Raw genomic sequence first — 57,671 nt, forward strand, 5'->3', positions numbered from 1 at the left:
GAACTTCTCTACACAAAACATTGCTTCTATGATTGCCAAGGTTGGTGCGGTTTCTAAACTGGTGGCAGATGAAGCCAACAGCATTGCTGATAGTAGTGAGACTGTTTCTGAGCGTATTCAGGAGCAAACTTTGTCATTAGAAAGTACCTCAACACAAATGGAGCAAATGACCATTACGGTACAACAAAATGCAGATGCAGCTACTAATGCAAATGCTATGACGCAGCAGGCTCAAGAAAAATTGACTGCTGGCGTTGAAATCATGCGTAGAGCATTAAGCTCGATGGATGAAATGAATGAAGCCAGTCAGAAAATAAATGACATTATTTCTATTATCGATAGTATTGCTTTTCAAACCAATTTGTTAGCCTTGAATGCGGCGGTTGAGGCCGCTAGAGCTGGAGAGCATGGGCGAGGATTTGCTGTAGTAGCCGGGGAAGTTCGTAGTTTGGCTGGAAAGTCTTCTGATGCTGCAGCACAAATCAAAAAACTCATTGATAACTCGGTAAGCATCAGTGATGAAAGTGGTCGCTATGTGAGACAAACTAGTGATGCTTTAGTTGAAGTGAACGACTCTATGCAAAAGATGTCGGCCATGATTTCAGAAATTGCATCTGCCAGCCATGAACAGGCGACTGGTATTTCTAGAGTTAACGAAGCCATTGTTGAGATGGAATCCGGCACACAGAAAAATTCCAGTTTGGTTGAAGAGTCTGCTTCCGGTAGTAAAGACCTATTCAGTCAATCTGAGCAATTGTTGCAATTGGTGCAAGGCTTTAAACTTGACCAGGCTATTGTGCAAAGAATTGCAAAACATCAGCATTCCGAGCTTGCACAGCAGTTCGAAAAAATGGTTGAAGCGCACCGAGCTTGGAAAGGTAAGATTCGTGGCTTCGTTGATGGTATGGATATTGGTGTTACCTATGATGTGGCGACTGACCATACCGCTTGTATTTTAGGTAAATGGTACTACGGCGAAGGCCAAAACTTGATGCATTTGCCGCTTATGAAAGAGCTTGGACAGGAGCATATGGAAATGCACCAGGCGATTAAAAAAGTAATGGATGCTAAAGAGATTGGGGATGCCGAATTGGTAGCGGAAGGTTTAAGCCAAGTCGATCAACAGTCCGAAAAAGTGGTGTCCATCCTGCAGCAACTAGAAGATCAAGTTTCTTAAACTTGTCTGTGCCCTTTTATAAGGATTAAAAGGGCATTTCAGTTTCTTTTCGTCTTACCCCAGCCTGGCAGATTTTCTTTTTGAAATCAAACCATCTAAAGCAGCGTTTTTTATAGAATGTTTAATGTGCTTTTCGAATAAAGCTAAGTAAAAACAGTAAGCTGGCAACTACAACAATAGACGGTCCCGCTGGCGTATCCCATTGCATCGAAAACAACAACCCGAGAATAACCGATAGTAGAGCAAATATGTAGCTGATAACCACCATCTGCTCAGGTGATTTGGCGTGTCTATGAGCAGCGGCAGAAGGGATGATTAATAAAGACGTAATCAATAAAATGCCGACGACTTTAATGGCTAGAGCGATTAAAAGTGCTAGCAACAGTGTATAGAGTAGTTGTACTTTTTGCGTTTGAACGCCTTCAACCTGTGCGAGCTCGACGTTTAATGTGATGTTTAGCATGTCCTGCCAATAGCGATAGAAATATGCTGCTACAGCAACCAATAACCCTGTCATAAACATAATGTCTGTATTGTTGATGCTGAGAATATCGCCAAACAGATAGCTCATAATATCGATTTGGATGTGGTCTTGAAAACTCAATATAACTAAACCAACGGCAAGAGTGCTGTGAGCAAGTAATCCAAGTAAAGTATCGGAAGAAAGTACGGTTCTCTTCGATAGAAAGAAGATGGCAATGGCAATGACAACAGACGTAAGCATAACCGCTAAGGTTAAGTTGATTTGCAGTAATAACCCCAGGCTGACACCAAGCAAGGCTGAGTGGGCTAAGGTCGCGCTAAAGTAGGATTGGCGCTGCCAAACCATAAATACGCCTAGTGGCGTGGCGATAGAAGCAATCAATAAACCGCCGATAAGCGCGAGAATCAGAAAGCCTGGTGGGTGTAGCAAAATATCTATCATTTCAATAGCCCGTGGTCATGATCGCAGCTGGTAGCATCGTGGTGGTGTTCGTAAATGGCGATTTCGTCAAATTCTTGGCCAAAAAGACTTTTGAATGCTGGCGACTCACTTACTGATAGCGGGTGACCTGAACAGCAAATATGTTCATTAAGGCAAAGCACTTGATGGGTGCTTTTCATCACGATATGTAAGTCATGACTGACCATTAAAATACCACAATGAAGTTGATCTTTGATTTCGTTAATTAGGTGGTATAACTCAACTTGTCCTTGTAGGTCAACGCCTTGTACTGGTTCATCCAATACTAATAGATCGGGCTTTCTGATTAGTGCTCTTGCTAAAAGCACGCGTTGCATCTCGCCACCTGAGATTTTTTGTATAGGTGTATCTAGGAATTTTTCCAGCTTCAGAAGTGCAGCGGTTGATTCTAGCTCTGTGGTAAAATTCGCTGCTAGATTTTGTTTATCTTGTTGAACCGTAGTGCGTAATCCAAGCTTTAAAAAACGCTCGACAGTCATCGGCAAGGATGCATCCACATGAATTTTTTGTGGCATAAAGCCAACCGTTATATGCGGAGATTGCCAAATCTTTCCGTGTGTTGGTTTAATAAGTTTGGTCAAAATTTTAAGCAGGGTCGATTTTCCAGCACCATTTGGGCCGATTAGCGTTGTAATTTCATTACGCTTGATGGTGACATCAATGTTATGCAGCACCCTTTGAGAACCAAAAAAGTGGCTGATATTGGTCGCTTGAACCAGAATTTCATTAGTATCGATTTGTGACAGATTAAGTGATGCGTTCATAAGACTATTGTAAGTGACACTTAACTTTCTGTGCATAAGATTTTGCATGATAATTGAACGATATAGCAGGTTTGTAGAATGTTTTGTAATGTAAGTCATGAGATGAGGACTTTTAAATGAACAATTTTTTTCAACGTCTATTGTTGTCTGCAGCTTTGTTGCTCATGATACAGAGTGCCGAAGCAGCAAGAATTGTCGTCACCATTCCACCTCTATTGTCAGCGATAAAACCTTTACTAACATCAGAGGATCAGGTAACGGTTTTGTTGACTAGAGGCCAGTCGCCTCATGGTTTTAGTATGAAACCTTCACATGCGTTGGCGCTGCAAAGAGCGGATATTATTGTCAGTGTTGGATCTGGCGTCGATCAGTGGGCACAAAAAACAATTCATAATGTTGAGCGAACTCATCCAGTTGAAGTGGTCACTATGACGGATATTCCGAATGTTACTTTGATTGAAGGCGGACATGATGAGCATCATGATGGTGAGTTGCATCATGACGATGATGAAGTCTTAATGGGTATTAATCCTCATTTGTGGCTGGATATGGACAATATCGAAAAGTTGGTAGCCGTATTTAGTCAAGCTTTGCAAAAAACGGATGTTGCGCAAGCACAAGAGATTGCCGTTAAAACCAAAACTTGGATAGCAAAATTAAAAGCAACGGATAATCACATCCAGCAACAACTTGAACCGGTAAAAAAAGTGCCTTATTTAGTCTTTCATAATGCCTTTGTTTATTTTGAAAAACGATATGGTTTGGATAACAAAGGCGCACTTCATAACAGTGCCGAGCGTAAAGCAGGTGTTAAGCGTTTAGTCAGCGTGGATGACATGATTCAAAATAACCAGGTGAAATGCGTTTTTCAAGAACCACAATTGTCAAACAAGCAATTGACCGGGTTGATAAAAGGCTCAAAAGTACGATTGGGAACTTTGGATCCTTTGGGAGATGGAAGTATGGATTCTGCGCAATTCATGCAGAGCTTAGCTAACCAATATTTAAATTGCTTGGCTGGAAAAAAATGAGCAATAAGCTTTTGTTGCTTGGCTTGCCTGGTTGTGGGCAAAGCCGCTTTGTACAATCTGTTGGGGATTATTGTCATGCAAACCAGCATGAGCTTCCAGAGTTTTTAACGACAAGTGAAGTTTGTGATGGGGATGCTATACGTACTTGGACATTAATTGATATCCGTTCGGAACTGTCTCACTCAGAGGCAGAAGCTTATTTGCTTAATTGTTTACAACAAAGCTCTGCAGTGGTTTTTACTTTTGCAGAGTCTGCTGATTTATCGGTACAGGCTTTTTGGCAAAACTGGATGAAAAAGCATGATGTTCAATTGCCAATTATGCGTTGGTTTTCGCAGGCATTTCCTGAAAATTGGCACTGGCAGGACTTGGGTGATCAAAGACAATCAGAAATGGTTAAGCTTCCTTTGTTAGAGTTGGAGCAAATAACCTTTGATGTTGAAAAGGTCTATCTTGAGCATTTATTGTTTGGTTTAGATGCGGTTAAACAAAATCTTGGGATGGATATTTGGCGCGTTAAAGCCAATCTTCAAACGCAAGAGTATGAAAATCCAGTAGCCATTGAAGGGACGGTTAATCGTTGGGATACTTTTGCAGCGAACAAGGTAGAAGAAAAGTTAGAGATACTTGGAACAGCCTTAGATGAAACCATGTTGCAAGAGATCGTGACAGCAAGCAAATTAGTGTAATTTAAGAGCCTGCTTTAAGCATTTTAATCCACCTCGTCGAGTATTCAAAAGCTGGACAATAATCTAATTTCCTACTAAAATACTCGGATATTAAATTTAAAGCTGTAAAAACTATGTCAGAAGCGACGCAATACGAAGAAATTAACGACCTGTTAAGCAAGAAAACCGGCTATAAAGAAGGTTTTGTTACACAAACCCAAGTTGAGACCTTTGATAAAGGAATTAATGAGGACGTTGTGCGCGCTATTTCAGCGAAAAAAAATGAACCTGAGTGGATGCTGGCGTTTCGTTTAAAAGCTTTTCAACACTGGCAAACAATGGAAGAGCCGCACTGGGCAAAAGCCAATTACAATCCATTGGATTATCAGGATTATAGCTATTATTCAGCGCCTGAATGCTCTGCTTGTGGTGACGATTCTTGTGCTACAGAAGAAGACAAGAAAGCTGAAATTTCGCAAATGGATGCGGAAGTAGCCAAGGCTTTCGCTGCATTGGGCGTGCCAGTAGCGGGTAATGAAGGAGCCGAGAACCCGAATATTGCAGTGGATGCAATATTTGACTCTGTTTCCGTTTCGACGACCAAGCGTGAAGAGCTCGAAAAGTTAGGTATTATCTTCTGTTCTTTCTCTGAAGCTGTTCATGAATACCCAGAGTTGGTGCAGAAATATCTAGGCACAGTTGTTCCTTATCATGATAACTATTTCGCGGCGTTGAATTCAGCTGTGGCGTCAGATGGTACCTTTGTTTACATCCCAGAAAATGTTCGCTGTCCGATCGACCTGTCAACTTACTTCCGCATTAATGAAGCAAAAACAGGGCAGTTTGAACGTACCATTTTGATTGCCGATAAGAACAGTTACGTCAGCTATTTGGAAGGTTGTTCTGCGCCAGTTCGTGATACCTACCAATTGCATGCGGCTGTGGTAGAAGTGATTGTTCATGATGATGCAGAAGTGAAATATTCAACAGTGCAAAACTGGTATCCAGGTGATGAGGATTGCGAAGGTGGGATTTTAAACTTCGTAACCAAACGCGGTATTTGTGAGGGTAAAAACTCTAAATTGTCTTGGACACAAGCAGAAACGGGTTCGGCGATTACTTGGAAATACCCAAGTTGTATCCTGAAAGGTGATAACTCAATTGGTGAGTTTTATTCTGTAGCTTTGACCAATCGTCGTCAGCAAGCGGATACTGGAACCAAGATGATTCATATCGGTAAAAACACACGCAGTACCATTATCTCCAAAGGACTGTCTGCCGGTAAATCAGATAATACCTATCGTGGATTGGTGAAAATTCTGCCGTCTGCGGAAAACGCACGTAACTTCACGCAATGTGACTCTATGTTGATTGGTGACCAATGCGGTGCACATACCTTCCCATATATTGAAGTAGAAAATGCCACGGCCAAGATGGAGCATGAAGCAACAACCTCACGTATCGGTGAGGATCAGTTGTTCTATTGTCAGCAACGAGGTATCAGCGAACAGGATGCGATTTCGATGATCGTTAACGGATACTGTAAAGAAGTATTTAAAGAACTTCCATTAGAGTTCGCGCAAGAAGCCGAAGAGTTGTTGGCAATCAGCTTAGAAGGTTCCGTTGGTTAATGGAACTGTCTGATCAGTCTTTAGAATTATTTAGAAATCAAATTATTGAAATGGAATGGTCGTCCTGCATATTTTAGTGCGACCGAATAGGGTTAAAAAACATGCTACTTAACGTTAAAAATTTAAAAGCGGCAGTCGCCGAAGATGGCAAGCAAATTCTGAAGGGATTAAACCTGCAAGTTAACCCGGGTGAGGTTCATGCGATTATGGGGCCAAACGGTGCGGGTAAAAGTACTTTATCTAGCGTATTAGCAGGTCGTGAAGACTATGAAGTTACCGAAGGGGCGGTTGATTTTGATGGTGAAGATTTGCTGGAAATGGATGCCGAAGAACGTGCACGTAAAGGATTGTTTTTAGCATTTCAGTACCCTGTTGAAATTCCAGGTGTGAGTAATAAGCTATTTATGCAAACTGCATTGAATGCCATTCGTGAAGAGAAGGGGTTGCCTGCGTTGGATATGTTCGACTTTGACGAATATGCACAGGACAAAATGAAATTGATGGGCATGAGTAAAGATATGCTTGAGCGTTCTGTGAATGTTGGCTTTTCGGGTGGTGAGAAAAAGCGTAATGATATTTACCAAATGTCGTTGTTGGAACCTAAGCTTTGCATTATGGATGAAACTGACTCCGGCTTGGATATCGATGCCTTAAAAGTGGTTGCCAATGGCGTGAATACACTACGTAGCCCTGATAGAAGTTTTATCGTAGTAACGCATTATCAACGCTTGCTGGATTACATCAAGCCTGATTTCGTTCATGTATTGTATGACGGGAAGATCGTTAAATCCGGTGGTTTTGAGTTGGTACATGAGCTTGAAGATCATGGTTATGATGCGATTATTCAATCTCATGAAGCAGAGTTGGCTGGATAATATCTATGGCAGCCGTAACTGAAAACCAAATTAAACCAAGAAAGCAGAGCCCTGTCGCGCAAAAGGCGATTGAGCACTATGTTGGCTTGTCTCAAACGTTGAATGCCAAGACGCAGAATCAAATGCTGTCTGCAAAACGTTTGGAAGCGCAGAAAAAATTTCAAACGCTTGGCTTGCCTGTGCGTCGTGATGAGGATTGGCAGTACACTTCATTAAACGCCTGGATGCAGATTGCATTTGAACAAAATCTGCCAGGCTGGGGTAAGCTTGAAGCGAGCCAGCTTGAAGGGTTGTTGCCGGAGTTTGAAACCTATCGTTTTGTTTGGGTAGATGGTGTTTTTTCATCAGATTTATCTTGTGATGTTGAAAGCCTTCCAGCCGGCTTAACACTCGAAAATAATGAAATTACCAATGCGGATTTGGCAAACTCGGATCGTGCATTTGAATTGCTACATGATTTATTGGCGGAAACGCGAACCAAAATCCGTGTAAAGAAAGGTGCAGCGATAGAAACACCAATCGAATTGGTTTATGTGCAAACTCAGCCAAAGCACTTGGCAACCTTGAGCTTGGCTGTTGAGGTTGAAGAGAACGCACAAGTGACGTTGATTCAACAAGTGATTGCATTAACTGGTGGACCTGTTTGTATAAACGGTGTGATGCAGATGGATTTAGCCGCAAACGCGATTTGCAAACAATATGTTGTTCAGGATTTGAATGACAATGATTTTTACTTCAATGCACAACATATTCGCCAGCAAGCATCTTCTGTATTCAATTCACTTTATGTCGGTTTGGGTGCCGAAGTGTCTCGTCATCAAAATTACGTTAGTCTGTGCGGAGAGCATGCTGACTCGTCACAAAGTAGCATTGCTTTTGCTAAAGGTAATCAGATTATTGATTCGCGTACTGATACCCAACACTTGGTTTCACATTGCACCAGCCAACAATTGCATAAGTTTGTGTTGGATGAACAAGCCAGAGGCGTGTTCAACGGTATGATTTATGTTGCAAAAGATGCTCAAAAAACTGATGGTCAGATGGATAACAAAAATCTACTGCTGTCCAATAAGGCTAAGATGGATACCAAGCCTCAGTTGGAAATCTATGCTGATGATGTGAAGTGTTCGCACGGTTGTGCATCTGGTCAGATTGATGAAAACCAAGTGTTCTATTGTCAGGCACGTGGTATTCGTAAGCAAGATGCAATGCAACTGATTACCAAGGCTTTCTTACTAGAACCTTTGGATGCTGTTTCGAATGATGCCATTCGAAACTGGTTGTCGCAGCGCATCAGCAAGCTTTTGGCCTGACTTTGCCCTATTTTCGGAAATATCCCTTTTTATGAGTAACTTAATGAACGACTTTTCAGAGATTCGTCAACGTTTTCCAATTCTAAAACAAACCGAAAATGGTCAACCTTTGGTTTACTTGGACAGTGGTGCAACTTCCCAAAAACCGCAAGAAGTGATTGATGCGATTACCAATTACTACACCATGGAAAATGCCAATGTGCATCGTGGTGTATACGGTTTAAGTGAAAGAGCAACGGAAGCTTATGAAGGCGCACGCGAGAAAATTAGAGGCTTTATTAATGCCGCTTCAACTAAGGAAGTGGTATTTGTGCGAGGCACAACTGAGGCGATTAATTTAGTAGCTGCAAGCTGGGGGCGCGTAAATTTAAATCCTGGTGATGAAGTCATTATCACGGAGATGGAGCATCACTCTAACATCGTGCCTTGGCAGCTGTTGCGAGATGAATTGGGTATTCGTTTGACTGTGCTTCGTATTAACCAAAATGGTGAAGTCTGTTTAAATGCTTTGGAAAGTTTGTTGTCCGAGCGAACTAAACTCCTTTCGATTACCCATATGTCAAATGCATTGGGTTCCATTAATCCAGTAAAAGAAATGACTGCATTAGCCCATAAAGTGGGTGCAAAAGTTTTGGTTGACGGTGCTCAAGCGGTTCCGCATATGAAGGTAGATGTGCAGGATATCGGTTGCGATTTCTATGCGTTTTCTGCACATAAAATGTATGGTCCAACAGGGATTGGCGTTTTATATGGTAAAGAGGAATTGCTTGAAGTGATGCCTCCGTATCAAGGGGGCGGCGATATGATTTATTCTGTGACCTTTGAGAAAACCGAATACAACGTTTTGCCTTATAAGTTTGAAGCAGGTACCCCTCATATTGCTGGTGGTATTGCTTTAGGTGCTGCGGTGGATTTTATGCTGTCTATTGGACAAGATGCCATTGCTGACTACGAAAATCAGTTGCTTGTCTATGCCACAGAAAAGCTTAAAACGATTGAAGGGCTGCGCATTATTGGTGAAGCCGAGCATAAAGGTGGTGTGATTTCCTTTATTGTTGATGGTGCACATCCGCATGACATGGCCACTTTAATGGATCAAGATGGTATTGCCGTACGCGCTAGTCATCACTGTGCAATGCCGGTAATGCAACATTTCAATGTACCTGCTACAGTCCGCGCGTCTTTTGGTGTTTATAATAACTTTGATGATATTGATAGACTGGTTGCTGCAATCATAGAAGCTAAGGATATGCTGCTTTAATAACGTTGCTTTGTAACGTGTAGTTATTCTGATGTTTGGACGATTAAGTCTGTTTGGAGTATGATTAATCCATAAAAATATAAAAGAAGTTTTATGGGGTGTGATATGGCAGAGCAGACGGAAAATTTGTCTAGCAAGTTCAAATCTGCTTGGGCAGGTTTGGAAACTTATCAAAAAGTATTCTTGATTTTTGTTCTGATCGTTTTTCCTCTGGGATTAATCTTCCCGCAAGTTATGGAAATTCTACTTCTCCCTTTGTCTTTTGTGACTTGTTCCAACTGAAGTGGCTGGGTTATGACTGCTTCTTTAGATTGGATTCGCTTGGAATGTATTCCATTACCGGATAGTCGTTTTGATCCTTGCGTAGTTTTTTGGAATCCGAATGAGCAGAAAATATTAGGTGATGCAGCAGAACAGATTCTTCAATGGGTAGCTGACGCTGAACAAAAAGGCTATATCAGTACGCCAACCCTAACGCATTTTGAGATAGTGAGCCCATTGACACAACCTTCTGAATTAGCGGCTATTTTGGCGCAATATTATTGGGTTATTCCTGAACCAGTTTCCTCGCCAGAAGAAAATGCAATGAAAGAAGTTGATTCAATACACTTACTTCATTAATTCAGATTAAATTTTCATCTATGCTTTGCTCGCGTTTTAGTTATCATATAACGAAAATATAAAACCTAAATAGAAAACACAGATAAACAACTCAAACAGGCTGTGCCTGTACTGGGCGAGATTCTACCCAAATTTATGAAAGATTACGTCAAGCAAATTCATTTTGTCGGCATCGGTGGTGTCGGCATGGCAGGCATTGCTGAAGTATGCCTTAACCTAGGATACGAAGTATCCGGTTCCGATATTAGAGAAAATATCACCATTACGCGTTTAAAGTCTTTAGGCGCTCAAGTTCAAATTGGTCATGATGCCAGCTATGTTAAAACCAGTGATGTAGTTGTGGTTTCAACGGCAATTGACAAAGAAAATCCAGAAGTTAGTTACGCTCGAGAAATGCGCATTCCAGTGATTCCTCGTGCTGCGATGCTGGCGGAACTGATGAGAATGCGTTTTGGTATCGCCATCGCAGGAACACATGGTAAAACGACGACGACAAGTTTAGTCGCTGCAATCTTAACGCAAGGCGGACTAGATCCGACATTTGTTATTGGTGGTAAATTAAATCAGGTGGATGCCAATGCGCGTTTGGGATCGAGTCAATACTTGATTGCCGAGGCTGATGAGTCCGATGCCTCCTTCTTACACCTTTCTCCCATGATGTCGGTCGTTACCAATATTGATGAAGATCATATGGAAACGTATCAAGGGGATTATCAGCAGTTAGAAAACACCTTTATTGAGTTTATTCATCGTTTACCCTTTTATGGTATGGCTGTGCTCTGCATTGATGACGAGAATATACAAAAAATCATTCCAAAGCTTTCCCGTAAAATTTACACATATGGTTTTTCTGAAGCTGCAGATGTACGAGCCAGTAATGTTAAAGCGAAAGGGCTGCAAATGCAGTTCACCGTTGAAACAGAAGATTTACCTTCATTTAATGTAACTTTAAATCAGCCTGGTAGGCACAATATTTTGAACGCATTGGCAGCTATTTCCATTGCATTGGAGTTAGACGTTTCGGTAGAAAATATTCAAATCGGCTTGTCTGATTTTGGTGGTGTTGGACGACGCTTCGAGGTTTATCCCAATCGAATGATTGGTAATCAGCTGGTTACTCTTGTGGATGATTACGGACATCACCCAACAGAACTTGCAGCTACTTTAAATACAGCTAGAGAAGCTTTTCCCGATAAACGGTTGGTCTTGGTGTTTCAACCACATCGCTATTCGCGTACAAGAGATTTGTTTGATGATTTTGTACAGGTGTTGATGGAGCCAGATCTACTGGTGTTGATGGATGTTTATGCAGCAGGTGAAACAGCGTTGACAGCGTTTGATTCCAAGTCGTTGTTGCAGTCGTTAAGACTTTTGGGCCGCAAAGAAAGTGTGCATATTGAAGACCGCCAGCAACTGGATGAAGTGATGCCGAACTTACTGAATGAGGGCGATATTGTTCTGGTAATGGGCGCTGGTGATGTAGGACAAATTTCAAAAGATTGGAAGGAATTGGGAGCATAAGCATGTCCAACAAGCAAATCGATGTTAAGGCTCTTGGCAAAGTCGCCGTATTGATGGGTGGTACAGCAGCAGAGAGAGAGGTTTCTTTAAGGAGCGGTAAGGCAGTTTTGAACGCGCTTGTTGCTAAAGGCGTCGATGCTGAGGGAGTTGATGTTGTAACAGTTGAACAATTGTTGGATATTGCCAAGCATTATGACCGTGTTTTTAATGTAGTGCATGGTCGTTGGGGAGAAGATGGTGGTATCCAAGCAGTACTTGATGCTTTGGATGTGCCTTACACTGGTAGTGAACAAGGAGCTTCCGCTTTAACAATGGACAAGCTTCGTACCAAATGGCTCTGGCAAGGTGCTGGGTTACCGACACCTGAATTTGTAAGAGTTTCTAAAACGCAGCCGTTTGATTCCATAGGCTTCTCATTACCATTTCCTGTGATTGTTAAGCCATGCCATGAAGGTTCTAGTATTGGCATGCGTAAAGTTGATTCATTAGAGGAACTGATTGAGGCAGTAGGCTATGCCCAAGAGTTTGACCATGAAGTTTTGATTGAACGTTGGGTGACCGGACGAGAGTTCACCTGTTCAATTTTGGATGGTGAAGCCTTGCCTTTGATTGAATTGAAAACGTCACATTCTTTCTATGATTATGAAGCTAAATACTTGTCAAATGATACACAATATCTTTGCCCGACCAATTTACCAGAGCAGCAAGAAAAAGCGATACAAGCTTTGTGTTTAAAAGCATTTGATGTTGCTGGTGCAAGAGATTGGGGGCGTGTAGACCTTATGATGGATTCGAATAATCAGGTTTGGTTGATTGAATTGAATACGGTGCCTGGAATGACGGATCATAGCTTGGTGCCTATGGCAGCAAGAGTTCAAGGTATTAGTTTTGAAGAATTGGTTGTCAGGCTTTTGGCTTTGACCATGAACCGACATGAATCTTCGTAAATAAGCACTGAGAAACGATACTAGATGTTAAATAAAAAGCTTGTTTCTACTGTTGTTTTATTGGTGCTTTTGATTAGTGCGCTTGGTTGGATAATATTTTCACCCAATCGCGTTTTGAAAAATTATCAAATAGAAACGCATCTGAAAAAAGTTGAAACATCTCAGGTTGATAAGGTGGTAAAACCTTATTTAGGTCAATCTTTTTGGCGCCTTGATTTGGACAGTTTGCACGCAAAAATTGTTCAATTAGATTGGGTGTACCATGCAACGGTAACGCGCAGATGGCCTGGTCAAATTGATATTTCCATAGAAGAGCAGAAACCGGTTGTCCGCTGGGGCAAAGATGGTTTATTGAATAAAAATGGTGACATTTTTTACCCAACGAATATAGCCTCCTTCCAAAATCTAGTGGAATTAGATGGTGATGATGGCAAATCACAACAGTTATTAAAGGATTTGGTGGTATTTCAGGGGGCATTCAATAAACTTGGCTGGACAATTTCCAAACTTGTTAAGAATGCGGATAATGTCTGGCAAATTCACTTTGTTAAACATCCGCAAGTTGAGCTGGATGAAACTGATTGGAAACATAAACTAAAACGTTTTATTAGAGCTTATCCACAAATAAAAGAAGCGCTAAGAAAAAATGCACGTCTGTATGATTTGCGCTATAGTAATGGTTTCGCGATCAAGCGAATTTCTGAAACGCAAAAAACGGACAAAACAGATTCTTGATACTTTGCAAAAAAGGTTAAGAGTTTTTACCTTGGCTTATGCAATTAGACTGGACCTAAAGGTATTGATGTAAATGGCAAAAAAGCAACCTACTTCTCATTCAAACATTGTGATCGGGCTGGATATCGGCACTTCAAAAATCGCTGCAATCGTTGGTAAAGTAAAAGATGATGGCAAAATAGAAGTGATAGGGATGGGAACTCACCCATCTAAAGGCCTTAAAAAAGGGGTTGTGGTCAATATTGATTCGACTGTTGAGTCGATTCAAAGAGCCATTGATGAAGCTGAACGCATGTCGGGTATTCAAGTCAACTCGGTTTCAGTTGGTATTGCGGGTAGTCATATCAATAGCTTTAATTCAAATGGCATGGTGGCGATCAGTAACCAAGAAGTCCAGGAGCAGGATGTGCAACGAGTTATCGATGCTGCACAGACCATTGCTATTCCAGGTGACCAGCAAATACTTCATATTTTGCCGCAAGAGTTCATGATTGATAACCAAGGTGGCATTCGTGAACCGATTGGAATGTCTGGCGTTCGTTTAGAAGCCAAAGTCCATATGGTGACAGGCTCTGTTAGTGCGGCACAAAATATTACCAAGTGCGTTGAAAAATGCTCTTTAACTGTTGATAACTTGATTTTAGAACAGTTGGCTTCCGCCGAAGCAGTTTTGTCAGAAGATGAAAAAGAGCTAGGGGTTTGTTTGGTAGATATTGGTGGCGGTACTACGGATATTGCTGTTTTCCAAAACGGTGCTATTCGACATACTGCGGTTATTCCTGTCGCTGGTGACCAAGTTACTAATGATATTGCGGTTGCATTGCGTACGCCAACACCAGCTGCAGAACAAATCAAACGCCAATACGCTTGTGCATTACCTCAGTTAATTGATCAAGATGAAGAAATTGAAGTCCCTTCGGTAGGTGATCGTCCTGCACGTTGTTTGTCAAGAAACACTTTGGTTGAAGTCATTGAGCCTCGTTATGAAGAATTGTTTCAATTGATTCAAGCTGAATTACGTCGTACTAACTTCGAAAACAAAATCGCAGCAGGTATTGTTTTAACCGGAGGTAGTTCCAAGGTTGAAGGCGCGGTTGAATTGGCGGAAGAAGTTTTTCATATGCCAGTTAGGCTTGGTGTACCAATGGGAGTCAGTGGCCTGAAAGATGAGGTTTCTAGTCCTGCATTTGCAACAACAGTTGGTTTGTTGCTTTATGCTAAAGAACACCAGACTTTCTCTCAACATACTAATGTATCTGCCCGCAAACAGCAGATGAGTGAAGAGACCATTTTAGAAAAAATGAAAAACTGGTTTAGTAACAGCTTTTAAATTTTTGTGTAAAAATCCTGTTTATTTATTGAAATCCTTACTTGTTCAGTGTGTTAAAATTCGCCTTTTATTTATCATTAAAATGCTGCCCAATCAGGAGCGAATAAAGGCGTGAAACAAAAAACTTTAGCAAACCCTATCAAAGCAAGAGGTGTTGGGCTTCATACTGGACATGAAGCATTGATGACCCTTAAACCTGCTCCTGCAAATACAGGGATCGTTTTCCGCCGTATTGATACTTCTCCCGTTGTTGAGTTTCCTATTTCGCCGAATTTGGTTCAAGAAACCACGCTTTGCACGACAATTGTTAAAGATGTTGAGCAGGGGCTTGTTAAGATTGCGACTATAGAACATTTGATGTCTGCCTTAGCCGGAATTGGAATTGATAATGTCTATATCGATATTGATTCGGATGAAGTGCCTATTATGGATGGTAGTGCGTCACACTTTATCTTTTTATTGCAGGCTGCTGGTATTGAGTTTCAAGATGCGCCCAAAAAGTTTATTCGTGTGCTGAAACATATTCGTGTCGAGAATGATAAGGGCGGTGTTGCTGAGTTCAGTCCTTATGAAGGATATCGTCTAAACTTCTCTATAGAGTTCGATCATCCTGCATTTGAACAGACAGCGGAAAAAATGACATTAGACTTCTCTTCCACATCTTATTTTAAAGAAGTCAGTCGTGCTCGTACTTTTGGTTTTATGAAAGATATGGAAAAACTTCGAGCACAAAACCTTGGTCTGGGTGCCGGGCTGCATAACGCAATCGGTTTGGATGAAAACGGCGTCATGAATTTAGAAGGCTTACGAGATAAAGATGAATTCGTTCGTCACAAAATTCTCGATGCTGTGGGCGATTTGTTTATGGCAGGTCACCCTATCGTTGGCGAGTTTACCGCCCACAAATCAGGTCATGCTTTGAATAACCAGTTATTACGCGCTTTAATGGCTGATCCAGACGCTTATGAAATAGCCGATTATCTTGGCAAAGAACCGCCAATAGAATATGGCAGTTCAAAAGTTTTATTGTAGAACCATTTTCTATTGAATCATGGGGTTAGCTTCTAGGTTAACCTCTTGTTACTTCTCAAGATTATCTCATCATTTTTAGCATGGACTTATGCTAGAATAAGCCTCATTTTTAATCTTATTGAAACTTTAGCGTGTTTAGATGAACCGGGCTTGGTCACAGGCTTGATATAAAATGATTTAAACATAATTTAACGCTTAAAACCTTGGACGCTATTACGAATGGATTTGTCTTTTTTCACCAAAATTTTTGGCAGCCGGAATGACCGTTTACTTAAAAAATACTATAAGAAAGTGCAGCAGATTAATGCTCTTGAATCAGAAGTTTCCGAACTATCAGATGAGCAGCTAAAAGCTAAGCAGCAAGCCTTTAAAGAGCGAATTGCAGCTGGTGAAAGTCTTGAACATATCTTACCGGAAGCTTTTGCGGTGGTTAGAGAGGCTGGAAAGCGAGTTCTTGGGCTGCGTCACTATGACGTACAGTTGATCGGTGGAATGGTATTGCATGAGGGTAATATCGCGGAAATGCGTACTGGTGAAGGGAAGACATTGGTTGCAACCTTGCCCGCTTACCTGAATGCGCTTTCTGGACAAGGTGTTCACGTTATTACCGTAAACGACTATCTTGCTTCGCGAGATGCAGAGCAGATGGGACAGTTATACGGTTTCCTTGGTTTGACTACAGGCGTGATTTTGTCTGGCCAGGACAGTGAGCAAAAGCAAGCCGCTTATGCCTGTGATATCACTTACGGAACCAATAATGAATTTGGTTTTGATTACTTACGTGACAACATGGCGATTCAAACTGAAGAGCGTGTAATGCGTAAGCAGAATTTTGCAATTGTCGATGAGGTGGATTCCATTCTTATCGATGAAGCGCGAACGCCACTGATTATTTCCGGCCCTGCTGAAGATAAGTCGGCACTTTATCAGCAAATCAATCCTTTAATTGCTCATCTTGAACAAGGTGAAGAAGACAAAGAAACCAAAACTTCAACGGGTGACTTCACCATAGACGAAAAGTCTAAACAAGTTCATTTAACAGATGAAGGGCACTCTAAAATTGAAGCTATGCTGGCTGAGATAGGCATGATTGGTGAAAATGAATCTTTGTATGATGCTGAGCATATTACGCTAATGCGTCATATCAATGCGGCTTTGCGAGCAAACCTGTTATTTGAAAAAAACCGTGATTATATTATTGAAGGCAATGAAGTTGTCATTATCGATGAATTCACGGGGCGTAAAATGCAAGGTCGCCGCTGGGGCGATGGTTTGCACCAAGCCGTAGAAGCTAAAGAAGGTGTGCAAATCCAAGCAGAAAGCCAAACTTACGCATCTATTACCTTTCAAAATTACTTCCGTCAGTATGAGAAATTGTCAGGTATGACCGGTACAGCTGATACCGAAGCGGGTGAGTTTTTATCTACCTACTCGTTGGAAGTTGTGGTTATTCCAACCAATATTCCACCTACACGAAATGATTTACCTGATCTGGTATTTTTGGATATTGAAGGTAAATTTGCATCGATCGTTCGTGACATTAAAGAAGTTCACGCAACACAACAACCTATATTGGTCGGGACAGCTTCTATCGAGATGTCAGAAGTGTTATCAGAGTTGTTGAGTGGAGAAAATATTCCTCACAATGTATTGAACGCAAAACAGCATCAACGCGAAGCCGGGATCATTGCAGAAGCAGGTCGTCCAGGTGCAATTACTATTGCAACCAACATGGCGGGTCGAGGAACGGATATTGTTTTGGGGGGGAACCTTGAAGCAGAATTGGCGGGATTAGAAAGCCCAAATGAAGAAAAGGTTGCTGAAGTTAAAGCGGCATGGAAAGTTCGTCACCAACAAGTTTTAGATGCCGGTGGGTTGATGGTCATTGGTTCTGAACGTCACGAATCTAGACGTATTGATAATCAGCTTAGAGGTCGTTCTGGTCGTCAAGGTGATCCTGGGGTTACACGCTTTTATTTGTCATTAGATGATGACCTAATGCGTCGTTTTGCATCAGAAAAAGTCAAAAACATGATGCGCCGTTTGGGCATGAAGTCGGATGAAGCGATTGAACACAACATGGTGACCAAATCTATCGAGCGTGCGCAAAAGCAAGTTGAGCGTATGCATCAGGATGAACGTGCAAACCTTTTGAAGTTCGATAACATCTCCAATGAACAACGCAAAGTTGTTTACGCGCAGCGTAATGAGTTAATGGAAGAAGATGATGTTTCAGAAGTCATCGATTCATTGCGTGAAAACGTGCTTGAATCTTTGATGGCAAGTTTTATTCCACCGGGAAGCCTTGAAGAACAGTGGGATATTGAAGGTTTTGAAAACGCTCTAAAAGAAGATTTTGCACTTGATTTACCTGTTGCACAATGGGTTTCTGATGATAAATCTCTGTATGAAGAAAAGTTACGCGATAAAGTTATTGCAGAAGCGAAAACGCTTTATGATGCAAAAATGCAGGTGATTGATGAAGAAACTCGTCATCACTTTGAAAAAGAAGTGTTGCTGCGAACCATTGACCAGCAATGGCGTGAACACTTAAATGAAATGGATTATTTACGTCGTTGGATTCATTTAAAAGGGTTTGCACAGAAAGATCCATTCCAAGAGTATCGTTCAACTTCAGCAGAAATGTTTGAAGCGTTTTTGAATGCAGTTATGTACGATACAGTTCAAACTTTATCTTTAGTACAAATCCATGGTTCTGATGATGTGGATGCTTATGAAAAGCAACAGAAAGATGAACGCCCACAACAGCTTGAAGCAAATCATCCAGCAGCGCAGTCAATTTCTGGTGTGATGGGCGCTACGCAAGCAGATGAAGCACAAGATAGTGAATCAGCTGAAGAAACTACCTTTAGACGCGAAGCACCTAAAGTTGGGCGTAATGATCCTTGTCCATGTGGCTCGGGTAAAAAATATAAACAATGCTGTGGAAAACTGAGTTAATTACCGCTATTATTTTGGTTTAACAGCAAAAAATAAAGCCCACTTGTTTTGTACGGTGGGCTTTTTTAGTTTAGGAACTTGTTATGAATACAAATACTGCTCACCCTGTACAAGGTGTTTATTTGGGAACAACCTGCGCCAAAATCAAAAAATCGGGCGCAGAAGATTTTGTGTTGTTGCAGTTTAACGACGCGGCCGTTACGGTGGCGACCTTTACTCAAAATGCATTTTGTGCCGCACCTGTGACTTTAGCAAAACGCCACCTTGCTGTTAAAGCGCCAAAAGCTTTGGTGATTAATAGTGGTAATGCCAATGCAGGAACCGGTAAGCAAGGCATGATGGATGCCGAGCAAACCTGTGCATGGGTTGCAAATGAGTTAGGGTGTTCTGCCGATGAAGTTTTGCCTTTTTCTACAGGGGTTATTGGTCAAAACTTGCCGATGCAAAAAGTTCAACAAGCGATTCCTATGGCAGCCGCTAATTTAAAAATCGACGGTTGGTCAGATGCAATGAAAGGCATTATGACGACCGATACGGTTGAAAAAATCTATAGCGAAAAAGTCTCTATCCAAGGTCACGAAATTACCTTAACGGGTATTTCTAAAGGCTCAGGGATGATTCACCCAAATATGGCAACAATGCTTGGCTTTGTAGCTACTGATGCGAAAATCACGCGTGAGTGTTTGCAGCAAGCTATGACGGATGCAGTAAACCTTTCGTTTAACCGTATTACTGTGGATGGAGATACCTCTACCAATGATGCTTGCACTTTGACGGCAACACAGCAAGCGGATATGCCAACAATTGAAGATAGTCACTCTATGGCGTATCAAGAATTTGCGAACGCACTGAATCATTGCATGATGACATTGGCGCAAAAAATTGTGCGCGATGGGGAAGGGGCAACTAAGTTTGTGGCGGTTGAAGTGGAGAACGCACGTTCTTCAGAAGAAGCCTTAAAGGTTGCTCATGCCGTTGCTTTGTCACCACTGGTTAAGACAGCATTATTTGCTTCAGATCCAAACTGGGGACGTATTTTGGCTGCTGTCGGGCGTGCTGGTGTTGAGAACTTTGATATTGATGCTATCCAAATTTATCTAGGTGATGTTCTGTTGGTGGAAAATGGTGGTAGAGCGGATTCTTATACGGAAGAAGCTGGACAGGCTGTTATGAATGAAACGGATATTAATATTAAAATTATTCTGAACCGTGGTGAAGCAGGCGAAGTGGTCTGGACAACCGATTTTTCTTATGACTACGTTAAGATAAACGCAGAGTACCGTACTTAACAGTATCGACCATTAAAGCTTAAAATCTGCCAGGCTGGGTCTTTTGGTAACGACTCAAGCCTGGTAGATTTTATCTATTCAATTAACCGGTCAGAAATTATGCGCTTTTTATAATATCTGCAAGTGCATTGCATAACGCTTGGTTTTCTTCATCTGTTCCGATTGTAATTCTCAAATACTGATCAATGCGTGGCAATTTGAAGTGACGAACGATAATCGCTTTTTCACGAAGCTGTTGCGCGATAGTACTGGCATCTAATGTTTTGTGTTTGGTAAACACGAAGTTTGCTGAAGACGGAATTACTTCAAATCCGTTTGCCGTTAAAAACTCTACCAAGTTGTTACGCGTCTGAATAATTTTCTCACAACAATCATCAAAGTAAGGTTGATCTTCGATCGCAGCAACACCAGCAGCTAAAGCAACACGATCTATAGGATAAGAATTAAAGCTGTTTTTAACGCGCTCAAGCCCTTCAATTAGGTGTTGTTGACCCATGGCATAGCCAATGCGAAGTCCAGCCAATGAGCGAGATTTTGAATAGGTTTGTACCACCAACAGGTTAGCGTAATCCTGGATTAAAGAAACAGCGGATTCTCCGCCGAAATCAATATAAGCTTCATCAACTACAATAACCGAGTCTGGATTGTTTTTTAGTAGTGTTTCAATGGCATCTAATGCCAGTAGCCTACCTGTAGGTGCATTTGGGTTAGGAAAGATAATGCCGCCGTTTTCAATTGCATAATCGTCAGGGTTGATCTCAAAGTTTTCCGTTAGTGGGATGGTTTGATAATCAATGCCATACAGTCCGCAATAGACTGGGTAAAAGCTGTAGGTAATGTCTGGAAATAAGAGTGGTTTATCATGTTTAAGCAGCGCAGAAAAGATATGAGCCAATACCTCATCTGAACCATTACCAACAAAGACTTGACCAGAATTCAGGTTGTAGTGAGTCTGTAGTGCGGTTTTTAAATTATCCGAGTTAGGGTCAGGATAAAGTCTCAGGCGCTCATCATTCACCGATGCAATGGCGTCGTATATCTTTTGTGATGGCGGATAAGGGTTTTCATTGGTATTGAGCTTAACAAGGTTGTCAACTTTTGGTTGTTCACCTGGTACATAAGGTGTCAGTGTGTGTACCAGATCGCTCCAGAATTGGCTCATAATGATTCTCTTGATTTGTTTCTGCTGAAATAAGCCTAGTAAAACCAGGCAATAAAGTGAGTATTTTACTGTAAAAAGCAGATGTCTCGCAGCGAAAAGCTACCCCTGCTTGGCAGATTTTTGTCAAAATACTACACAATAGAAAATGAAGGATGTTCACATGCAAATGAATTCTAATCGAAAGCAAATCGTTGTTGGTGTTTTGAGACAAGGCTCGAAAGTGTTGTTGTCCGTTAGACAGAAGCACCAAGCTTATGCCGACTATTGGGAATTCCCTGGAGGAAAAGTTGAATCTGGGGAAGCGTTTGAAGAAGCACTTAAAAGAGAGTTTCAAGAAGAGGTAGGTGTGGAAACTCATAGTTGGCAACCTTTGATTCAAATTCCTTGGGATTACGAGCATGCATCGGTTGTGCTGAATGTTTTTGTTTCGGAAGAGTTTATTGGTGAACCTCATGGTAAAGAAGGGCAAACAGTTGCATGGGTTGAAACCAGAGAGTTAGATAATTATCGCTTTCCTGAAGCCAATGCCGGTGTAGTGTCTGCATTAAGATTGCCGGATGCGATGATGATTACAGGCGCTTTTGCCGATCAGCATGATGCCTTGGCAAAACTCGATGCTGCGCTATTGGATGGTGTTCGTTTGGTGCAGCTCCGCGCTAAAAAAATGGAAGAAGCCGATTTTATTGAATTTGCAAAGATTGCTATTCATAAAATACACGGTCATGGTGGAACGGTTCTGATTAATGGTAAACCTGAGTGGCTCGATTTATTGCCGGAAGCAGATGGTTTGCAACTGGCGTCAACTGAATTAATGCACTGGTCTGAACGACCTGTTCCTGAAGATAAATTATTGAGTGTTTCAACGCACAATGCTTTGGAGATAGCTAAGGCATTGGAGCTTGGTGCGAACATGATTTTATTGTCCCCTGTTAAACCGACTTCTTCTCATCCTGATATGGAAGCTTTAGGCTGGCAAAGCTTCCAGTCACTTATTCAAAATGTGCCTGTTCCGGTGTACGCATTGGGCGGTATGAAAGCTTCAGACATTACGGAGGCGAAACGTTACGGTGCACAAGGTGTAGCGGCCATTTCAAGTTTTTGGCCATCTACTATTTAGAAGGCTCGCTATCTTCCATTTTTGTTTTAGTTTTAATAGACGAAGGTAAATCCTGCGTCTGAATGGTTGTGACGTTTATGTCATAAACGTTCAATTGAGCAGCCATTAGTTGCCAGTTGTTTTGTGGCACTGTCCAATTCGTATGGTAGTGAATTAAGCTGTTGTCTTTGAGTTGGACGGAGTCATAAATTAAGTCTAATCCAGGATTATCAGAGAGCATAGATTGAAATTCACTCTCATCGATAATCATTAAAGGGTTCAGATGGCTTTCTTCAACAATATGCTTGAAGTCAGCTAATGACAGTCCTTTTTTTGCCAAGTATTTGATAATGGTGTGGGCGAGTAGCCTGCGCGGCACGACAGCCGTGTAACAATAACCATCTTGTAGAGAAGTTACCTGATAAGGCATAAGTTCGTCTCTTTCGGTTGTAGTGTTTTAGTTTCCCTAGGCTATAGGAAAAACATGAGTTTTACAATTGTTTTAGATGAAGGTTTTATGGAATAGCTGTATTAGAAATTGGGTTATCTAAAACTCAAAGTTTTGGAAAATGATGCTGGAGTTGCAGCTCTACAGAAGTTAGATCAGCAGATGTATCAATAATAATATCCGCGTGCTGATACCTATCCTTTCGTGCAGTTTGCTGTTTCATCACATTCGCAATGTCCTCATAACGCCAATGACTTCTCCGTTGCACACGAGCAATTTGTTGAGAAGGCGAACAATCGGATAAGATGACTTTATCAATATAATCTGGCTTGCCTGTTTCAATCAATAACGGAATTTCTACGACAGCGATAGTGTGGCCTTCATCAGCAAGCACTTGGAGTTTTTTTGCGGTCGCTTGGCGTATTAATGGATGAAGAATGGATTCCAGTGTAGTTTTACTTTCTTGGTCAGAAAATATTTTTTGGCGAAGGGCTTCTCGGTCGAGATGACCATCTTTCAGCATAAAGTCAGCACCAAATGTTTTTGCTATAGCTGCAAGAGCAGGTTGGCCAGGCTGAACTTGTTCGCGAGCAATCTGGTCTGCGTCTAATGTTGGAATGTTATGTTTTTCAAACCAGTGTTTGAGCGTGGATTTTCCACTGCCAATGCCACCAGTGATTGCGTAGGTTTTCATGGTTTTGACTAAAATAAATTCTTTAATTTATTCATCTTGATCAAGAGGGCTGGGTTTGTCAAATAAATAACCTTGCAAATGCGTTGCGCCCGCTGCAATAGCGGCGTCTTTCATTTCTTCAGTTTCAATTCCTTCCATGACTAGGTCATAACCTGCGGAGCGAATCATAGCAGCAGTTTTTTCAATAATATTTTTTGTTTTAACATCTGACAATAAACCTCTTGTTAAGGTCATATCGAATTTAACGATATCAACCGGCATCCAAGAAAGGTATTTAATAGAGGAGTATCCACTTCCAAAGTCATCCAGAGCCACTTTAAAGCCTTGAGATCGAATGGTGTTCAGCATTTCTGTCACTTGATCAATATTGGTAATCAGCGTACTTTCAAGAATTTCGATCACCAATTTATGCTCAGGTAAAAATCTTCTGAAAGGACCTAAAAGCGAAGGAAGGTTGCCTTGAAGAAGTGTTTGCACAGAAATGTTGATAGATAACCCAGTTCCTTTTGGAATCTTATTCTGTGTAAGTAATGTAAGCAGCGTGCTTAAAACACATTGGTCAAGTTCAGTTTCTAAATGTCGGTGGTGAACAACCTTGAGAATTTCAACAGGTAAAATGAGGCTGTCACCATCTTTGATACGAACAAGAGCCTCTTTATAAGAGGTGCTTTCATCTTCAATAGACAAAATGGTTTGGCCGTGCATTTGAAGGGCGTTGTTGCATTGTAGACCTTCGACAATGGCATTAATGTGGCTTTTAGAAAGCAAGACAGCTTCTTCAGATTCAATTTCGTGTTCGTAAATACTGATCTTTGTCTGAAGAGATTTTTTAGCGCGGTAAAGTGCTATATCAGCCTGACGATTCATTAGGTAAATTTCATTAGCAATGTCTGGCGTGACGATGCTCACCCCAATACTGAAAACGACTTTTTCATTGATACCAAGTAGTTGTTCAAAATCGAATTTGGAAATAGCTTCATAGCACTTTTCGGCGATTTTGATACTGTCGTCAGGGCTACGATCTTTGATGATTGCTGCAAACTCATCGCCACCGAGTCGATAGAGGTCTGCATCTAAAGGCAATGCTCTTTTAATCGTGGATGCTGAGATTCGGATGATTTCATCACCAACTTCATGACCATAGGTATCGTTAATAGCCTTGAAAAAGTCGCAGTCAAATAAAAGAAAGGCAATGTTACGTGGGTTTTTAGGGTAGTTTTGGGTAAGTGTATGCCAGTTTTCTTCAAAAGCACGACGATTCATGACAAGCGATAATGCATCAACCCTAGCTTGTTCATGAGCAATTTGACGTTGCTCTTCTATTTCAATATTGGCGCTGATGATTTGTTTATGATAGTGGTAAATAGTATCTTTTAAGCGCTCAAACTCTTTAAGGATGTAATGCTTATTAAGCGGTGACATCAGCTTGTTTGGGTTATTTTTTAGCTGCTCAATATAATTGGTGATTTGATGTAGTGGTCTGACAATAAAGTTGGCAAACAACAGGACAAACATAAAAGATATCAGTAGACCTAAGATAACAATTTGTACAAGGAAATGTTGTATTAACCCCCATACATAATCGTTTGTCGGGTTGCTGAGCACTTGATAGGTTAGGTGTTTATAAAGTTGGTCAGGAGTGAATGTCGCTGGTGTATTTGAAGTGTTTAATTTTAATGTGTGACGACCTATATGCGAAAAACGTTCATCTCCGTGCAGCTCAGGAAGAAAACGGACGGCTAAGCCTGCATAGCCGACGATATTGTTTGTATCAGGTTGATAAATGGGCTTAAACTGAACTAAAACCAATTCATCATGTTGAATGTCAAAATATAACGGATGCTTTGGTATGTTGGTGGGTAAGATATTGCTACTTTCGTTACCAGCAGGGCTTGACAGTAATACTTGCCCGCTTTCATTATAAAGTTGTAGTTGAAGGTCGTTTTGTTGCCAAAACCGGGATTGCAGCAAGGTTTTTTGATACCAGTTTTGAAATTCAACTTTATGCTTAGTAGTGAGTTGTTTGTAAGTGTCGTTCCAATAAGTTATTAGATCGAGATTTTTATTGATTCTGTCTATGCTGGAGAGAATTTCACGTTGTAACTCTTTTTTGGCTAATGTTTTTGTTTTAGCTTCTACTTGGGATTGTAAAGACTGGATTTCATTATAGAGTTGGTAATGAAAAAACGAATAGATGCCAAGCATTGTAATAACGAAAACGGCTAAATAAACTTTGGCGGACAGTCGAGGAAGTCTCATGCGGTATGTACGAATCTATGTATTGTAATGTTTAAAAAAATCCCTTTAAGCAGAAGATTCTACCTGAAAAATTGTAGAGAGGGGTACATATCAGGAAATGGTAAAGTGATTCAGTTAAAATAATGGTTTTAGTGAACTAAAAAGAGAAAATTTTATGTGCGGTATTTGTGGCGAAATCTACTGGAATGGACAGCTTTCTTCAGAAAAAGCCTTAACCCCCATGCTAAAGGCATTGGAAAAAAGAGGGCCTGATGATGGTGGAAGCTGGATACAGAATCACGTAGGTCTTGGCCATCGCCGCTTGTCTATTATCGATTTAAGTGATGCCGGTCATCAGCCAATGTTGGATGAAGAGTTGTCACTTGTCTTTAACGGTTGTATCTATAACTATCAAACGCTCAGAGAAACTTTGATTGAGCTAGGGCATGAGTTCCGCTCTCACTCTGACACAGAGGTCATTTTAAAAGCTTATCGTCAATGGGGCATGGAGTGCGTTAAGCATTTTGAGGGCATGTTTGCCTTTGCTATTTGGGATGATGATCATCAGCAGTTGTTGATTGCACGTGACAGATTCGGTATTAAGCCTTTGTACTATGCACCTGTTGAAGGTGGGGTAAAGTTTGCGTCAAACACACAAGCCTTGTTGGCATCTGGCGGTATTGATACAGAAATTGATCCAGTTGGTTTGCATCATCAATTTACCCTGCACGGCGTGATTCCGGCGCCTTACACCATTTTGAAAGGTATTCGAAAGTTAGAGCCTGGTCATTGGATGATCGTTAATCCTGATGGTCAGATATTTAAGAAATCCTACTGGCATTTAATGGCAGAAAGACCTGCAGATTCAGAAAATCTTACCGAAGAAGCTTGGATAGATCGTATTCATGAGTCTTTAAAGCAAGCCGTTCACAAACGTTTAACCGCTGCAGATGTACCTGTTGGCGTGTTGCTTTCCGGTGGTTTAGATTCCAGTTTGATTGTTGCACTCTTGGCTGAAGCTGGAGTAGAGAATATTCGTACTTTTTCTATAGGGTTTGAAGATGTACCGGAAGAAAAAGGCAGTGAGTTTGAATATTCTGATCAAGTCGTTGAACGTTATCAAACACAACATAAAAAATATTTAATTTCTAATCAAGCGGTACTGCCAAGACTAACAGAGGCCGTCGATGCTATGGCGGAACCAATGTTTGGTCAAGATGCAGTCGCTTTTTATCTGCTGTCTGAGCAAGTTTCACAAGATGTCAAAGTTGTGATGTCTGGCCAAGGAGCTGATGAGGTGTTCGGTGGCTATTTTTGGTATCCACAAATGGCCGAAGCCTATGAAAATCTTGGGGCTGATGAACCGCCAGTGAATGCCTTTGCGCCTTTTTATTTTGACCGTTCTCATGAAGAGTGGCTGGAAATGATAGAAGATAAACACCATGTTTATGATGTTACTCGAGAGTGGGTAAATGATCGTTTGACGGAGCCGGGTGCAACGACTTTCCTAGATCAAGTGTTGCGTTTGGACGCATCTAGTCTGATTGTGGATGACCCTGTTAAACGCGTAGATAATATGACAATGGCATGGGGGTTGGAAGCTAGAGTGCCTTTCTTGGATCATGCTTTGGTTGAGTTGGCGATGTCAGCTCCAGAATCTTTGAAGCGTAAAGATTTCAAATATGTATTGAAAAAGATTGCGCGCGGCATTGTTCCGGATAGTGTTATTGACCGTCCCAAAGGTTATTTTCCAATGCCTGCTTTGAAATATGTGCGTGATGATTTCTACCAATGGATGAAGTCTTTGCTTACGAGTGATGCTGCTAAAAAACGCGGTATTTTTAAAACTGACTATATTGAAAAGCTGTTAGCTGATCCTGAAAGTGAAAAAAGTTTTACCGCCATTAAAGGCAGTAAATTATGGCATGCAGCATTGTTAGAGCTTTGGTTGCAACGAAATGTTGACCCTTGGGTGAAGTGATTCACATCAGGGATTTTCTCTTGGCGCAAAAAGTTTGCTATAATAACTGACTAAATGAGTCGGGAATTAGACTAGAAGCAAGGTTCAAAACCAGTGTTTTAGTTTTAAACATTATTCAGGAGATAAAATGGACAATCAGCAACAAGAAACCCTTGATCGAATTCATCAACAAGTAACGAGCAATCCGGTCGTTATCTATATGAAAGGTACGCCACAGATGCCATCTTGCGGATTTTCAAGTCGTACTGCACAAGCATTGGTGGAAACGGGTGAAAAGTTTGCTTTTGTAAATGTGTTGGCAGACCCATATATTTTTGAGCATTTGCCTAAGTATCAAGATTGGCCGACTTTTCCTCAAGTATATATCGATGGAGAGCTTCAGGGGGGCTGTGATATTACGCTTGAGCTAGCAGAGTCAGGTGACTTGAAAAAGTTGATGCAAGCAGCTAATGAAAAACACACCAATTCAGACGCATCTTAAGTTTGTCTGAAGCTATAAAAAAGCACCGAATTCGGTGCTTTTTTTATGTCTAAAATCTGCCAGGCCGAGGTACCCCAGCGTTAATTGGCTGTTTCTTGCTGTGCTTTGGCTAGGGGCCATTGATTGACGATTTTGCAAAATAATTCTGCAGTTTTTTCCGTATCATATTCTGCTGAATGTGCTTTGCTGTCTTCCCAGTCTATGCCTGCTTCAGTCACTGACTTTGCGAGCACTGTTTGACCATACACTAGCCCTGCAAGTGAAACAGTATCAAAAGTACTGAACTCGTGGAAGGGGGATTTAACTTTACATCTATCGGATGCAGCCTTCACAAAACTTAGGTCAAAGAATGCATTATGTCCAACAAGTATCGCTCGACTACAGTCCTGTTCTTTAAGTAATTGTCGAATCGGGCTGAAGCATTTTTCTAGAGCGTCTTTTTCTGAAACGGCCATTCGAAATGGATGGGTAGGGTCTTCTACGCCAATAAACTTCAATGCACCTTGGTCAAGCTTGGAACCTTTAAACGGAAGTACATTTGCCTGAATCGTTTGATCCTTTTCAAGCACACCTTCCGCATTCATTTTTAAGGTGACGACGGCAATTTCGATTAATGCATTGGTTTGTGGATCGAAGCCAGCAGTTTCAACATCTACTACCACGGGCAAGAAGCCGCGGAATCTGTCTTTAATAAGTGTTACAGGTTTCATATTTTTGATATTTAGAGTGTCTTTATTAATACTTTGGATTGTCTTTGAAAGTTATAAAGTGATTGGCGTTTTTCAGGTAGTATTTCAAGACTTGAGCGCTCAAACCCTTGCTCTTGAAACCAATGGTCAGTGTGGGTAGTTAAGAGAAATAGTTGCTGAATGGTTTGTTGTTTTGCCATGACTTCAATGTGATTTAATATTTCTTGGCCTAGATCATCGCCTTGATAACTTGGGTCAACAGCCAAGCAAGCTAGTTCTCCCTGGTGATTTTCCATTGGGTAAAGAGCTGCACAGCCAATAATTTGTTGGTCGACTTCCGCAATGATAAAGTTATCAATTTCCAGTTCAAGCACTTCTCTTGATCGCTTGACCAGTATGCCTTCTTCTTCCATTGGTTCAATCAACTTTAGTATGCCCGCAACATCGTCAACTGTTGCAGGGCGTAACTGGTGGTAACGATCTGCATAAATCAAGGTACCCATTCCATCTCTACTGAAGAGTTCAAAAAGCATGGCACTAGGCTCTTGTTGAGAGATGATGTGTATGCGTTTTACAGAGCTGGCAGCATCTAATGAAAGCTTGAGAAGGGTATGGAGTTCCTGTTGATTATCATCTTTTTGAATTAGGTCAAGATGATGTTGGGCATCCAATAAACTCATTGCTTTAGGCAATGCTTTGAAACTGTCTATGTCCGAATAGATGATAAGCTTATCTGCATGAATAGCTTGAGACACTGCAAAGGCTTGATCTAAAGTGTTAAGATTGAAGACTTCGCCTGTTAAGGAGTATGCAAGAGGTGTCAGTAAACAAACTTGGTTACTTTGTAGGCTTGCATGAATGGCTTCGCTATTTATTTTTCTGAGCGAGCCAGTATGTTGAAAGTCGACACCATTGATCACGCCTTTTGGTTTGGCGATAACCCAATTCCCTGATACTAGAGATAAAGGGGAATGTTGCTCAGCACATGCCTGACTAAAAGCAGCTTCAAGTTGAGAACGTACCCATCCGATTGTTTTTTGAATGGTTACTATATGTTCCGGCAAGGTAATTCTGCAATGCTGTGAGGTTTCCCATGAGAATTTTTGTTCAATTAAAGCATCGTTAATTTGTACGCTTGCACCAAGTGTGAGTACTACTTTGATGCCTAGGTTATTCAGTAAAACGATGTCTTTTGCAAATTGTAGCAATGTTCCGGGATGTTGAAGCATTTCCCCAGGCAGATAAATAACCAGCGTTTTGCCTCTGTGAGCGGCAATGTAAGGCGAAGATTGGCGTAGGTTATTAATAAAATCTAATTCAGATTGCTGCATAGTTGTGAGAGAATACTTAGTTATTTGAATTAGTATAACAGGCTGCCGTAAAAAACAAAGAAAATGCGTTTAAAAAGCATTTTGAACGGCAAAGATTTTAACGCACTTAAGCCTGCATCACAGGAGATAATTAACTATGCCAGCATATCGTTCGAAAACGAGTACCCATGGAAGAAATATGGCTGGAGCACGCGCACTATGGCGTGCGACAGGTATGCAAACGGAAGACTTTGGTAAACCGATTATTGCAATCGCAAACTCTTTTACTCAGTTTGTGCCAGGGCATGTGCATTTGAAAGATATGGGTCAGTTGGTTGCACGCGTTATTGAAGGTGCAGGCGGTGTTGCCAAAGAATTTAATACCATTGCTGTAGACGATGGTATTGCAATGGGTCATGACGGTATGTTGTATTCATTGCCATCCAGAGATTTGATTGCTGACTCTGTCGAATATATGTGTAATGCACATTGCGCAGACGCTTTAGTCTGTATTTCAAACTGCGACAAAATCACACCAGGCATGATGATGGCTGCTATGCGTCTCAATATTCCAACCATTTTTGTCACTGGTGGGCCAATGGAGTCTGGAAAAACTGTATTGGGAGGAGAGGGGATCAAGCTCGATTTGGTTGATGCCATGGTAATGGCTGCCGATAGCCATTGTTCTGATTCAGATGTTGATGAAGTCGAACGTTCTGCCTGCCCAACCTGTGGTTCATGTTCTGGTATGTTTACCGCAAACTCTATGAACTGTTTGGCGGAAGCATTAGGTATTGCTTTGCCAGGTAATGGTACTACTTTGGCAACACATGCAGATAGAAAGCATTTGTTCGAAGAAGCTGGGCGTAGAATTGTTGAGCTTGCGAAACAATATTATGAGCAAGATGACGCGAGTGTTTTGCCAAGATCTATTGCTACTCGAGAAGCATTTGAAAATGCAATGGCATTAGATGTCGCAATGGGTGGATCAACGAATACTGTTTTACATTTACTTGCCATTGCTCGTGAAGCTGAAGTGGATTTCACTATGGCAGATATGGATCATATTTCACGTAAAGTCCCTTGTTTGGTGAAGGTAGCACCTAATTCAAAAGTCTTCCATATGGAAGATGTTCATCGCGCTGGCGGTATTATGCGTATTTTAGGTGAGCTCGAACGTGGTGGGCTTATCAATACCGATGTGAATACTGTTCACGCTTCTAGCATGGGGGCGGCTTTAGAATTGTGGGATATTACCCGTACCGAAGACGAAGCAGTTAAAACCTTTTATCGTGCGGCACCGGGTAATGTCAGAACAACTCAAGCTTTTAGTCAGGATAAACGTTGGAAAACCGTTGATGATGACGAGGAAAAAGGTTGTGTTAGAAGCCTGGAGCATGCCTATACTCAAGAAGGTGGGTTAGCTGTGCTTTACGGCAATATTGCATTGGATGGCTGTATTGTAAAAACAGCTGGCGTGGATGAGGAAATCTTTAAGTTTTCAGGCCCAGCTAAAATTTTCGAGAGTCAAGAAGATGCTGTAGCAGGCATCTTGGATGATACAGTAAAAGCTGGAGATGTTGTTGTTATCCGTTACGAAGGTCCAAGAGGTGGGCCAGGTATGCAAGAAATGCTCTACCCAACCAGTTATCTAAAGTCTAAAGGGTTGGGTAAAAGTTGTGCCCTACTAACAGATGGACGTTTTTCTGGCGGAACTTCTGGTTTGTCCATTGGACACTGTTCTCCGGAAGCTGCTGAAGGTGGAAATATAGGTTTGATTGAAGAAGGTGATTTGATTGAAATTGATATTCCTAACCGCAGTATTCAAGTTAAGTTAACTGATGAAGAGCTTGCTGAAAGACGTCAAGCAATGGTTTCAAAGGGGAAGCTTGCATGGAAGCCTGTTAAGGAGCGTCCAAGAAAAGTAAGCCCTGCCTTAAGAGCTTATGCTGCCATGACGACAAGTGCTGCATTTGGTGCGGTAAGAAACGTTGAACAAATTGAAAAATAAGTTGATAAAGAGAAGCCAAAGAGGGTTTAACTTGTCAGATTTTTGCTTTTTAACCAATTATTATTTGGGAGTAAAGAATGTTTGCAGATAGATTAACGGTTGAACAAAGACAGGCAGTTTTTGACTTAGCTGTTATGTTGGCTAATGCCGACATGGATGTCTCAGAAGAAGAATTAGGTTACTTGAGAACTTTCAGTGAAGCTTTTGATATTGAGTTTGATTTGGATAAGTCAGACGTAAATTTAGAAGATGCCTTACGTACGTTCGATACAAAGAAATCTAAAATTATATTGCTTCAAGAGCTAATTAAACTTTCCTACAAAGATGGGCATTTTGGAGAAGAAGAGCAAGACAAGGTGTTTATGATTGCTCAAAAAATTGGTATGAATGACTCTGACTTGTTTCTAAAGATTGAAAAGTGGGTTAGACAAGGTGCTGACTGGCTGTTTGAAGGAGAGCAAATGCTAGAGGATGGGTATTAATTTAATCTCTAGTATTCAACTACTTGATTTAAAAGGTCTCATATGAGACCTTTTTTTGGCTTAAATTTTTATAATATTTAGGCAATAAAAAACCCAGCAGAGCTGGGTTTTTTATTTGTTATCACGTAGTAATTTTACTCGCGGTAACTTGGACCATTAATTTCTAGTCCATTATCCATATAAGCTTCAAAGAACTCTAGATTTCTGTAAGTTTCACTTTGAGCCTTAAATGGTTTTAAACGCATGTTTTTATTACAACCACCATAACGACGGTGTAATGTTCCAAGGTTTTGCCATTTAGCACGGAAAACAGGGAATCCAGTTGTATGTCCTAGGTTAGGAGACAAAAGGTTAGCACGAGCTTTGCGGCCGGCGTTGTATGTGTGACACTTCGCACAAGACAAGTTTAGCTGACCATGTGGCGTAATAAAGAACTTTTCACCACTTAAGAAAGCTTTTTTAGCACCTTCTGAGTTAATTTCAACATGGATCTTTTGACCTGCTGCTTGGTTTGCATAGAAAGCAGAAAGTTGAGCGATTTTGCCTTTCTTCCACTTGAATGCTTTTAATCCAGCATCTGTACGACATTTGTTGATCTGTCCTTCAAGTGTCTGTACTTGTTGTGTTTTCTCATCAAAGCGAGGAAACATAACGCGTACTTTTGTCACATCAGAACCGAAACATTTGTCATAAACGGCTTTATCTTTGTTGTATAACGCTTCACCTGCATCAAGAGCATCAAGGTATGGAGGAAACTCCATAGCAGCTTTAAATTGCTCCATCTTGTCAGCAGAATAGTTATATGCACCGTTTTTATATGCTGCAAAAGGTATATTCGGGTTTTTTGCTTTGTAATAGTTAAGTAAGTCTTGACGACTTTGTTCTGGATCAATGCTGGCAGCCATAGAAACTGTGGCTGTAGCTGTTGCACCTAATGCTAAGGCGACTAGCAGTGTTTTCTTCATCCCATTCCTCCGTCCGAGAACTCTTTATTTATAAAGTATTATTATAGAGAATTTTGGTGCTTATCTTATGATAAGCACCAGATATCAGATTATCTCAAAGTGATTGAATCTGTACCTTTGTCACCGATGTTAGAAGCAACGTTTAGAGTTACTTTATCACCTTTGTTTGCTTTAACTTTAACACCAACATATGGGTTAGCAGAAACAGCACCGCCCCATTGAGCATCAATAGCTTTTGTACCGTTAACTAAAACTTCAACAACGTTGATGTAGTTAGCTGGATATGGCTTACCAGTTTTTTTGTTCATACGAGCGCCAGATTCCATTGGGTGCTTGATAAGAGCCTTAACTTCTGCAAGACCACCTTTTGCTTTTCCGCGCATTCTGATTTTAATTGACATATTATTTCCTTTAAATTTGCAGTTAGACTAAATAAAGTTTACTTAGAAGGATGGATTAACCACCACATCCACCGATAGTAACTTTAACTTCTTGTTCTGCTTTATATAGTTTGCCACCAGCTTTAACGATTGCTACAACGTTTTGAGTTTCACCCATTTTGATACGCGTAGAAACATAACCTTCTGCTGCACTTGCAAATGTGTATTCACAAACTAAAGGCGTAGGGTTTTTTGCTGCAATAATAGAAATAGATTCAACACCTTTCATTTTTGAAGCGTCAATTGTAATAGGTGTTACTGCACCGTTTTCAGCGATAGCAGGTGCTTTAAGACTGATGTCACCAGAAGTAGTAGCTGTAGCAGTACCGTACATGCCGTTAAGAGCTTCGTCTACTTTTTTAGCTGCGAAAGCTTTTTTGTTCCAGTCAGCTAAAACAGTTGAAGGTGTCAAAAGACCAGCGTTAACTGCAACTGCAGCAGCACCAGTAGCTAGAGTACCTTTAAGGAAAGATCTACGTTTCATAAGGTTTTAAACTCCCGTTTAAGGTTTAGTTAATAATTACAGTGTATAGATGAAATCAACGATTTCATGTATTTGTTTATCTGTAAGGATTCCGTTTTGTCCGAACGGAGGCATCATGCTGTTTGGAATCTGTGTATTGGCTTTACCCCAAACCTTGTCAAAAAGTTTTTGTTTATCTGGAAAACGCAACTTCATGGCAATTAATGCAGGGCCAATATTCCCAGCTAGTTTCCCGCCTTGAATAGCATGGCATGCAAGACAGTTACCTTTTGATCTACTGAAAGCTAGCTTTTTACCGGCTTCGACACTTGTCATTGCTTTATCACCAGCTTGCGCTGATAACGGAGCAACAGCAAATGCAGTAGTGATTGCGGCAGCAGTCAGTAAGTGCTTCATCTTAGTTTTCAACATTCTTATCCTCCTGAAAAAAGTCAGATGACTTTTCTTATCATTCTTCCTATTTATTTGAATAGGTTTGTGAGCAGTTTCTGCTCTTAGAGGCATAGGTTACTGATATATGACAGATACGCAAGTGTTTTATCGAAAATCTCGATAGCAATATTTAATAGAGCTAAAAAAAAATTTATGCCTAGTTATTATTTTAATTTTTGATTGGCTATTTTTTGCTCATAGGCAATTTGTTGTTCAAGTTGGATTAGTTTGTTGAAAAATAAGCTGTTTTGATTTTTTTCAAGGTGTTTTGCTTGTTTTAGCAAATAAAGTGCTTTGGCTGTATTGCCGATGTTGTAGTTAGCCAATGCATTGTAGTAGTAAGAGTATTTGGGCTGTTGTTTTTGTGAGTAGAGCTTTGACAACTCAGAATACATTAGTTGTTGGTAGTGAAATTTAGGGGTCGCTTTTTTTAGTAAAGCAATTGCTTTATCAACTTTACTGTTTTGCACTAATGCAAGTGCATGTAAATAAGGGATGCTAAAGTCTGATGGGTAGATAGCTGCTAAGTAGGTGAAGTCTTTATCGCTTTTATCTGGGTTTAGGTAGGCTTCAACTTGAGCAGATAATAAACGATAGAGTTTGTTGTTTGGGTATTGGCGCGTTGCCTCTTTGAGGCACTGAGGGTCGAACGAAGTTTTGTTCGCGGATGCTTTTTGTAAGGACTCTAGGTTTTTTAGATAGCATTTTTCATTTTTATCGAGTTGCTTGTCTCCATAAAAGTCTTTGATTCCTAAAAGTACCTGCATACGAAGTTGAATTAGTTTTAATGACTTTTTATGGTAGGTTCTTGGCGCAATTTTAGACAGTTGATAAGCGCGCTCTTTCGCTTTTGCTAAGCGTTCCTCAGTGACAGGGTGGGTGAGTAAGATTTCTGGTGGTTTGTACTCATTAAGTTGGGATTCTTTTTCCAGTCGTCCGAAAAAGTCAGACATTGCATAAGGGTTATATCCTGCTTTTTCTAAATACTTGATACCGAAATAATCGGCTTCATTTTCGTGTATGCGCGAGTTTTTTAATTGTTGTTGGATATTTAGTCCCATGCCCCCCATGTAGGTTGCAATGCCTGCACTAAGATCTTGTGAGCCAACTAAAATTGCTGCAATAAGGGATGCAATGCTTGTGATACTAACGTTATCTTGGTATTCAAAGGTTCTCGATAAATGGCGTTGCGTAACATGAGCGATCTCATGAGCCATAACGGAAGCCAGTTCATCCTCAGTTTTGGCGGCAAGAATTAAGCCTGTGTGAATACCTATGACACCGTTTGGTCCTGCAAAGGCATTAATTTCAGAGTCGTTAATAATATAAAAACTAAATTGTCTGGCTTGCCCTGTCTGGCTAGTGATTTTGTTTCCTATGTGTCGAACATAACTTAATGTTGTTGCATCATAGAAAAGATCATACTGCTCATGTAAGGCGACAGAGAAGGCTCGGCCTAAAGATGTTTCTGTTTGTGAATCATAATCTTTGAGGTCAGGGGCACCTAAATCCGGCAAATTGCTGCCGAAGACGAGAGCAGGTATGCTCAGGATTAGAGTGAAATAGGTGAAGAGTATGGTCTTTTTCATAAAATTCGGTTAGTCTTTAACTAGACAATATTATAAGACGAAGCATGAACAAACATTCATTAAAGAATGATGGATTTGAATGTTTTGATATAAATTTGTCATTTAAGCTTTATCAAACCTTAATTTTATTCGGTGTTACAGTTTTGCATAGTAACTATAAATTAGATGTATCTGGACTGGCATGCCCCATGCCAATCGTTAAGTTAAAGAAATTTTTGGCTGAGCATGTCAACGAGAGTCTTATAGTTGCGTTAAAGGCAACTGATAAGGGAACATTAAAAGATATTCCTGCATTTTGCCGCCTACAGCAAATTGATTGTTTGTATGAAGGGGAAGATCAGGGTATTTTTCAGTTTAAGTTAACAAGAATCTATAAATGAATCAGGAATCATCGCAAGAGTTGGTGAGTATTATTCATACTAAAGGCACTTTGGACTGGGCGTATTCTACGTTAATTCTCGCAAGTACTGCTGCTGCTATGGGAAAACGTGTCGAAGTTTTCTGTTCGTTCTACGGAATGAAGTGTCTATATAAAGACATGTCTGAATTAAAAATCTCACCTTTAGCCAATCCGGCAATGATACTTAAGTCTCCAGTAGGGCCTAAATGGTTCCGCAAACTGGATTGGAATAAAGTCTTGCCGCAAATAGTTTGGGTGTTTCCAGGTATGCTTTATTTGGTTACCTATGCATTTAAAATGAAGATGAAACGACAAAACCAACTGCCAATCGAAGAGTTAAGAGATTTGTGTTTGGAGTTGGGCGTTAAATTTACGGCATGCTCAATGGCTTTTGAAGTATTGGGGATTGATGAAAAGGACCTCATAGCTGAGGTTGAAATTGCAGGTGCAGCGACGTACTTTGCTGAAAGCCCATCTTCTCAGAGTCTTTTTATATAACTAGACTGAGATATTGGGGTATTAAAACAAGTAAAAAGAGATAGGTTTAATGTTATATAAAAAAATTACCAAAGCTATTTTACCTGTGGCAGGATTGGGTACACGTTTCTTACCTGCAACAAAGGCGATACCAAAAGAAATGTTGACGGTAGTTGATAAGCCTTTGATTCAGTATATCGTTCATGAAGCTGCTGAAGCGGGTATTACGGATATTGTTTTAGTAACACACTCCAGTAAAAATGCCATAGAAAACCATTTTGACAAACACTATGAGCTGGAAGCAGAATTGCAGTTACGTGGCAAAGAAGAGCGTCTTATACCTATAAAAGAAATTACCCCTGAAGGTGTGCGTATTGTAAGTGTTCGTCAGCCAGAAGCGTTAGGCTTAGGGCATGCCATACTTTGTGCGGAACCTGTTATTGCCAGTGATGAACCTTTTGCAGTTTTATTGCCTGATGTTCTGATGCACCATTCAAAGAAAGGCTGTTTGGCGCAAATGGTTGATTTTTATGAGAAGGTACATACAAGTGTTATTGCGCTTGAAGCAGTGCCTGAAGATCAGGTTGAGAAGTATGGTATCGCGGAGATTAATGGCGCGGATATGAGAATAGCCAGCCTGGTAGAAAAGCCTAAGAAAAAGGATGCGCCTTCTAATCTGTCGGTAGTGGGGCGATATATTTTTACTCCTCGTTTAATGCAACTTCTTAAAACAACAAAACCTGGAGCTGGTGGTGAAATTCAGCTGACGGATGCAATGGATCGCTTGCTAGATGAAGAAGTTATGTTTGGCTTTGAGTTTAAAAATGGTAAAAGCTATGACTGCGGCGATAAACAAGGTTTCTTGCAAGCCAATATTGAATATGCTTTAAGAGACCCAAAGCTTGGAGCCGACTTCAAAGCCTATTTGAAATCCTTGGATATCGAAAAAATTTAAAGACAGACAAATACTAGAATAAAAAGAGAAGGGGGCTTATGACATTAGATGCTTCACCTGCCTGGCAGGCATTGCAAGTTCATTGTGATTCAGGGCTTGGAACGATGGCTATGTCTCGGTTGTTTAAAGATGATGGTAACCGGACTGATAAGTTTTCCCATGAATTTGATGATATTTATATCGATTATTCCAAGAATCGAATTACTGAAGAGACATTATCTTTGCTTTTTGATTTGGCTGAGCAACAAGATTTATCTGGCTGGATACATAAATTGTTGTCTGGAGAAAAAGTCAATGATACAGAAGGTCGTCCGGCACTCCATACCGCATTAAGAGCGAATCATCAGTTTGTGACTGGATATGCAGAAGAAGTACAGGACAAAGTAGATGAGCAGCTTGCTAATATGGCGGTTATTGTTGAAAAGATTCGTACTGGGCACTGGCGTGGGTTTAGCGGTAAAGCGATTACTGATGTGGTGAATATTGGTGTAGGTGGGTCCGATTTAGGGCCTTTGATGATTACGAATAGTTTACAAACGATCAAATCGCCAGTGAATTTGCATTTTATATCTTCTATCGATGGTTCACAGACCTCAAATCTATTGGGTAAGCTCAAACAAGAAACGACCTTGTTTATTTTAGCCTCTAAGTCCTTCACAACAATAGATACGTTGTCTAATGCTGAAACGGCCATAGATTGGCTGGAAGAAGTTATTGTAGATAAGCAAGAAATCTATTCTCAACACTTTATTGGTGTATCTACTAAGCCTGATATGATGACTGAATGGGGTATTCCGCCAGAAAATCAGCTGATTTTTTGGGATTGGGTTGGTGGTCGCTATTCCTTGTGGTCAGCTATTGGGCTGCCCATTGCATTGCAAATTGGCATGGAAAAGTTTAGAGAACTGCTTGATGGCGCTCGAATTATGGATGAGCATTTTGGTACAGAACCTTATGAGCGAAACCTCCCTGTAATTTTGGGGTTGATAGATGTGTGGAATATCAACTTTCTTAATATTCAGAAAAAAGCGATTTTGCCTTATGACGCACGTCTGAAATATTTACCGTCTTATTTAGAGCAATTAGTGATGGAAAGTAATGGTAAGTCCGTTAATCGTGATGGACAGCAGGTGGGCTATAAAACTTGCCCAGTGTTATGGGGAGAAGTTGGGCCAAATGCACAGCATGCTTTTTATCAATTGCTGCATCAAGGCACGCAAAAAGTGATGTGTGACTTTGTTGCGCTTAAAATCCGAGATGATTTTGATCCGAGTTCCCATAGTGATAAAAATGAAAGTTTGAAGGCTCAGCATGGGTTGGCTTTAGCAAATTGTTTTGCTCAATCACGAGTTTTGATGTTAGGGGATGATGCCATTCCTGATAGTTTAAAGTCTAGCTTTGATTCACCTTTTAAACACTATCCAGGCAACCAACCATCGAATACGATTTTGATGAAGGAAATATCACCAAAAACATTGGGAATGTTGATTGCTCTTTATGAGCATAAAACCTTTGTGGAAGGCGTTATTTGGGAGATTAATTCGTTTGATCAGTGGGGGGTCGAACTAGGGAAGCTTATCGCAAAAGAAACCCGTGCTGCACTCCAGGATACAAAGTTAGCAGAGCAATTTGATTCATCCACAAAAGGATTGATTGAGAAGGTGATGTCATGAAGATTTCGGTATTTGGTTGTGAGTTAACTGGTTTGGTGACATCAGCAGCTTTAGCGCAGACAGGAAATGAAGTAATGGCTTTACCCATTGGTGTTGTTAAAGTCGAAGATTTAAAGAAAGGTATTTTGCCAAGGGAAGAGCCTGGTTTAGAGACTTTGGTAAAGTCTCAGTACGACGAAGAGCGCTTGTTTTTTGAAGCGGATTGGTCACAAGGTGTTGCTTATGCAGAGGTGCTTTTTTTGAGCATGCCGTCTTGGAATATTGACCGTGCAGAAGATATTGTCAATTTGGTTGCAGATACTGCTGAGAAAGATTTGATTGTTGTTAACCAAAGTACCTTTCCGATTGGCACGGCGGATCGATTTAAGCAAACGATTAAAGATGGTTTTACGCGCCGAGGTGTGCAAGCAAAAGTTGCCGTTATCGCCATGCCTGAGTTTATGAGCGAAGGGTCGGCTATTAAAGATTTTACGCACCCTGACCGTGTAGTGTTAGGTGGGGACTGTGAGGAAGCAATTGCAACCATAAGAGATGTTATGAGGCCTTTTAACTATGCGGTCGATCAGGTTAAGGTCATGTCAACTCGAGCGGCGGAATATACCAAGTATGCGGTAAATGCGCTTTTGGCAACGCGTATGAGTTTGGTAAATGAATTAGCCAATAATGCTGAACACTTTGATATTGATATGGAGCAGGTGCGACAAGGTTTGGGGTCAGATGGACGTGTGGGGTTCAGCTACCTTTACCCTGGGTGTGGTTTTGGTGGTCCCAGTTTTGCCGAAGATGTGAAAACCTTGGTTAGTACTCTTGAGTCGAAAGGCTATGATGCCGACCTTTTAAAGACTGTTTTGACTAATAATGATTCTCAAAAAGAGGTTTTGTTTAGGAAGGCGTGGCGTTATTTCCATAATAATTTAAAAGGCAAAACTATCGCTGTATGGGGGCTTTCTTTTAAGCCGAATACGGCTACGGTTGATAATGCACCAAGCTTAAAAACTATCGAGGCACTTGTCGCGCAGGGTGCAAATGTCGTTGCCTATGACCCAAAGGCTAAGAGTGCATTTCAGCGTTACTGGGGAGAAAGTCGACCTGGGGTTTCCTATGTTGATGATATGTATCAAGCCTTGGATGGGGCAGATGCATTAATGGTGTTGACGGAGTGGAAACATTTTTGGAATCCAGATTATGCTCGAATGAAAGAAATGATGGCTTTACCAGTTATTTTTGATGGGCGAAATATTTATGATTTAAATATAATGAAATCAAAAGGCTTTGAGTATTTTGGTGTCGGTCGCGGTAGTTTTATTTAGCTAAATTATCCTTCAATGGATAAATATCCACTATTTCTCTTTCATTTAATAAAGAAAATAGTGGGTGCTTATCTTGTTCAATTACGGCTTTCTTTATAGAATGTCCTCCTACTACAAAATAAAAAGAATCCTATATGAAACCTTCGTTCGAAAAAGGCATCTATCTACTACCCAATCTCATGACGACCACAGCACTTTTTGCTGGATTTTACGCTGTAATTGCAGGGATGAATGGTTATTTTGAGCAAGGAGCTATCGCCATTTTTGTAGCCATGATTTTTGATGGTTTAGATGGTCGGGTCGCACGTATGACCAACTCCTGTAGTGCTTTTGGTGCTGAGTACGATAGTCTTGCAGATATGATTTCCTTTGGCTTGGCGCCTGCGTTATTGCTTTATCAATGGGCGCTTCATGACTTTGGTAAGCTCGGTTGGTTAATTGCTTTTGTCTATACGGTCGGTGCAGCTTTAAGGTTGGCAAGATTCAATACGCAGGTCGGTATTGCTGATAAACGCTATTTCCAAGGTTTGCCAAGTCCGGCTGCCGCTGCTTTACTGGCAGGTTTTGTTTGGATGGTGGAAACAAATCATATTCAAACGGGATTGGAATCATTCTTTGCCTTATTTTTGACCTTAGCGGTCGGTTTGATGATGGTTAGTAATGTACGTTTTAATTCTTTTAAAGAGTTAAATCTCAAGGGAAAAGTACCCTTTGTTACGTTGTTGGTAATTGTTTTGGTCTTTGTGGTCATTACCTTAAAGCCAGCTGTCATTTTGTTTGGTGTGTTTTTTCTATACGCTCTTTCAGGTCCAGTTTTGACCTTAAGGCTGTTGCAGCAAAAACGCTCTGAAAGACGAAGCAAAAAACGTAAATTGGTAGGAAAAAACGAAACGGAAAATCCTTCATCTGAGGTAGATGCTTCCTAACCCAATTTTGATAAATTCAATCAGTTTAAATAGAAGAGAAAAGCATGAAGCAACAGCTTGTTATTTTTGATACGACTTTGCGTGACGGGGAACAAAGCCCTGGCGCCTCAATGACAAAAGGTGAAAAAATTCGTATTGCCCGTCAACTTGAAAAGCTTAAGGTTGATGTGATTGAAGCAGGTTTTCCTGCAGCAAGCCAGGGAGATTTTGAGTCGGTTCAAGCCGTAGCTTCCGTTGTGAAAGATAGTACCGTTTGTGGGTTGGCACGTGCAGTTGAAAATGATATTGCTCGCGCGGGAGAAGCTATTAAACTTGCAAATTCAGGGCGTATCCACACTTTTATTGCCACCTCGCCGATTCATATGGAAATGAAATTGCGTATGTCGCCAGATGAAGTGGTTGAACGTGCGGTTTGGGCGGTAAAAAGAGCAAGAGATTTTACTGATAACGTAGAGTTTTCACCTGAAGATGCTGGGCGTTCGGATCTGGATTTTTTATGCCGAGTCATTGAAGCCGCAATTGATGCAGGTGCAACAACAATTAATATTCCCGATACTGTCGGCTATAACATTCCCGAGCAGTTTGGCGAATTGATTCATAACCTTCTGACTAAAATCCCTAATTCGGATAAAGCTATTTTCTCAGCCCATTGTCACAATGATTTAGGATTGGCTGTAGCAAACTCGTTGGCAGCAGTAAAAGCTGGCGCTAGACAGGTGGAATGTACCATTAATGGTTTAGGTGAACGAGCGGGAAATACAGCGCTTGAAGAAGTTGTGATGGCGGTGCATACGCGTCAGGATACTTTTGCTGTGAATACCCGTATTAACACCAAAGAAATTCTGGCGACATCTCGTTTGGTTTCTGGGATTACTGGTTTTGCGGTTCAACCGAATAAAGCGATTGTGGGAGCAAATGCGTTTGCACATGAATCTGGAATTCATCAGGATGGTGTGCTGAAACACCGTGAAACCTATGAAATTATGCGTGCGGAAGATGTGGGCTGGAGTACCAATAAAATGGTATTGGGTAAACACTCTGGTCGCAGTGCGTTCCGTAGTCGTTTGGAAGAGCTTGGTATAGAGTTTGATACTGAGCAGGAATTGAATGAAGCGTTTGGTCGCTTTAAAGAGTTAGCTGATCTTAAACACGAAATTTATGATGAAGATTTGCAGGCATTGGTGACGGACAATAGTACGCAACGTTTGGAAAATGAAAGTTATCGTTTGGTTGCTTTGAATGCAGGGACAATGACTGGAGACGCGCCTCATGCAGAAGTTACCTTGTGGATTGACGGTGTAGAAAAGACTGCACAAGCAAGTGGTGGCGGTGTTGTTGATGCGACCTTTAAAGCGATTGAGAAAATGGTGGATTCTGGTGCTAGCTTAGAACTTTATTCTGTCAGTAATGTGACGAACGGAACAGACTCTCTAGGCGAGACAACAGTGAGAATGGAAAAATCCGGTCGTATTGTGAACGGTCAAGGTTCTGACACAGATATTGTGACGGCTTCTGCCAAAGCTTATATTAATGCTTTGAATAAGCTTGAATCTAACCCGCAAAAATCCCACCCTCAAGCATCTCTATAAAGTGTTTTTTATGTTTTCTTGTATGGGAAGCAGTCAACTGATCCGACTTAAGCTGATAAATGACCTTAAAGTCGGACACATAGTGTATCGAGTAAGTTATGTCTAAAGTAGCAATTGACTCATCTTTACTTGAAGAATTAGGTGTTAAAGATTGGCGCATGCACACGCAATTCAACCATTCCAATTTAGCTGAAAATACTTCAGATACCGTTCAAAATGATAGTGAAACAGAAGTAGTGGATTCGGATTCTGTATTGCATGTTGCTTCTGAAGCCGCGGATTATCATGCTGATAAGTCACAAGTTGAAGAAAGTCAGGTAGGAGTATCTGATGACCTGTTAACATCTTTAGCGACTGAAAAAGTGGCTTTGGTGTTCGTTGGTGAGGGGTTGGAGCAGGTTTGGCAGAATGATGAAACGCCTACTTGGGGTTTGATGTTGAATATTTTGGATGCATTGAATATTCATCAAGAAGAGGTGGTTTACTTTGATACAGCATTGTTGCATACCGAAGATGCGATTATGATGACTATTGAAGAAATTATTGAGACTGGGGTTGAGCAGGTGTTTAGCTTCGATGAAGAGAGTATGCTAAATGAAGCGCTTGCTGAAGGGCTTCATGTTGAAGTTTTACCAAGCTTAGACGAAATGTTGGCGCAAGGTTTTGCAAAGAAACAAGTTTATTATCGGTTAGCGAATTATGGTCACTGAATTGAGTTATTTTCGTCCTATGGATGAGTATGATCTTAAGTGGGTGTTGAGTACGGAAAAGGCATCTTATGATTTTCCTTGGTCTCAACAAGGTTTTACCAAAGTTATGGATGATGGATTGGCATATATTTTATGTGATATGGATGACCAAGCCTTGGGTTACGCCTGTTTTCTTGCTGTTTTGGATGAGATTCATCTCTTAAATTTATGCATATCACCGAATTTTCGTCGACAAGGTATTGCGCTACAAGCACTAGATAAGTTTAAAGACTATTTTGTCGATTCGGATTATGAAAAGATGTTGTTGGAAGTTAGGCAGTCTAATCCCGCTAAAACGATGTATCAAAAGTTAGGGTTTGTTGAGGATGGTATTCGCAAAGGTTATTACCCTGTGAAAAATTCGCCTCAAAAAGAAGATGCAGTTTTAATGTCTTGGGCTTTGCTGTAACTGTGATGTGTCAAAATCTGCCAGGCTGGGTCTAAGTAGATAACCCAGCCTGGTAGATTTTGTTATGAACGGTATTCTTTAGATAAAGTGTTGCTGATTACTTGCGCCATCGCTTTCATCATTTTTGGGTTGGCGGCAATAATATTGCCGGATTCGAGGAATTTTCCACCGCCAACCATATCGGAAACCAATCCACCAGCTTCGGCCACGATTAACGCGCCTGCGGCGATATCCCAAGGCTTAAGGTTTAATTCCCAATAACCGTCAACACGACCACAAGCAACATAAGCCAAGTCTAGAGCTGCAGAGCCAGGTCTGCGAATACCTGCGGTTTGTAGCATGAATTCTTTAAAGCATGCTAGGTAATCGTCAATATGATCAAAGTCGTAATAAGGAATCCCCGTTGCCAAAAGGGCATTTTGCAGTGTTTTTTGCTCACTGACACGAATGCGATAGTTGTTTAAACGTGCGCCGCTGCCTCGTGAAGCTGAAAAAAGTTCATCTCTTGTTGGGTCAAACACAACACCATGCATTAAGCGGCCTTTTTCAGTCACAGCAATTGAAACAGAAAATTGCGGGAAGCCATGTAAAAAGTTGGTGGTGCCGTCAAGTGGGTCGATAATCCATTCGAAATCAGAGTCTTTTTTATGCGCACCACTTTCTTCAGCCAGAATGCTATGTTGTGGGTAGTATTTGTGAATGGTATCAATAATGATTTGTTCAGCACGCTTGTCAATCTCGCTGACATAGTCATTACGACCCTTTTCTTCGATAGTGAGTTGTTCAACGTTTCGTATCTGGCTGACAATAAAGTTTCCAGCTTCTTTGGCAGCAATGCTGGCAACATTCAAAATAGGATGCATAAGTGGTTTTCCAATTGTTAGAATATCAAGTTAATTTTCAAGAGATTATAGCGGAAAATAGATGATAGAAGATTACAGAAGCCACCCGAAACTGTCAAAAATTAAAATTGTTTTGATTGAGACATCTCATCCGGGCAATATTGGGGCTGTTGCAAGAGCTATGAAAAACATGGGTTTAAGCCAGTTAGTATTGGTAAACCCTAAAGAGTTTCCAAGCCAAGTTGCTTCAGCTAGAGCTTCTGGTGCAGCGGATATATTGAGTCAAGCTGTGGTTAAAGAGTCTTTGGATGAGGCTATTGCGGATTGTAAATTGGTAGTTGGAGCAAGTGCTCGTCTGCGCAAGGTTTCATGGCCTCAAATGGATGTACGTGAAACAGCCAATATGATTATGGAAGTTACTGAAAATGAGAGTGATCAAGTGGCTTTGTTATTTGGCCGTGAAGACTCTGGTTTAAGTAATGCAGAGTTAGATAAATGTCATTATTTAGCTCATATACCAACAAACCCAACCTATAGTTCACTAAATATTGCAGCAGCTGTGCAAGTGTTTGTATATGAGTGTTTGATGGCAACAGATCTGAAGCACAGCTTTTCATCAGGACAGTACAATCATAGATTAGCATCTTCTGAACAATTGGAAGGTTTTTATGATCATCTATATCAAAGTTTGCAGGATATTGGGTTTCTTGACCCTGCCAAAAACGCGCGTTTTATGCGACGAATGCGACGAATGTTCAACCGTACGCAATTAGATGTTAAGGAAATTGATATTTTAAGAGGTATTCTGACAGCTACACAGCGTCAGGCGATAAACTTACAAGCGCTTGAATTAGAAAAAGAACAAAAATAACGTAGGCATAGAATGTTTAAAAGAATTAAATCAGATGTTAAATCCGTTTTTGATCGTGATCCTGCTGCGAGAAGTACGTTTGAAGTTTTAACAACTTATCCTGGCGTCCATGCGATTTTATTTTATCGTTTGACTCATTGGCTGTGGGGCAAGGGATTGAAATGGCTCGCGAGATTTATTTCAGGTTTCGCAAGATGGTTTACGGGGATCGAGATTCATCCCGCGGCAAAAATTGGTGATCGTTTTTTTATCGATCATGGTATGGGTATTGTTATCGGTGAAACAGCCGAGATTGGCGATGATTGTACTTTGTATCATGGCGTGACGCTTGGTGGGATTAGTAGTTCCGAAGGAAAGCGTCACCCAACACTGGGTAACAGAGTCGTTGTAGGTGCTGGTGCCAAAGTTCTTGGTCCTATTCTTATTAATGATGATGTTCGAATAGGTTCTAATGCTGTGGTTTTGAAGTCTGTGCCAGCTGATCGTACGGTTGTTGGGATTCCTGGGCGTATTGTTGACCCTGATAGGGATGTTAAAAAGTCACGTAGGGAAAAAATGGCAGAGAAAATTGGCTTTGATGCTTACGGTGTAAGCCAAGACGTACAAGATCCGATTGAAAAGGCAATTTTTAGTTTATTGGATCATGTTCAAAGCCAAGATGAGCAACTAGAAAAGCTTAATCAAGCTGTCAAGCAACTAGGCGGTACGGATTCGCATGTTGATTTGCCAAGCTTGCAAGGTGCGGTATTGGAGCCTGATAACCCAGAGAATCAGGCGCATATTAAAAAAGCCGTTGATGCTAAAGACTGATTCGGTAAAGGTTTTTCATAAACTCTTCATTTGATTTCGTTAATTCTTGAGTTGTTGACTAGGTTATTATAAAATAACCTTAATTTTTACATGTTAATCAAGCTTTAAAGTACATGAAAACTTTAAAGGGGAAACTAAATGAAGCTGACTTCGAAAGGCCGCTACGCTGTTACAGCGATGCTTGATATTGCTATTAATCAGTCTAAAGGACCGATTACTTTGGCGATGATTTCTGAAAGACAAGATATCTCACTCTCTTATTTAGAGCAGATCTTTGCTAAATTAAAAAAATCCGATTTAGTGTTGAGTGCAAGAGGTCCAGGTGGTGGTTATCGACTCAGTCGTAATCCGGGAGAAATTTCTGTTAGCGAAGTTATTGCGGCAGTTAATGAAGATCTCGAAGCCAGAAAATGTAAAGGGAAAGAAAATTGTAAGGGCGGCGAAGAGTGTTTGTCGCATGAACTATGGTCAGATCTAAGTGAAATGATCGAGCAATTTTTAGAAAACATTACACTAGAAAAAATTATTGAAAAACGTTCAAGCGTAAAAGAAATCGTATTTGCTTAGTCGTTTTTTCAAAGGAGAGAATTAATGTCTGTCACTTTAACAGAAGCTGCGGCTGAAAGAGTCAGAACTATGTTGGCTAAAAGAGGTCATGGTCTTGGTATTAAATTAGCAACAAAAGTAAGTGGTTGTGCAGGCTTTGCTTATGTAGTTGATTATGCAGATGAGATTACGGATTCGGACGCTGTATTCGAAAGTCATGGTCAAAAAGTAGTCGTCCCTCAGAAGAGTTTAGAGTTGGTCGATGGTACTGAATTAGACTATGTGAAAGAAAGTTTGCTGAATGAAGGGTTTGAGTTTCACAATCCTAGAGTAAAAGATTCTTGTGGTTGTGGTGAATCATTTAGCGTGTAATTTCTAAGCAGGCGTTAAAAACAAAGGACCCCAGTTTTAACTGGGGTCTTTTATTTTCAGACTTTTTTCAACAATCCCAATGCTAGATTGTTAAAATACCTCATATTTTGTCATTCAAGACACTACAGGATAATTACGATATGATTCAGCGCACGTTTTCTATTATCAAACCGGATGCGGTTAATAGAAATTTAATTGGTGAAATTACAGCAAGATTAGAAAAAAGTGGTCTATCTGTAATCGCTTCCAAAATGATTCACTTGACACGTGAACAGGCTGCGGGTTTTTATGCAGAACACGAAGGCAAGCCTTTTTATGAGACACTGATGACCAACATGACGGCTGGGCCAATTGTTGTGCAAGTGTTGCAAGGGGAAGGTGCCATTGCAAAGAATCGTGAAGTGATGGGGGCAACTGACCCTGAAAAAGCTGAGGAAGGTACAATTCGTAAAGACTTTGCTGTTTCCATGCAGCAAAACTCCGTGCATGGTTCTGATTCTCCCGAAAGTGCGGCAAGAGAGATTGCATTCTTTTTTAATGAAGAAGATATTTGTCCTCGTTAAGTAAGACTTAAAAGTTTAAGGAAGAAACGCTTGCAGTTCGTTGAAGAAAAAATCGAAGAAAGTCAGCCGGTTATTTATGATGGCAAGGTTGATTTGCTGGGTCTTGATGCTAAAGGGTTGGCAGACTTTTTTACGTCTATTGGTGAGAAAGCCTTTCGCTCTACGCAGGTGATGAAATGGATTCACCAATTTGGTGTGAGCGACTTTGACGAAATGACTAACCTAAGCAAGGCATTGCGTGAAAAGCTTAAGCAGACGGCCATTATTCGTACACCAAAAATTATTGCTGAACAGAAGTCGGAAGATGGCACGATTAAGTGGCTGGTGGAAGTGGATAACAATAATAGTGTTGAAGCTGTTTTTATTCCTGAAAAATCCAGAGGGACACTTTGTATTTCTTCACAAGTTGGCTGTGCTTTAGATTGCAGTTTTTGTGCGACCGGTAAGCAGGGCTTTAACCGTAACTTGGAAAACTGGGAAATTGTTGCTCAGATGTGGGTGGCGAATAAGGCCTTAGGCTGTAAACCTAAAGAAGAGCGTGTGATTTCAAACGTTGTTTTTATGGGAATGGGCGAGCCTCTCTTAAATGTGACGCATACTTTTCCAGCAGCAAGAATTTTGATGGATGACAATGCTTATGGCTTGTCTAAACGCCGTGTCACCATTAGTACTGCGGGTGTTGTACCTGCAATTGATAGAATTAAAGAAAGCCTTGATGTCAGTCTTGCTATTTCATTGCACGCTCCTAATAACGCATTAAGAGATGAGTTGGTGCCAATCAACCAGAGATATCCGTTGGAAGTGCTTATGCCTGCTTTACATCGTTACGTTGAAGGTGGCCATAGTAAAAAACACGTTACGGTTGAGTATGTGATGTTAGATGGCATTAATGATTCTTTAGAGCATGCTCAGCAACTTATTGAGTTGTTGGGGGATTTGCCATGTAAAGTTAATTTAATCCCATTTAACCCTTTTAAAGGCACGCCTTATCTTAGATCATCAAATAACGCGGTAAGACGCTTTCAAGATAAATTGGTTAATGCGGGTCTTAAATGTACCGTACGCAGAACACGCGGTGATGACATAGATGCTGCATGTGGGCAATTGGCAGGAAAAATTACGGATAGAACGAAAAGAACTTTGAACAAGGTGGAAGTAAAGTCCGTCTGAATCACAGGAAGTAATCATGACAAATACCGTGAAACTAGAACTGCATGAAACACTAAAAACAGCCAGGAAAGCGCAAACGCTGACGCTTGAAATGGTAAGTGAAAGATTGAAGTTGACTAAGGCCCAGATAGAGTACTTTGAGAGTCCTGAGTTAGATTTAGATGCCTTAAACACTTTTCAGAGAGGGTATTTACGGAACTATGCCAATATGCTATCGATTGATATTGGCGAGTTTGAAGGCCACTTTCCAGAGGGTGTTTCTGTGAGTTCAGATTTGTCTCGAGTTGAGCAAGATGAAGCGCATCATAAGCCAGTTATATCTAATCGTCTTATGCGTTGGATAATGTGGGGCGTTATCGTTTTGATCGTGGTAGTTTTAATTGTGATTAACCAATAAAGAATAATAAGAACAAATTTAAGAGAAAAGTATGTCGAAACAAATTTCTGCCATTCGTGGCATGAATGATTATTATGGAAGCTCTGCTCAAGCATTAGATTTTATTGTCGAGACGGCAGAAACTGTATTGCATCAATATGGCTATCAATCTATCCGTTTGCCGATCGTAGAAAAGACGGAGCTTTTTGCGCGCTCTATCGGTGAAGTAACCGATATCGTTGAGAAAGAAATGTATACCTTTGAAGATCGTAATGGTGATAGCTTGACCTTACGCCCAGAAGGGACTGCTGGTTGTGTTAGGGCAGTGATTGAAAATGGTCTGACCCATAATCAAATTCAAAAGCTTTATTATATGGGCCCTATGTTCAGGTATGAGCGTCCGCAAAAGGGGCGTTATCGTCAATTTCACCAGTTTGGTGTTGAAGTTTTCGGCTTGTCTAATGCGGATGTTGATGCCGAATTGATTGCTCTGACAGCAAGACTCTGGGATAAACTCGGCCTAGATAACTTGGAATTGCAAATTAATTCACTAGGCAGTTTAGAGGCAAGACAAGCGTATAAAGATATTTTGGTGAACTACCTTTCTCAGCATAAAGACCAGTTGGATGAAGACAGTTTAAGACGTCTTGAAACGAATCCGTTGAGAATTTTGGATAGCAAAAATCCGGATATGAAATCATTAATCGAAGCTGCACCAAAATTGATGGATCATCTTGATGAAGAATCCAAAGCGCATTTTGAATTGTTAAAAACCTATCTTGATGACTTGGGTATTGAGTATGTCGTTAACCCTAATTTAGTTCGTGGCTTAGATTACTACAATAAAACCGTATTTGAATGGGTAACAACCGAATTAGGTGCTCAGGGTACGGTTTGTGCAGGTGGACGTTATGACGGTCTGGTTGAACAAATAGGTGGTAAAGCAACGCCAGCAAGTGGTTTTGCGATGGGGCTTGAACGTTTAATGTCACTTTTGATGGATAAGAATCTAGTTGCTGATGTTGCCGAAGCCGATATTTTTATGGTTTTGGTGGGGGATGCAGCTTCACGTCCAGGCATGGTCATTGCCGAGCAACTCAGAGAATCCTTACCTGATGTTAAGGTGGTGATGAACTGTGGCGGTGGTAGCTTTAAAAGCCAATTTAAAAAGGCAGATAAGTCCGGCGCAAGGATTGCATTAATTATGGCTGAAGACGAAGTTAATAACCAACAAGTCGGTGTGAAGTTTCTTCGCGAAGAAAGAGACCAAGTGACACTAGGTTGGCAATCTCTAGAAGCTGAAATAACAAATTATTTTAATGAATTGTAAAGTTTATAAATCATAGGAAATGTCCAATGAATCGTTACGAAACAGATGATGAACAAGTTGCTGCGCTGAAAAATTGGTGGGATAAGAATGGCACCATGCTTCTTTCAGCTATATTGGTAGTTGCACTAGGTTGGGCTGGTTGGAACTATTATCAAAAAACACAATTTGCTAAAGCATCAAACGCTTCAACAACGTTTGAAGTATTGCAATCCAAAGTACAGCAAAACGCTTTTGGGGATGTTGCGCGTGAAGGTTTGAAACTGATGGAAAATCAGCCTAAAAGTCCTTATGCAACTGCAACAGCTTTAATGGAAGCTAAGTTTGAGCTTGAAAAAGGTCATACAGATAAAGCATTGGAAAATTTGCAGTGGGTTGTTAAACAAAATCTGGATTCTGCACTGGTGTTTATTGCAAAGCTAAGAATGGTTGGCATCTATATTGATCAAAAAAATTATGCTAAAGCTAATTCAACGCTTAAAACCATCGATGTTACGAAGTTAGCGGCAGCTGAAAAAGCCAATTTTGATTTCACATCCGGGTTTCTTGCATTACAGCAAAACCAATTGGACACAGCTCGCAAACTTTTACAACAAGTTGTGGATAACAAAGCTGCAGCAGCAAACTTGCAAAATGTTGCGCGTTTGCAATTAGGCGATTTGACGCCTTAGTTAATTATTAAATAGATAAGGTTTTCTTTTGAAGCGTCTTTCGTTTAACCGTCACTCTTTTTCAGCTCTGCTGCTACTATTTTTGGCAGGGGTTTTACAATCGTGTTCTCAACCAGGTATTGTTCGAGATCCTACTCCGTTGGTGAAAATGTCATCGCCTTATGCCTTGCATAAGGATTGGCAAATTCAGCTGGATAAATTTAAGTATTCAGACAGTGAAGGCCTGTATTTTGCAGAGAATGACAAGGCAATCTTTTTTGCAAACCCAGATGGTGTTTTGACATCAGCTCTAAAAGCGAATCAAAGCCGTTGGACGGATCAGGTGAATTGGCAAAGAAAGTTCAATGAGCCGATTTTGTCAGGGCCAACTATTTATCAATCAAACTTAATTATTGGTACCGCAAAAGGCAGTCTGTTGAGTGTTTCTCAGGCGTCTGGTGCCATTCAATGGCGTGCAGAATTATCCAGTGAAGTTCTGAGTTTACCTGTAATCGAAAATGGACAGATTTTTGTACGTACAGTAGATGGTAAGCTTTATTCTGTGAATGCAGGAACGGGTAAAATTAATTGGACTGTCGATCACCAGCTCCCAAACCTTTCTTTGAGAGGGATTGCGCCAGTTACCTATTCTGACGGTACGCTTTATGTTGGTTGGGAGTCAGGATCGGTACAAGCCCTAGATGCTAAAACTGGGCAAACGAAATGGCAAACTCAGCTGTTGGTGCCAAAAGGTAGAACAGACTTAGAGAGAATGGTTGATATTCAATCTGAGCTGGTATTAAAAGCAGGGCGTTTGTATGTACTGGGCTATCACGGCAAGCTTGCTGCTTTGAATCCAGAAAATGGCAACCTTTACTGGGCTAAAGACGTTTCTGGATTTAGAGATTTTTTAGTAGATGGCAAAGCAGTTTATTTGTCTGATGAAAATGATATTTTGCATGCTTATGACCTTTATACAGGTACAGAAATTTGGAAGCAAGAGCACCTAAAATATCGTCGCTTAACCGATTTATCTTTTTATAACAATAATCAGATTTTAGTTGCAGATGGCTATGGCGTGGTCCACTGGATAGATAAGCTTGATGGGACTATTGTTGCACGTGCACGTCATAGTGCGGCAGATTCAGTTAGATCAAAACTTGTACGCGTTTGGTTTGATCATAAACGACTCTATTTACAAGATACTGGTGGCTATATCACTGCTTACAATGTTGTCCCTTCTGATTGGTATGAATTTAATCGTCCAAATGACCCTATGGGTATTATGAAAACTTCACACAAAGAGAGTCACTAGTGAGTAAACCGGTTATTGCACTTGTCGGTCGTCCTAATGTCGGTAAATCGACTTTATTTAATCGTTTGACTCGTACGAGAGATGCTATCGTTGCCGACTATCCAGGTTTGACGCGTGATCGTCAGTATGGAACAGGGCGTACAGGTAGTTCACCTTATATTGTGGTTGATACAGGTGGTTTGAGTGGTGAGCAGGAAGGAGTTGACCCTTTAATGGCTGGTCAAGTTCGCTCTGCAATTGAAGAAGCTGATGCTATTTTGTTTTTAGTTGATGGGCGAGCAGGATTGATTCCAGCAGATGAGGCTATTGCTAACTATATCCGTCAATTTAACAAGCCAATTTATTTAGTCGTGAATAAGGCAGAAGGCCACAATCAACAGCTAATTTCGGCCGACTTTTTCCAAATGGGTCTAGGCCAGCCTTATGTCATTTCTTCTGCTCATGGCGATAACGTTACAGAAACCATTGAGCACGTATTGGAAGAGGTGGGGCATGAAGAGGAAGAAAAGCCTTTTGACCTTGATGAACACCCTGGGATTCGTGTTGCAGTTGTTGGTCGCCCTAATGTTGGAAAGTCCACACTAATTAACCGTATGATTGGTGAAGAGCGTGTTGTTGCTTTTGATATGCCAGGAACGACACGCGACAGTATTTTTGTACCCTTTGAGCGAGATGGTCAAGCCTATACTTTGATTGATACGGCAGGTGTTAGGCGTCGTAAAAACATCAAAGAAAAAATAGAAAAATTTAGTATCGTGAAAGCGATTGAAGCTATGGAATCATGCAACATTGTTGTATTGGTTATCGATGGTTCAGAAGGCATAACCGATCAAGATTTGACGTTACTTGGTTTAGCACTTGAGTCAGGTCGTGGTTTGGTGATTACGATTAACAAATGGGATAACTTATCGGAAGATCAGCGTAACAAGATTAAACATGAGTTAGAGTTTAAGATGCCTTTTGTTGACTATGCCAAGAAACATTTGATTTCGGCATTGCACGGCTCAGGCGTAGGGGATTTGTTTAAAACGATTCGTGGTGTGTATCAAGCTGTAATGAAGAAAGTTTCGACGGCTGATTTGAATCGTGTTTTGGAACAAGCAATTCTGGACCATCAACCACCATTGATTGGCGGGCGACGTATAAAACTTCGTTATGCACATTTAGGTGGTTCCAACCCGCCGAGAGTGATTATTCATGGTACTCAGGTTGATAAGCTGCCTCAGGCTTATACCAAATATTTGATGAATGTTTTCCGTAAAGCCTTTAAATGGGAAGGAACACCTGTATTTATTGAATACAAGGTAACGGCAAACCCTTATGAGAATAGAAAAAGTGAGTTTAAAGCTCGTCGAGGTAAATCTGAAACACAAGCAGAAAACCTTGCTTTAAAACGACGTAAAAAGAAAAATTCACAGCAAAAACGACGAACAAATTAATCGTTGTTGCTTAAAGTACGAATCTATTGGGTTAGCTGAGTTGAGTAAAATAATAAAAACCTACTAGTTTAGTATGAAGTTTATTTTATGGGGTTATTCAAATTGTTAGAATAGACTTTTTTTGATATGACATTAAGTTGTCTCAAAAAAAGCGGGTTGTTAACTTAATCTTCAAGTTGAAAAAAAACAACCATATCCGCCCTGCCTGGCAGATTTTTGCCAGCTATTCAAAGAAGATTTATGTGGTACTCAATGTTTGAGTGCAGTTTTTGTTATCGACGCTAGACGTCGTAGCTTGGGATATTTTCATGGGTCATAGAATTAGAGAGATTCCTTACAACTACACCTCCTTTTCAGATAAAGAAATTGCTTTACGTTTCGTAGGAATGGACGGTTGGAAATGTATTGAATCTTTACGAGATTCCCGTAACACGGGTCGTTCAGCGCGCATGCTATTTGAAGTGCTGGGTGATATGTGGGTGGTGTCGCGTAACCCTTATATTCAAGATGATTTGATTGAAAGTCCGAAGCGTCGAGATGCTTTGATTGGAGCACTTGAACATAGACTTAAGCAAGTTGAAGCAAGGCTGAATGGTAATAAAAAAGCCGAAGAATTATTGCGTACCATTCGCAATGCGGTAGACAAGTTTACAGAGTGGTTTCCGCATCAAATTCAATTGCGCAGCAAAGTCCGTAAAAAACTTGCCAAACATACGCGTTTAGACAATATAGACTTTGGTGGTTTGGCGCGTGTATCTCATGCAACTGATGCCACTGACTGGCGTGTTGAGCTGCCTCTGGTCGTTGTTTCCCCGGATACCGAAGAAGAAGTCGCCTATCTGGTTGATGATTGTATTCAACTTGGCTTAACCATTATTCCTCGTGGTGGCGGTACAGGTTATACCGGTGGCGCTATTCCGCTGTACCAAGATTCTGTTGTTATCAACACTGAAAAATTGGAATACATGAGTCTGGTTGAGCAGGTTGAGTTGTCAGGTATTGGTAAAGTGCCAACTATCCAAACTGGAGCAGGTGTTGTTACTCGACGAGTTTCAGAGCAAGCTGAGCGTTTTGGTTATGCTTTTGCTGTAGACCCGACCTCACAAGATGCTTCTTGTATTGGTGGTAATATCGCCATGAATGCCGGTGGTAAAAAAGCCGTTCTTTGGGGAACCACGCTCGATAATTTGGCGTCATGGAAAATGGTGACGCCTGATGCAGAGTGGTTAGAAGTTGAAAGAATTAATCACAACTTAGGTAAGTTGCAAGATCAGCAGACGGTTTCTTTCCGAATTAATCGTTTTGAAAAGGATGGTAAAACCCCTGTTGGAGAGCCTGAAATGCTCGAAATGCCAGGTTCGGCATTCCGAAAAGCAGGGCTGGGTAAAGACGTTACCGATAAATTCCTAAGTGGTTTGCCGGGCGTGCAGAAAGAAGGGTGTGATGGGTTGATTACTTCAGCGCGCTTTGTTGTTCATCGCATGCCGAGCCATACTCGTACCGTTTGTTTAGAATTTTTTGGTACTGACCTAAGTAAAGCGGTTCCTGCAATTGTTGAGATTACCGAATACATTGAGTCTAAAAAGCTTCACGGTATTTTATTGTCTGGTCTTGAGCACCTAGATGATCGTTACATTAAAGCAGTAAACTATAACACCAAAGCCAATCGTAAAGGTTTGCCTAAAATGATTTTGCTTGCTGATATTGCAGGTGAAAATGGTTTTGAAGTCGCGAATACCGCACAAGAGATTGTAGAGTTAGCAAAGCAGCGTGATGCAGAAGGGTTTATTGCTGTTTCAGAAGAGGCTAGAAAACGTTTCTGGGCAGATCGTTCTAGAACGGCAGCGATTTCCAAGCACACCAATGCCTTTAAGATCAATGAAGACGTGGTTATCCCGCTTGAAAATCTGAATGAATACAATACCGAAATTGAGCGTATTAATATCGAAGAGTCTATCAAAAACAAACTTCAGATATTAGATCAGCTTCATGCTTATTTTGCGGGTGAAATTCTTGAATATACCTTGGAAGATGATTTTGAAAATTCTGAAGGTCAGCCTGCTAGCTACTTCAAAGATAAAGTGTCTACTACGCTTGAGCATATTGATAAAACCAAAGCTAGATGGGCGGGTATTCTAGAAAGCCTAGATACACAAGTTTCAGCCCAACCGGATTTATTGCTGGAAGGCGAAGCGCTGAAATTAAGTGCAGATGATACCTTTGCTACTTTGTTGTTGAAACGTGAAATTAAGATTTCTTACAAAGACGAGATAGTCACCT

At 40.8% G+C, this 57,671-nt stretch carries 55 protein-coding genes (2 of these 55 cut by a window edge); 41 read left to right on the top strand and 14 right to left on the bottom strand.

Annotated elements, in window-relative coordinates; translation table 11 throughout:
• Positions 1-1,177: the 3' portion of a methyl-accepting chemotaxis protein gene (locus N745_RS0103195; RefSeq protein WP_024850693.1), read on the top strand. Its footprint begins 1,289 nt before the window's first position; 1,177 of the gene's 2,466 nt are visible here — the last part of the coding sequence; its start codon lies beyond the left edge, outside the window; its stop codon occupies positions 1,175-1,177.
• Between the two features lie 121 nt (positions 1,178-1,298).
• Here N745_RS0103195 and N745_RS0103200 read toward each other — a convergent pair whose 3' ends face one another.
• Together N745_RS0103200 and N745_RS0103205 are read right to left on the bottom strand one after the other, a co-directional pair.
• Positions 1,299-2,102, bottom strand: coding sequence for an iron chelate uptake ABC transporter family permease subunit (locus N745_RS0103200; protein ID WP_024850694.1), 804 nt, complete (start codon positions 2,100-2,102; stop codon positions 1,299-1,301).
• Positions 2,099-2,905, bottom strand: a complete 807-nt coding sequence (locus N745_RS0103205; RefSeq protein WP_051453422.1) for an ATP-binding cassette domain-containing protein — start codon at positions 2,903-2,905, stop codon at positions 2,099-2,101. The genes N745_RS0103200 and N745_RS0103205 overlap by 4 nt, the downstream gene beginning before the upstream one ends.
• A 116-nt stretch (positions 2,906-3,021) precedes the next feature.
• Here N745_RS0103205 and N745_RS0103210 point away from each other — a divergent pair, with 116 nt between their 5' ends.
• From N745_RS0103210 to argJ, 14 genes are all read left to right on the top strand, one after another.
• Positions 3,022-3,936 (top strand): zinc ABC transporter substrate-binding protein, encoded by a 915-nt coding sequence (locus N745_RS0103210; RefSeq protein ID WP_024850696.1) that lies wholly within the window; start codon positions 3,022-3,024, stop codon positions 3,934-3,936.
• Positions 3,933-4,625, top strand: a complete 693-nt coding sequence (locus N745_RS0103215; protein ID WP_024850697.1) for a hypothetical protein — start codon at positions 3,933-3,935, stop codon at positions 4,623-4,625. The genes N745_RS0103210 and N745_RS0103215 overlap by 4 nt, the downstream gene beginning before the upstream one ends.
• Before the next feature lie 113 nt (positions 4,626-4,738).
• Positions 4,739-6,235 (top strand): Fe-S cluster assembly protein SufB, encoded by a 1,497-nt coding sequence (gene sufB, locus N745_RS0103220; RefSeq protein ID WP_024850698.1) that lies wholly within the window; start codon positions 4,739-4,741, stop codon positions 6,233-6,235.
• A gap of 101 nt (positions 6,236-6,336) precedes the next feature.
• Positions 6,337-7,110, top strand: a complete 774-nt coding sequence (sufC, locus tag N745_RS0103225) for a Fe-S cluster assembly ATPase SufC (protein WP_024850699.1) — start codon at positions 6,337-6,339, stop codon at positions 7,108-7,110.
• A gap of 5 nt (positions 7,111-7,115) precedes the next feature.
• Positions 7,116-8,423, top strand: coding sequence for a Fe-S cluster assembly protein SufD (gene sufD / locus N745_RS0103230; protein ID WP_024850700.1), 1,308 nt, complete (start codon positions 7,116-7,118; stop codon positions 8,421-8,423).
• A gap of 43 nt (positions 8,424-8,466) precedes the next feature.
• Positions 8,467-9,684: an aminotransferase class V-fold PLP-dependent enzyme gene (locus N745_RS0103235; RefSeq protein ID WP_024850701.1), complete on the top strand. Its 1,218-nt coding sequence runs from the start codon at positions 8,467-8,469 to the stop codon at positions 9,682-9,684.
• Between the two features lie 294 nt (positions 9,685-9,978).
• The gene (locus tag N745_RS0103245) at positions 9,979-10,305 is read left to right on the top strand and encodes a hypothetical protein (RefSeq protein WP_024850703.1); all 327 of its coding nucleotides are present in this window, start codon (positions 9,979-9,981) and stop codon (positions 10,303-10,305) included.
• 135 nt (positions 10,306-10,440) lie between these two features.
• Positions 10,441-11,826, top strand: a complete 1,386-nt coding sequence (gene murC / locus N745_RS0103250; protein ID WP_024850704.1) for a UDP-N-acetylmuramate--L-alanine ligase — start codon at positions 10,441-10,443, stop codon at positions 11,824-11,826.
• A gap of 2 nt (positions 11,827-11,828) precedes the next feature.
• Positions 11,829-12,773, top strand: coding sequence for a D-alanine--D-alanine ligase (locus tag N745_RS0103255; protein WP_038070592.1), 945 nt, complete (start codon positions 11,829-11,831; stop codon positions 12,771-12,773).
• Positions 12,774-12,797: 24 nt separating this feature from the next.
• A complete protein-coding gene (locus tag N745_RS0103260; RefSeq protein WP_024850706.1) occupies positions 12,798-13,508 on the top strand; it encodes a cell division protein FtsQ/DivIB in 711 nt (236 codons plus the stop codon).
• A gap of 73 nt (positions 13,509-13,581) precedes the next feature.
• The gene (gene ftsA, locus N745_RS0103265) at positions 13,582-14,838 is read left to right on the top strand and encodes a cell division protein FtsA (protein ID WP_024850707.1); all 1,257 of its coding nucleotides are present in this window, start codon (positions 13,582-13,584) and stop codon (positions 14,836-14,838) included.
• 111 nt (positions 14,839-14,949) lie between these two features.
• The gene (lpxC, locus tag N745_RS0103270) at positions 14,950-15,870 is read left to right on the top strand and encodes a UDP-3-O-acyl-N-acetylglucosamine deacetylase (RefSeq protein ID WP_024850708.1); all 921 of its coding nucleotides are present in this window, start codon (positions 14,950-14,952) and stop codon (positions 15,868-15,870) included.
• Between the two features lie 219 nt (positions 15,871-16,089).
• Positions 16,090-18,831, top strand: a complete 2,742-nt coding sequence (gene secA / locus N745_RS0103275) for a preprotein translocase subunit SecA (RefSeq protein WP_024850709.1) — start codon at positions 16,090-16,092, stop codon at positions 18,829-18,831.
• Positions 18,832-18,914: 83 nt separating this feature from the next.
• Positions 18,915-20,120, top strand: coding sequence for a bifunctional glutamate N-acetyltransferase/amino-acid acetyltransferase ArgJ (gene argJ, locus N745_RS0103280; protein WP_024850710.1), 1,206 nt, complete (start codon positions 18,915-18,917; stop codon positions 20,118-20,120).
• A 97-nt stretch (positions 20,121-20,217) separates the two neighbouring features.
• Here argJ and hisC read toward each other — a convergent pair whose 3' ends face one another.
• A complete protein-coding gene (gene hisC, locus N745_RS0103285) occupies positions 20,218-21,282 on the bottom strand; it encodes a histidinol-phosphate transaminase (RefSeq protein WP_024850711.1) in 1,065 nt (354 codons plus the stop codon).
• 160 nt (positions 21,283-21,442) lie between these two features.
• Between hisC and N745_RS0103290 the strand changes: the two genes are divergently transcribed.
• Positions 21,443-22,399, top strand: coding sequence for a Nudix family hydrolase (locus tag N745_RS0103290; protein ID WP_024850712.1), 957 nt, complete (start codon positions 21,443-21,445; stop codon positions 22,397-22,399).
• Here N745_RS0103290 and N745_RS0103295 read toward each other — a convergent pair.
• The 3 genes from N745_RS0103295 to N745_RS0103305 form a co-directional block, all read right to left on the bottom strand.
• On the bottom strand, positions 22,392-22,808 hold the full coding sequence (locus N745_RS0103295; RefSeq protein WP_024850713.1) for a hypothetical protein: 417 nt from the start codon (positions 22,806-22,808) through the stop codon (positions 22,392-22,394). The genes N745_RS0103290 and N745_RS0103295 overlap by 8 nt on opposite strands.
• Positions 22,809-22,932: 124 nt before the next feature.
• Positions 22,933-23,520, bottom strand: a complete 588-nt coding sequence (gene coaE, locus N745_RS0103300) for a dephospho-CoA kinase (RefSeq protein ID WP_024850714.1) — start codon at positions 23,518-23,520, stop codon at positions 22,933-22,935.
• Between the two features lie 27 nt (positions 23,521-23,547).
• Positions 23,548-25,779: an EAL domain-containing protein gene (locus N745_RS0103305; protein ID WP_024850715.1), complete on the bottom strand. Its 2,232-nt coding sequence runs from the start codon at positions 25,777-25,779 to the stop codon at positions 23,548-23,550.
• 154 nt (positions 25,780-25,933) lie between these two features.
• Between N745_RS0103305 and N745_RS0103310 the strand changes: the two genes are divergently transcribed.
• Positions 25,934-27,739 (top strand): N-acetylglutaminylglutamine amidotransferase, encoded by a 1,806-nt coding sequence (locus tag N745_RS0103310; RefSeq protein ID WP_024850716.1) that lies wholly within the window; start codon positions 25,934-25,936, stop codon positions 27,737-27,739.
• Between the two features lie 127 nt (positions 27,740-27,866).
• Complete coding sequence (grxD, locus tag N745_RS0103315) at positions 27,867-28,220, top strand: Grx4 family monothiol glutaredoxin (RefSeq protein ID WP_024850717.1); 354 nt, start codon at positions 27,867-27,869, stop codon at positions 28,218-28,220.
• An 80-nt stretch (positions 28,221-28,300) separates the two neighbouring features.
• Here grxD and rnt read toward each other — a convergent pair whose 3' ends face one another.
• Together rnt and argA are read right to left on the bottom strand one after the other, a co-directional pair.
• On the bottom strand, positions 28,301-28,930 hold the full coding sequence (gene rnt, locus N745_RS0103320; RefSeq protein ID WP_024850718.1) for a ribonuclease T: 630 nt from the start codon (positions 28,928-28,930) through the stop codon (positions 28,301-28,303).
• 11 nt (positions 28,931-28,941) lie between these two features.
• Entirely contained in the window at positions 28,942-30,240 is a 1,299-nt protein-coding gene (gene argA, locus N745_RS0103325; protein WP_024850719.1) for an amino-acid N-acetyltransferase, read from the bottom strand.
• Positions 30,241-30,376: 136 nt separating this feature from the next.
• Here argA and ilvD point away from each other — a divergent pair, with 136 nt between their 5' ends.
• Together ilvD and N745_RS0103335 are read left to right on the top strand one after the other, a co-directional pair.
• On the top strand, positions 30,377-32,230 hold the full coding sequence (gene ilvD, locus N745_RS0103330) for a dihydroxy-acid dehydratase (protein WP_024850720.1): 1,854 nt from the start codon (positions 30,377-30,379) through the stop codon (positions 32,228-32,230).
• Positions 32,231-32,307: 77 nt separating this feature from the next.
• Positions 32,308-32,712 (top strand): tellurite resistance TerB family protein, encoded by a 405-nt coding sequence (locus N745_RS0103335; protein ID WP_024850721.1) that lies wholly within the window; start codon positions 32,308-32,310, stop codon positions 32,710-32,712.
• Between the two features lie 134 nt (positions 32,713-32,846).
• On the opposite strand, the gene soxA is transcribed toward N745_RS0103335, so the two are convergent.
• The 5 genes from soxA to N745_RS0103360 all read right to left on the bottom strand — a co-directional run bounded on the left by soxA (position 32,847) and on the right by N745_RS0103360 (position 36,622).
• The gene (gene soxA, locus N745_RS0103340) at positions 32,847-33,677 is read right to left on the bottom strand and encodes a sulfur oxidation c-type cytochrome SoxA (protein WP_024850722.1); all 831 of its coding nucleotides are present in this window, start codon (positions 33,675-33,677) and stop codon (positions 32,847-32,849) included.
• 89 nt (positions 33,678-33,766) lie between these two features.
• Entirely contained in the window at positions 33,767-34,078 is a 312-nt protein-coding gene (soxZ, locus tag N745_RS0103345) for a thiosulfate oxidation carrier complex protein SoxZ (RefSeq protein ID WP_024850723.1), read from the bottom strand.
• A gap of 55 nt (positions 34,079-34,133) precedes the next feature.
• The gene (soxY, locus tag N745_RS0103350) at positions 34,134-34,601 is read right to left on the bottom strand and encodes a thiosulfate oxidation carrier protein SoxY (RefSeq protein WP_024850724.1); all 468 of its coding nucleotides are present in this window, start codon (positions 34,599-34,601) and stop codon (positions 34,134-34,136) included.
• A gap of 36 nt (positions 34,602-34,637) precedes the next feature.
• On the bottom strand, positions 34,638-35,012 hold the full coding sequence (soxX, locus tag N745_RS0103355; protein WP_024850725.1) for a sulfur oxidation c-type cytochrome SoxX: 375 nt from the start codon (positions 35,010-35,012) through the stop codon (positions 34,638-34,640).
• Positions 35,013-35,197: 185 nt separating this feature from the next.
• Positions 35,198-36,622, bottom strand: a complete 1,425-nt coding sequence (locus tag N745_RS0103360; protein WP_084657286.1) for a M48 family metalloprotease — start codon at positions 36,620-36,622, stop codon at positions 35,198-35,200.
• 44 nt (positions 36,623-36,666) lie between these two features.
• Between N745_RS0103360 and N745_RS0103365 the strand changes: the two genes are divergently transcribed.
• The 9 genes from N745_RS0103365 (at position 36,667) to rimI (ending at position 45,110) form a co-directional block, all read left to right on the top strand.
• The gene (locus N745_RS0103365; RefSeq protein WP_051453366.1) at positions 36,667-37,002 is read left to right on the top strand and encodes a sulfurtransferase TusA family protein; all 336 of its coding nucleotides are present in this window, start codon (positions 36,667-36,669) and stop codon (positions 37,000-37,002) included.
• Complete coding sequence (locus N745_RS0103370) at positions 36,999-37,520, top strand: DsrE/DsrF/DrsH-like family protein (protein ID WP_024850728.1); 522 nt, start codon at positions 36,999-37,001, stop codon at positions 37,518-37,520. The genes N745_RS0103365 and N745_RS0103370 overlap by 4 nt, the downstream gene beginning before the upstream one ends.
• Before the next feature lie 49 nt (positions 37,521-37,569).
• Positions 37,570-38,454, top strand: coding sequence for a UTP--glucose-1-phosphate uridylyltransferase GalU (galU, locus tag N745_RS0103375; RefSeq protein ID WP_024850729.1), 885 nt, complete (start codon positions 37,570-37,572; stop codon positions 38,452-38,454).
• Between the two features lie 38 nt (positions 38,455-38,492).
• A complete protein-coding gene (pgi, locus tag N745_RS0103380; RefSeq protein WP_024850730.1) occupies positions 38,493-40,127 on the top strand; it encodes a glucose-6-phosphate isomerase in 1,635 nt (544 codons plus the stop codon).
• Positions 40,124-41,437 (top strand): UDP-glucose dehydrogenase family protein, encoded by a 1,314-nt coding sequence (locus tag N745_RS0103385; protein ID WP_024850731.1) that lies wholly within the window; start codon positions 40,124-40,126, stop codon positions 41,435-41,437. Before pgi ends, N745_RS0103385 begins: the two co-directional genes overlap by 4 nt.
• A gap of 134 nt (positions 41,438-41,571) precedes the next feature.
• The gene (gene pssA / locus N745_RS0103390; RefSeq protein WP_024850732.1) at positions 41,572-42,363 is read left to right on the top strand and encodes a CDP-diacylglycerol--serine O-phosphatidyltransferase; all 792 of its coding nucleotides are present in this window, start codon (positions 41,572-41,574) and stop codon (positions 42,361-42,363) included.
• A gap of 44 nt (positions 42,364-42,407) precedes the next feature.
• Positions 42,408-43,952 (top strand): 2-isopropylmalate synthase, encoded by a 1,545-nt coding sequence (locus N745_RS0103395; RefSeq protein ID WP_024850733.1) that lies wholly within the window; start codon positions 42,408-42,410, stop codon positions 43,950-43,952.
• A gap of 98 nt (positions 43,953-44,050) precedes the next feature.
• Entirely contained in the window at positions 44,051-44,662 is a 612-nt protein-coding gene (locus N745_RS0103400) for a hypothetical protein (protein WP_024850734.1), read from the top strand.
• Positions 44,652-45,110, top strand: coding sequence for a ribosomal protein S18-alanine N-acetyltransferase (gene rimI, locus N745_RS0103405; protein WP_024850735.1), 459 nt, complete (start codon positions 44,652-44,654; stop codon positions 45,108-45,110). The genes N745_RS0103400 and rimI overlap by 11 nt, the downstream gene beginning before the upstream one ends.
• Positions 45,111-45,172: 62 nt before the next feature.
• Here rimI and N745_RS0103410 read toward each other — a convergent pair whose 3' ends face one another.
• Positions 45,173-45,973, bottom strand: coding sequence for an inositol monophosphatase family protein (locus tag N745_RS0103410; protein WP_024850736.1), 801 nt, complete (start codon positions 45,971-45,973; stop codon positions 45,173-45,175).
• A gap of 61 nt (positions 45,974-46,034) precedes the next feature.
• Between N745_RS0103410 and N745_RS0103415 the strand changes: the two genes are divergently transcribed.
• The 12 genes from N745_RS0103415 to N745_RS0103470 form a co-directional block, all read left to right on the top strand.
• Positions 46,035-46,823 carry an RNA methyltransferase gene (locus N745_RS0103415; RefSeq protein WP_024850737.1) on the top strand — a complete coding sequence of 263 codons (789 nt, stop codon included), beginning with the start codon at positions 46,035-46,037 and terminating at the stop codon, positions 46,821-46,823.
• Positions 46,824-46,835: 12 nt separating this feature from the next.
• Positions 46,836-47,633, top strand: a complete 798-nt coding sequence (cysE, locus tag N745_RS0103420) for a serine O-acetyltransferase (protein ID WP_024850738.1) — start codon at positions 46,836-46,838, stop codon at positions 47,631-47,633.
• 138 nt (positions 47,634-47,771) lie between these two features.
• On the top strand, positions 47,772-48,200 hold the full coding sequence (locus N745_RS0103425) for an Rrf2 family transcriptional regulator (RefSeq protein WP_024850739.1): 429 nt from the start codon (positions 47,772-47,774) through the stop codon (positions 48,198-48,200).
• Between the two features lie 24 nt (positions 48,201-48,224).
• Positions 48,225-48,551 carry a HesB/IscA family protein gene (locus N745_RS0103430; RefSeq protein ID WP_024850740.1) on the top strand — a complete coding sequence of 109 codons (327 nt, stop codon included), beginning with the start codon at positions 48,225-48,227 and terminating at the stop codon, positions 48,549-48,551.
• 140 nt (positions 48,552-48,691) lie between these two features.
• The gene (gene ndk / locus N745_RS0103435) at positions 48,692-49,114 is read left to right on the top strand and encodes a nucleoside-diphosphate kinase (protein ID WP_024850741.1); all 423 of its coding nucleotides are present in this window, start codon (positions 48,692-48,694) and stop codon (positions 49,112-49,114) included.
• A 30-nt stretch (positions 49,115-49,144) separates the two neighbouring features.
• The gene (rlmN, locus tag N745_RS0103440; protein ID WP_024850742.1) at positions 49,145-50,284 is read left to right on the top strand and encodes a 23S rRNA (adenine(2503)-C(2))-methyltransferase RlmN; all 1,140 of its coding nucleotides are present in this window, start codon (positions 49,145-49,147) and stop codon (positions 50,282-50,284) included.
• A gap of 16 nt (positions 50,285-50,300) precedes the next feature.
• On the top strand, positions 50,301-50,681 hold the full coding sequence (locus N745_RS0103445; RefSeq protein ID WP_024850743.1) for a helix-turn-helix domain-containing protein: 381 nt from the start codon (positions 50,301-50,303) through the stop codon (positions 50,679-50,681).
• Positions 50,682-50,712: 31 nt separating this feature from the next.
• Complete coding sequence (hisS, locus tag N745_RS0103450) at positions 50,713-51,990, top strand: histidine--tRNA ligase (protein WP_024850744.1); 1,278 nt, start codon at positions 50,713-50,715, stop codon at positions 51,988-51,990.
• Positions 51,991-52,016: 26 nt separating this feature from the next.
• A complete protein-coding gene (locus N745_RS0103455) occupies positions 52,017-52,658 on the top strand; it encodes a YfgM family protein (RefSeq protein ID WP_024850745.1) in 642 nt (213 codons plus the stop codon).
• A gap of 28 nt (positions 52,659-52,686) precedes the next feature.
• Positions 52,687-53,952, top strand: a complete 1,266-nt coding sequence (gene bamB, locus N745_RS0103460) for an outer membrane protein assembly factor BamB (RefSeq protein ID WP_024850746.1) — start codon at positions 52,687-52,689, stop codon at positions 53,950-53,952.
• Entirely contained in the window at positions 53,952-55,391 is a 1,440-nt protein-coding gene (gene der, locus N745_RS0103465; protein WP_024850747.1) for a ribosome biogenesis GTPase Der, read from the top strand. Before bamB ends, der begins: the two co-directional genes overlap by 1 nt.
• A 308-nt stretch (positions 55,392-55,699) precedes the next feature.
• On the top strand, positions 55,700-57,671 hold the 5' portion of the coding sequence (locus N745_RS0103470; protein ID WP_038070594.1) for a DUF3683 domain-containing protein. It continues 1,880 nt past the right edge of the window; only the first 1,972 of its 3,852 coding nucleotides appear in the window; the start codon lies at positions 55,700-55,702; the stop codon falls past the right edge of the window.

Source organism: Hydrogenovibrio kuenenii DSM 12350 (assembly GCF_000526715.1).
Classification (GTDB): domain Bacteria; phylum Pseudomonadota; class Gammaproteobacteria; order Thiomicrospirales; family Thiomicrospiraceae; genus Hydrogenovibrio; species Hydrogenovibrio kuenenii.

Coding starts and splice junctions, on each gene's coding strand:
- argA (WP_024850719.1), bottom strand. CDS start 30,240: ATGCAGCAATCTGAATTAGATTTTATTAATAACCTACGCCAATCTTCG.
- N745_RS0103260 (WP_024850706.1), top strand. CDS start 12,798: ATGTTAAATAAAAAGCTTGTTTCTACTGTTGTTTTATTGGTGCTTTTG.
- soxA (WP_024850722.1), bottom strand. CDS start 33,677: ATGAAGAAAACACTGCTAGTCGCCTTAGCATTAGGTGCAACAGCTACA.
- secA (WP_024850709.1), top strand. CDS start 16,090: ATGGATTTGTCTTTTTTCACCAAAATTTTTGGCAGCCGGAATGACCGT.
- pssA (WP_024850732.1), top strand. CDS start 41,572: ATGAAACCTTCGTTCGAAAAAGGCATCTATCTACTACCCAATCTCATG.
- galU (WP_024850729.1), top strand. CDS start 37,570: ATGTTATATAAAAAAATTACCAAAGCTATTTTACCTGTGGCAGGATTG.
- N745_RS0103200 (WP_024850694.1), bottom strand. CDS start 2,102: ATGATAGATATTTTGCTACACCCACCAGGCTTTCTGATTCTCGCGCTT.
- N745_RS0103245 (WP_024850703.1), top strand. CDS start 9,979: ATGACTGCTTCTTTAGATTGGATTCGCTTGGAATGTATTCCATTACCG.
- N745_RS0103310 (WP_024850716.1), top strand. CDS start 25,934: ATGTGCGGTATTTGTGGCGAAATCTACTGGAATGGACAGCTTTCTTCA.
- N745_RS0103445 (WP_024850743.1), top strand. CDS start 50,301: ATGACAAATACCGTGAAACTAGAACTGCATGAAACACTAAAAACAGCC.
- N745_RS0103210 (WP_024850696.1), top strand. CDS start 3,022: ATGAACAATTTTTTTCAACGTCTATTGTTGTCTGCAGCTTTGTTGCTC.
- N745_RS0103215 (WP_024850697.1), top strand. CDS start 3,933: ATGAGCAATAAGCTTTTGTTGCTTGGCTTGCCTGGTTGTGGGCAAAGC.
- ndk (WP_024850741.1), top strand. CDS start 48,692: ATGATTCAGCGCACGTTTTCTATTATCAAACCGGATGCGGTTAATAGA.
- rnt (WP_024850718.1), bottom strand. CDS start 28,930: ATGAAACCTGTAACACTTATTAAAGACAGATTCCGCGGCTTCTTGCCC.
- hisS (WP_024850744.1), top strand. CDS start 50,713: ATGTCGAAACAAATTTCTGCCATTCGTGGCATGAATGATTATTATGGA.
- N745_RS0103425 (WP_024850739.1), top strand. CDS start 47,772: ATGAAGCTGACTTCGAAAGGCCGCTACGCTGTTACAGCGATGCTTGAT.
- sufC (WP_024850699.1), top strand. CDS start 6,337: ATGCTACTTAACGTTAAAAATTTAAAAGCGGCAGTCGCCGAAGATGGC.
- N745_RS0103235 (WP_024850701.1), top strand. CDS start 8,467: ATGAACGACTTTTCAGAGATTCGTCAACGTTTTCCAATTCTAAAACAA.
- N745_RS0103385 (WP_024850731.1), top strand. CDS start 40,124: ATGAAGATTTCGGTATTTGGTTGTGAGTTAACTGGTTTGGTGACATCA.
- soxY (WP_024850724.1), bottom strand. CDS start 34,601: ATGAAACGTAGATCTTTCCTTAAAGGTACTCTAGCTACTGGTGCTGCT.
- N745_RS0103415 (WP_024850737.1), top strand. CDS start 46,035: ATGATAGAAGATTACAGAAGCCACCCGAAACTGTCAAAAATTAAAATT.
- N745_RS0103410 (WP_024850736.1), bottom strand. CDS start 45,973: ATGCATCCTATTTTGAATGTTGCCAGCATTGCTGCCAAAGAAGCTGGA.
- murC (WP_024850704.1), top strand. CDS start 10,441: ATGAAAGATTACGTCAAGCAAATTCATTTTGTCGGCATCGGTGGTGTC.
- pgi (WP_024850730.1), top strand. CDS start 38,493: ATGACATTAGATGCTTCACCTGCCTGGCAGGCATTGCAAGTTCATTGT.
- hisC (WP_024850711.1), bottom strand. CDS start 21,282: ATGAGCCAATTCTGGAGCGATCTGGTACACACACTGACACCTTATGTA.
- N745_RS0103205 (WP_051453422.1), bottom strand. CDS start 2,905: ATGAACGCATCACTTAATCTGTCACAAATCGATACTAATGAAATTCTG.
- N745_RS0103290 (WP_024850712.1), top strand. CDS start 21,443: ATGCAAATGAATTCTAATCGAAAGCAAATCGTTGTTGGTGTTTTGAGA.
- N745_RS0103400 (WP_024850734.1), top strand. CDS start 44,051: ATGTCTAAAGTAGCAATTGACTCATCTTTACTTGAAGAATTAGGTGTT.
- argJ (WP_024850710.1), top strand. CDS start 18,915: ATGAATACAAATACTGCTCACCCTGTACAAGGTGTTTATTTGGGAACA.
- N745_RS0103295 (WP_024850713.1), bottom strand. CDS start 22,808: ATGCCTTATCAGGTAACTTCTCTACAAGATGGTTATTGTTACACGGCT.
- rimI (WP_024850735.1), top strand. CDS start 44,652: ATGGTCACTGAATTGAGTTATTTTCGTCCTATGGATGAGTATGATCTT.
- sufD (WP_024850700.1), top strand. CDS start 7,116: ATGGCAGCCGTAACTGAAAACCAAATTAAACCAAGAAAGCAGAGCCCT.
- N745_RS0103395 (WP_024850733.1), top strand. CDS start 42,408: ATGAAGCAACAGCTTGTTATTTTTGATACGACTTTGCGTGACGGGGAA.
- sufB (WP_024850698.1), top strand. CDS start 4,739: ATGTCAGAAGCGACGCAATACGAAGAAATTAACGACCTGTTAAGCAAG.
- N745_RS0103335 (WP_024850721.1), top strand. CDS start 32,308: ATGTTTGCAGATAGATTAACGGTTGAACAAAGACAGGCAGTTTTTGAC.
- ilvD (WP_024850720.1), top strand. CDS start 30,377: ATGCCAGCATATCGTTCGAAAACGAGTACCCATGGAAGAAATATGGCT.
- N745_RS0103360 (WP_084657286.1), bottom strand. CDS start 36,622: ATGAAAAAGACCATACTCTTCACCTATTTCACTCTAATCCTGAGCATA.
- N745_RS0103365 (WP_051453366.1), top strand. CDS start 36,667: ATGAACAAACATTCATTAAAGAATGATGGATTTGAATGTTTTGATATA.
- N745_RS0103455 (WP_024850745.1), top strand. CDS start 52,017: ATGAATCGTTACGAAACAGATGATGAACAAGTTGCTGCGCTGAAAAAT.
- ftsA (WP_024850707.1), top strand. CDS start 13,582: ATGGCAAAAAAGCAACCTACTTCTCATTCAAACATTGTGATCGGGCTG.
- N745_RS0103430 (WP_024850740.1), top strand. CDS start 48,225: ATGTCTGTCACTTTAACAGAAGCTGCGGCTGAAAGAGTCAGAACTATG.
- N745_RS0103370 (WP_024850728.1), top strand. CDS start 36,999: ATGAATCAGGAATCATCGCAAGAGTTGGTGAGTATTATTCATACTAAA.
- N745_RS0103255 (WP_038070592.1), top strand. CDS start 11,829: ATGTCCAACAAGCAAATCGATGTTAAGGCTCTTGGCAAAGTCGCCGTA.
- soxZ (WP_024850723.1), bottom strand. CDS start 34,078: ATGTCAATTAAAATCAGAATGCGCGGAAAAGCAAAAGGTGGTCTTGCA.
- coaE (WP_024850714.1), bottom strand. CDS start 23,520: ATGAAAACCTACGCAATCACTGGTGGCATTGGCAGTGGAAAATCCACG.
- soxX (WP_024850725.1), bottom strand. CDS start 35,012: ATGTTGAAAACTAAGATGAAGCACTTACTGACTGCTGCCGCAATCACT.
- grxD (WP_024850717.1), top strand. CDS start 27,867: ATGGACAATCAGCAACAAGAAACCCTTGATCGAATTCATCAACAAGTA.
- cysE (WP_024850738.1), top strand. CDS start 46,836: ATGTTTAAAAGAATTAAATCAGATGTTAAATCCGTTTTTGATCGTGAT.
- N745_RS0103305 (WP_024850715.1), bottom strand. CDS start 25,779: ATGAGACTTCCTCGACTGTCCGCCAAAGTTTATTTAGCCGTTTTCGTT.